Origin of the sequence: Pseudoxanthomonas koreensis (genome assembly GCF_041890415.1) — a bacterium.
Classification (GTDB): Bacteria; Pseudomonadota; Gammaproteobacteria; order Xanthomonadales; family Xanthomonadaceae; genus Pseudoxanthomonas; species Pseudoxanthomonas koreensis_A.
On record NZ_CP169056.1, the window covers coordinates 1,234,206 to 1,291,876 of the forward strand.

Here is a 57,671-nt window from a genome sequence, read left to right on the forward strand (position 1 = left end):
GCAGCATCGTCAACGCCAATTCGGGTGAGCTGGTCATCCTCACCGAGGTTCTGGAAGGTGCGTACGGGACGGTGACCAGCGCCGGTGGACTGGTCCTGGATGGCGAAACCGTCAACCTGTACAGCGGCAGCGTGGTGGCCGAGCAGATCAGCATCGACGCCGGCAGCCTGACCACCGCGTACGGCACGCTCAATGCCTTCGGCAGCGAGGCGTTGCGGCTCAACGTGCGTGGCGCCCTGGACAATACCCACGGCAGCATCGCCGGCAACGGGGCGCTGGACGTGGCGGCGCAGTCACTGTTCAACCACGGCGGCAACATCACCGCGGCGGGCGGTGGCGCCAGCCGGGTCACCATCGGCGGCATCTTCGACAACACCGGTGGCACCCTGGCCGTCGCCGGCCAGGGGTACGTATCGGCGGGTGGGCTGGACAACCGCGGCGGCACGCTCAGTGCCTCCGGCTCGCTGGACGTGGATGTCAGCGGGCGCCTGGACAATGGCGATGGCCTGATTGCATCGGGCGGCAGCATGTCGCTCAGTGCCAACGTCCTGGTCAACACGGACGGCACCATCCGTCATGCCGGAACCGGCAGGTTGTCGCTGCGGGCCAATGCACTGGAGTTGGCCTACGGCACGATCCTGAGCAATGGCTCGCTGTGGCTGGACGGGGCGGACATCGACCTGACCGGCGCCACGACCCAAGCATGGAACATCGCCATCCACGCCGCCACCCTGACCACCGCCGGCGGCGCGCTTTCCGCCACCGGCAAGGGTCCCCTGGTACTCAAGGCCAGCGACTGGATCGACAACACCGGCGGGCGGATCGAAAGCAACGGCACGTTGCAGCTGGACACCGCCGAGTTCCACAACGCCGGCGGCACGGTCAGGGCCATCGGCAGCGGCGCGTCCACCATCACCGTGTCGGGCACCCTGGACAGTACCGGTGGCGTGCTGGAGACCGGCGGCGACACCGTGCTGCAGGCCGCTGAGCTGCGCAATGCCGGGGGCGTGGTCCGCACCGGCGGCAGCGGTGCCCTTTACCTGGACGTGGCCGGCGGCATCGACAACTCGGCTGGCGGATACATCGGCGCGGGCGGTGACCTGGACCTGTCCGCGCAGGTGCTGGACAACACCCGTGGCGGCATCGGCCATGCAGGCGATGGCACCCTGACCATCAACGTGGACACCCTGGACGGCGCCGGCGGCACCATTGCCAGCAACGGCACCCTGCTGCTGTCCGCCGATGATGTGAACCTGCGCGACGGCAGCACCTCGGCCAGCCGGGTGGTGATCGATGCGGACACCCTGGTCACGGCCGGGGGCATGCTGAGCGCCAGCGGAAGCGATCCACTGGCGATCACCGCGCGCATCATGCTGGACAACGCCGGTGGCCACATCGCCGGCAACGGCGCGTTCCACATCCAGGCCCCCGTGCTCGACAACCGCGGCGGCACCATCACCGCTGCCGGCACGCAGTCCAGCCAGCTGGACGCGGCCACCGCACTGGACAACACCGGCGGCACCATCATCGCCGCCGGCGACACGGTGGTGCATGCGGGCGAGCTGTCCAATGCAGGCGGGCAACTGCAGGCCGCCGGCCAGGGGCGCCTGCAGGTCACTGCCGACGGCCTGCTCGACAATACCGCCGGCATCATCGCCGCCGGCGGCGACATGGACCTTGCGGCGCAGCGGCTGGACAACACCGGCGGCACCCTGCATCACGCCGGTGACGGCCAGCTGGACATCACCGTGCCGGTGTTCGACGGACAGGGCGGCACGATTGCCAGCAACGGCACGCTGACCCTGGTCGGCGACCAGGTCGATCTCGAAAACGGCACCACCATCGCCCATGCCATCTCGGTGGATGCCACCGGGTTGACCACCGCCGGCGGCCAGATGCAGGCCGCCGGACCCGGTGTGCTGTCGCTGGCGGTGGGTGGCGCGCTGGACAATGCCGGCGGCACCATTGCCGGCAACGGCAGCCTGGCGGTCACCGCCGGCACGCTGGACAACAGCAGCGGCTACCTGGGTGCGGCCGGCACCGGCACCAGCCTGGTGGACGTGGCCGGGCAGCTGGACAACGCCGCCGGCACGATCGAAACCGGCACCGACCTGGCGCTGTCCACCGCCCACCTGGACAACACCGCCGGCACGATCCGCAGTGCCGGTGGCGACCTGCACATCGATGCCGGCGTGCTGGACGGCGCTGGCGGCACCCTCTCCGGCCAGGGCACCCTGCACCTGCAGGGCACCCATACCAACCTGGGCGGCGGCACCACCGTGGCCGACCGCATCATCCTGGACACGGGCACCCTGATCACCGCCGGTGGCACGCTTGCCTCCACCGGGATCCAGGTCATGGACCTGACGGCGCATGCCGGGCTGGACAACAGTGGCGGCCGCATCGCCAGCGGCGGCGGCCTGGACATCACGGCAGGCGCGGTGGACAACGCCGGTGGGCAGATCGATGCGCGTGGCGCGCTCGCGCTGGGTGCCACCTCGCTGGACAATCGCAACGGCCAAGTGCTGGACGACCAGGGTGCCGGGCTGACGGTGTCCGTCAGCGGCGCGCTGGACAACAGTGGCGGCGGCGTGATCGGCGGCAGCGGCAACGCCCGCGTGCAGGCCGGCAGCCTGGACAACAGCGGCGGCACGCTGGCGGCACGTGATGCGCTGGAAGTGACCAGCCAGGGCGCGTTGCACAACCAGGATGGCCTGCTGCAGGGCCAGGCCGGAATCAGCGTGCAGGCCGGTGGCCTGTTCGACAACCGCGCCGGCCTGCTGGACACCGCTGGCGTGACAACCGTGGTCGCCGGAGCCATCGACAACGCAGGCGGGCAGATCCTGGCCGGCAGCCAGGACGCCGCCGACGGCGGCACGCCCACCCTGGTGGTCACCGCCAGCGGACACCTGGCCAACAGCGGGGGCACCATCGGCAGCCGCGCCGGCGACGTGCAGGTTGGCGCCGGGAGCCTGGACAATGGCAGCGACGGCGTGCTGGCGGCCCCGCGAGACCTGCTCCTGGACGTGGGCACGCTGGACAACGATGGCACCGTCTACGCCGCGCGCGACCTGCACTACACCAGTGCAGCGGGCATGCTCGACAATCGCGGCCGCTTCGGCGCCGGCGAGAACCTGTGGATCCAATTGGCCAGCATCCGCAACGCCATGGATGCGCGGATCCAGGCCCGGAACGTGCACCTGGTCGCCGGCGTGCTGGATCTGGCCGGCGGGCAGATCGACGCCGACTACCTGCAGTTGAACCTCGGCCTCCTGTCCGGCAGCGGGCGCCTGTTCGGCGCACAGATGGTGGACGTGGACATCGCCGGGGACTTCACCTACGGCGCCGGCCAGGTCCTGGAAACCGGCGGCGTGCTCGACCTCAACGTCGGCGGGATCCTCACCAACGCGGGCGCCATCCAGAGCACCACCGACCTGCTGCTCACTGCCGTCGGCCTGGTGAACCACGGCACCATCAATGCCAGCAACGCCGGCGGCACCGGCTTGCTGAGCATCCATGCCGGCAGCGTGGACAACCGCAGCGGCGCGCGCCTGGAAGGCGATGCGGTGCTGATCGATGCCGGAGCCGTGGCCAACACCGGCGACATCATCGGCAACGAGATCTCGATCGAGGCCGGCTCGCTCACCAATGGCCGCCACCTGGGCACGGCCGATGCCGCCGTGGCGTACGGCGAGGGCTTCATCGGCGCAGCCGACTTCCTGGGGCTGCGCGTGGGCAGCCTGTCCAACCTGGACGGCGAACTGTTCAGTGCCGGCGACATGGACATCGTGGGCCACGACGGCATTGCTCCGGCCGGCAGCGTGGTCAATCTCTCCGGCCGCATCCTGGCTGGCGGTCAGTTGTACGTGGGTGCCGGGACGGTGGACAACCGGCGCCGGGTCATCGAGTACATCAACCGCGAGCTGAGCCCTGCAGAGCAAGCTGATGGGCGCCTGCAGGTCGACCCTGCCGATCTTGTGTACTACGACGCGGCCTACCAGTCCGAGTACGCCAAGCACTGCAGCGAGGACTTCGACTGCAGGATGTCGTTGTCCAGCTACGTCGAAACCCTCACCCCGCTCAACGAGGTGGCCATCACCCGCACCTCGGCCGCCGCGCAGCTGCTGGCCGGCGCAAGCATGATCCTCGAGGTCAATACCCTGTACAACCGCGCCTCGGTCATTGCCGCTGGCGGCGGCATCCTGATCAATGGCAGCGGCGCCGGCGAGGACGCGCCGGGCGTGTTCAACGAGTCGTTTGCCGCGATGCAGGACTGGGAGGTCAATGCCACCTACGGCGTGGGCTTCCGTTACTGCGCCGGCACCCTCCACGACTGCGCGGCCAACAACAGCTACCAGACCGCCGGCTATGCGGGGTACTACGGACCGAGGCAGGTCCAGTTCCCCTATGCCCCGGAGGAAGGGCGCGCCACCATCACTGCCGGCGGCGGCGTAAACATCAGCACCGGCGGTGATGTCAGCAACACCGTGGTCGTTGCCCCCGGTGAGCAGGGCGCGATGGATACGGCCGGCGTGGACCAGGCACCGGGCCAGGTGATGCTGTCCGGTCCGGGCCAACTGCCTGGCCAAGACGGCGGCGCTCCGGTGTCCGGCGGCCCGGACGCGGTGGAGGCAGGTACGGTTGGTGGCGTGGCACGCCCGCGTGGCGCCAGCACCGCGCGCCTGCGCCGTGACGGGCTCGATCCCCTGCAGGCCGCATGGATCAACGCGGGCGGCGGCCCGCACGCGGTCCAGAATGGCGGCACGCCGGCGGTGGACGGCCCGGCCCGGGCGCAGACCATCGGCACCCCGGAACAGCCGCTGCCCGGGCTGGTGCCGCCGGACAACGCCATGTACGCGCGCGAACCCGGGGCCGGTGCGGCGTTTCTGGTCAGCACCTCGCCGAGGTTCGCCCGGGGCGAGGCGGGCGGCTCGGACTACCTGCTCGGACGCCTGGACGTGCCGGGTGACACGCACAAGCGCCTGGGAGACGGCTACTACGAACGGCGCCTGGTGCAGGACCAGGTCCAGGAACTGACTGGACGCCGCAACCTGGCCGGCACCGCCGACGACCGCGACGGGCTGGCGCAATACACCGCCCTGATGGACGGCGCGGCCGCGGTTGCCGACCGGCTTGGGCTGTCACTGGGTGCCCCGCTGACCAGCACCCAGGTCGCGGCGCTGGACCAGGACATCGTCTGGCTGGTGGAGCAGGACGTGGCCGGCGAGCGGGTGCTGGTGCCGGTGGTGTACCTGTCGCGCAGTACCGGCGAGCGCCTGGCATCCACGGGCGGGCTGATCGCCGGTGGCGAGTCGTTGGACGTCACCGCCGGCGGCGCGGTGCGCAACGACGGCACCTTGCAAGGCGGCCAGAGCACCTGGCTCAGCGCCGACACCCTGATCAACGACGGCGTGGTGCGCGGCGCACGGGTCACGGTCGATGCCATCGGCGACGTGTTCAACCGCCGGCAACTGACCGGGCAGACCGTGGTGGTCACGGCGGGTGGGGATTATGTGCAGGGCGCCAGCGGGCGCCTGCACGCCAGCGACGATGCGCGCATCCAGGCCGAGGGCGACCTTGTCCTGGAGCGGACAGGGGTGAGCGCCGGCCGCAACGTAACGCTGATCGCCGGCCAAGACCTGGGCGTGAGCGCCAGCCGGGTCCAGGCCGGAGGCGATCTGGCCCTGGTGGCCGGCGGCGACCTCGACCTGGCCCAGCGCAGCACGGTGACTGCGGACGGTTCGATGGCATTGCACGCGAACCGTGACCTGAGCGTGCGCCAGTCCACCGTGGCTGCGGGCCAGGACCTGACCGCCTACGCGGGGCGCGATCTGAGCGTGCAGTCGCAGGTGGGCCAAACGACCGGCCAGCTTCGGATCAGCGTTGAAGACAAGACTCGCGTGAGTACGGTGACCAGGACGCAGGCGTTGGACGTGCAGGCGCTGACGGCCGGCGGCAATCTGGCGCTGGGCGCGGGCCACGACGTCAACCTGGTGGCCGCGGAGTTGAACGCCGGTGGCGCACTGACGGTAAGCGCCGGCCACGACCTCAACACCACCACCCTGACCACCGCCGATAGCAGCCACACCCTGGAGACGCGCAAGCGGTTCCGACAGACCACGACGACCCTGGACGAGACGGTGCATGGCGCCACGTTCAACGCCGGTGGCGACATCGGCCTGGTGGCCGGGCGCGACGTGAACCTGGCGGCGGCCACGGCGATCAGCGACCAGGGCGGGATCGCGCTGGCGGCCGGGCGCGACGTGAACCTGACCGCGGCGCAGGAGCAGCACGGCTACACCCAGACCACGGTCAAGAAGAAGAAGAGCCTGCTGTCCAGCAAGACCACCACCACGCGGGAGTCCTACGACGACGGCTACGCCATCGGCACCACGCTCAGCGGCGAGACGGTGGCGATCAAGGCAGACAATGCCGTGACAATCCAGGGTTCGGATGTGGTCAGCTCGCATGGCACGACCATCTCAGGTGCCCAAGGCGTGGAGATCGTCAATGCCTACGACACCAGCACCACGGCATACGCCTCCAGCAAGAAGAAATCGGGTGTGTTCGGCAATGGCGGGCCCAGTTTCACGATCGGCAGCAAGAAGAGCGAGGTCAAATCCCAGTCGAACGGAAGCAGCGTCCGGGGTTCCGTCGTAGGCAGCCTTTACGGCGACACCACCATCGTGTCCAGCGAAGGTGCCGTCCATGTCCAAGGTTCGGCCATCAGCTCGCCGGAGGGCGATGTCACCTTGCTGGGTCGTGCGGTCAACATCGAAGAAGGCCACGACACATCGACTTACAAAGAATTGACCAGGACCAAGCAGAGTGGAGTGACGGTCGGTGCTTCAGCGCCTGTGGTCGACGCAGCTCTGTCCGCATACGATTCGGCCAAGACGGCGGGTAGGAGCAAAGACAATCGAGTCAATGCACTGGCTGCGGCCAACACCGCCTACGATACCTACCAAGCCGCTGGTGCAGTGGCTGGCGCAGCGAGTGGCGGTGGTCAGTCGGTCAACGTCTCGATTACCTACGGCAAGCAGCAGTCCAAGAGCGAACTGACAGCCACCAGCGATGGAGTGGTGGGCAGCACGGTCAACGCCGGAGGCCAACTGAACGTAGTGGCGACGGGAGGTGGAATGGACTCCGACGTGCGCATCTCGGGCTCGGATGTGTACGGCGGCACGGGAACGCTGCTGTATGCAGACGATGCCATTGACATTCAGGCTGCGCAAAGCACGTACAAACAAAAGACCGAAAATAATTCCAGCGGCTGGAACGCGGGCGTTGCGGTCAGCGGTGGCTCCAGCGGTTGGGCGGCAGGTATCACCGCAGGCGGGAATGTTGGCAAGGGCCATAGCGATGGTCAGACCATCGCCAACGTCAATGCGCACGTGGGCAGCGATGGAACTACGACACTTATCAGTGGCGGGACCACGACTATTCGCGGCGGTCAGGTCAGCGGCGATCGGGTCGAGGTGGATGCCGCCAATCTGGTGATCGAGAGCCTGCAGGACACGGAGACCTACGACAGCAAGCAAATGAACGCCAGCGCCCAGGTGACCGCCGGCTACGGCGTGTCGGTGAGCGCCAGTTACAACCAGTCCAATATCCAATCCGACTATGCCAGCGTCTCCGAACAGAGTGGCATCCTGGCCGGCGACGGTGGCTATGCCGTCAAGGTCAGGGGCAGCACCGAGCTGATCGGCGGCATCGTCACCAGTACGAGCGAAGCCGAGGCCACGGGCCGGAACAGCTTCAGCACCGGCACCCTGGCGATTGCCGACATCCAGAACCGCGCCGACTACGAGGGGTCTTCGTTTGGCCTGAGCGGCAGCATGGGCGTCAATGGCAAGGGTGAGCAGGGTCAACACCAGATGGCCCAGGGCGCGCCAGATGGCAAGGCGGGTGGAACTTCTGCCAGTAAATCGATCGGCTTTGGCATCGATGATGCTCACCAAAGCAGTACCACTCATAGTGGTATCAATACGGCGAACATCACGATCACGGATGCGGCGGGTCAGGCGACCACCGGCAGGACCATCGACCAGATCAAGGCCGATGTGGCCACGACCACAAGCACGGATACGGTCGCCAAGGACAGTGGCGCGCTGAGCAACAGGTTCGATGCTGATGCGGTGCAGAGGGAGCTGGACCTGCAGGTGCAGGTGACGCAGGCGTTTGATCGGAACCGACAGGAGGCCAAGGCCGAACTGTACGCGCATGCACAGGCCAAGCTGGACCAGGCTCGTGAAATCCGGATGGCCAATGGCGGTGTGGATACCGAAGAATCACGACGCTTGGACGAGGAGGCGGCCGGCATCAAGAAGAACGCCATGTGGCTGGATGTCGTTGCGATGGGAATCTATGCCGGCCCTGATGCGAGCAATCTTCTGACCGGCGAAGCCATGACCCAGATCGATCTGGTACGCCGTACAGCCACGGCCCAGAGCAAGATCGTGGTGCAGCGGTGCGAGGCCAACGGTCAGAACTGTACGAATTGGGAGGTGGACATTAGCGACGTTGCCGTGGGTGGCGACGGCAGTATCCATGTTTTCAACAATGGAATCTTCAACAAAGAGGAATACGCGCTGGCAACGGGTGCCAAACAGAATTCGAATGAAGCTAGTGCACAAGGCGTGTACTACATTCTTAATCCATATACTGGAAATCCAGTCGCGGAGATATTATATGCCGGCTATGACAAGTTGAATGATTTACTCGGTGGGGTCCTGCCATTGACTAGCGCCGAGAAGGCAAATCAAGTGATTATTGACATGGCTGGTCAGCAGGGCGGAGTAGTCAATAGTGTCAATCACAGTCGAGGCAGCATGACTTGGACGAATGCGATGCACGATCTTGATCGTCAAGACAGGATGGGTCTTCCCCTCAGTGTGATCCTATACAACGGTGCGGCAGCTAACGCGCAAGAGGCAGCCACTCTTGTCGATAAGATCGGCGACGACCGCGGTGAAATTTATCAATCGACCCACCCTACAGACATTGTTGGCAGGTGGATCGGTGGAAATCCAGCTACAAGTCAAAAGAATGACGGGAGCTTTCCTGATTCACATAGCTCCTACACTGCGGAACTTCCGCCGGAAGGGACCTATATTCAAGTGGGTGACGATCCAGGGAGTCGCGTGAATTTACGTGAGATCACGGACAAAAATTGGGGGCAAGGAAAATATAGTGTTCCAGCTTATGTGGCACCAAAGAAGAAGGAAGTGTCTAAGCTCAAGGAGAAGGGTGGTGAATAAGAAATTAATAGCAATTTCTATATCCTTATTATTTACTTTATCTTGTACCTCATACCAACAATATGATGCTAGCAGTCCGGCAGTTTTGGTGAAATCCAAAGTTAAGGTTTGGATCAAGCCGGGCGCCACGGAAGAAGACAAACGAATCGTAGGTCGACAGTGCGGAGAAGATATTAGAAATGATGAGGAGTTAAGAAAGAAAGGGGCTTTAAGCAACGAGTGGTCCGCCGCATTTCGTTCGTGTATGGAACGTAATGGATATCGTCATTACAAGGACAAGTAGTCGCCCCTGAAGAATCTGTGGACCGCTGCCCCGCCTACACTGTCCGCAAGCATTTTCCCAGCCATGAGCCAGGATTTTTCAGTCGAACGGGAGGGTTTTTCAGGTGCTAAGCCGCGTGGCTTATGGTGTCCCGTCCACCCTGTCCGCGAGTGACTTCCAAGCCATGAGCCGAGATTTTTCATCTGGATTTGGAGTCGTTTGGGGTGTTGGACTGCTTCGCCTTCCTGTCTTTTTCCTCTCGTCGGGTGATTGCGGGTGAACTTTTGTCCACTCATGGATGATTTCGCGCACGCCGCGCAGCCCGCCCGTGGACAGTCAGCGTTGCCCTTCGTGCGTCCCGTTGGAATCCCGGCCGCCGGCTACGGCGGGAACCACCAACCAGTGATCGCGCCATCCCAGATGCTTACGAACTTCGGGCCTCGCGTGGATTTGCGCTTGCCGCCCCAGACTTCCGCCGGCGTATGTCCGCCCAGGTGCTGATGCGGCCGCGCATGGTTGTACCAGCAGCGGAACTCGACCAGCTTGTGGCGCAAGTCGTCGCCATCGACGATGGCGATCCTGTCCAGATGCCGTTTGAGCGTGCCGAAGAACCGCTCGATACGCCCGTTCTGCCAGGGGCAATGGGGTTCGGTGGTTTGCAGCGTGATGCCCAGCAGCGCCATCGTTGCCTTCATCAAGTGCGAGTTGAAACAGGCCTCGTTGTCCACCCGGATGCGCGCAGGCAGACCGAACCTCCTGAACGCGCTGCACAGTTCCCGCAGGATCGTGGCGCTGCGCTTGTCGGCCAGGTCGGACAGCCGCAGGCAGGCCCGCGCGCCATGATCGACCACCCCCAGGATCATCCGCTGCCGGCCCGACAGGTCGGCCTTGCCGGTCAGGTCCATGGCCCAGATGCGGTTGCACGGTATCGGGCGGGGCTGACCTGCCCCCGCTGAGCCGTACCACGTGAAGCTGTAAAGTCCGTCAACCCGAGAGGACGGACATGCGCAAGAGTCGCTTCACAACCGAGCAGATCATCGGATTCATCAAGCAGGCCGAGGCCGGCATGGCGGTGTCGGAACTGGGTCGCCAGCACGGCTTCAGTCCCGCCAGCTTCTACGCCTGGCGGGCCAAGTACGGCGGCATGGAGGCCGAGGACGCCAAGCGCCTGAAGGAGCTCGAGGCCGAGAACAGCCGGCTCAAGCGGCTGCTGGCCGACGCCCATCTGGATATCGAGGCGCTGAAGATCGGCTTCGGGGTAAAACGCTAGCCCCGCAACGCAAGCGCGAGGCGGTCCTGCGGATGCTCGACCAGACCGTGTTGAGCGAGCGCCGGGCCTGCCGCCTTGCGGGGCTGTCCCGCGATTCCTTCCGCCACCCGCCCGAGCCAACGCCTGCCACGCAGGCGCTGTCGGCGCGGATCATCGAACTGGCCCGGGTCCGGCGCAGGTTCGGCTATCGCCGCCTGCACGACCTGCTTCGTCCGGAGTTCCCCGACGTGAACCACAAGAAGATCTACCGGCTCTACAGCGAGGCCAGCCTCGCCGTGCGCCGGCGCAAGAAGGTCAAGCGGCCACCGCTTGAACGGCAGCCGCTGGCGATCGCCACGGCACCCAACCAGGTCTGGAGCATGGACTTCGTCAGCGACGCCCTGGCCAACGCCCGGCGGCTCAAGTCTCTGACCGTGGCCGATGACTTCACCCACGAGTGTGTGGACATCACGGTGGACCACGGCATGGGCGGCGCCTACGTGATCCGCGTGCTCGACCAAGCCGCCTGCTTCCGCGGTTACCCACGGGCCGTGCGCACCGACAACGGACCCGAGTTCACCAGCCGGGCCTTCATCGCCTGGACGCAACGACACGGCATCGAGCATCTGCTGATCGAGCCGGGTAAACCCATGCAGAACGGCTACATCGAGAGCTTCAACGGCAAGTTCCGGGACGAGTGTCTCAACGAGCACTGGTTCACCTCGCTGGCCCAAGCCCGCCAGGTCATCGCCGACTGGCGACGCGACTACAACGAAGTCCGCCCACACAGCAGTTGCGGTCGTATCCCACCGGCCCAGTTCGCTGCCAACCACCGAGCACAACAAGCCAACAACGCAGTAACCTTCAACCCTGGGCTTTATCAGTAATCACTGGTACGGCCAGTGGGGGCAGGTCATCTGGAAACAGATGGAAGCATTCAGAATGTATTCCAAGTTCCGGCTGGCTCCAAGAACAACTGGAGTCGGGCTATCAATGGTTCACTAGAACCGAACGCGGCTTATAAGTTGGACAATGGGTATGTTTATGTGACCGATACGGCTGGTCGTGTCAAGGGTGTTGAGGGTGAACTAAGTTTAAGCAAGATGGATCGCAATGCTCATCAGCAGTGCGTCGTCGGGAAATGTGGTAATGCTGGTGATGAAGGTGGTCATCTGATCGCAGCAAGCTTGGGTGGCGCGGGTGATCGAATCAACCTGGTTCCACAGGCGTCGACGTTAAATCGTGGTGATTGGAAGGCAATGGAAAATCATTTGCGTCGTGCTATTGACAATGGGCAATCAGTTAGCGTGAAAATAGATCTAAGTTATCCTTCTAGTGGCGGGTCGAGGCCTAATCGATTCCAAGTTACGCCTATAATTGATGGCAAGCCCCGTCCCCCAATCATATTCAATCAATAATTTATGAATACAGAAGAAGCTTACAAATTAATTGCTGCTTCCATCTTAGACGTTGTGGATGGTAGTGATTGGGAGATAGCTAGCTCTACTACACAAATTCTGGCTAGGTCCACGCGTACTTATTATCGGCGTGTCGAGAAAAGTGGACATGTTGCTGAAAACGATAGATTCCCGTCTTTCGAGATTGCGGGAGAGGCATCGGAGGCGTTCATATTCTTAAGGGATGACTTGCTCCACACAACTGGAGAGCGTATTTGGGGGATGATGTTTACATTATTTCCTACAGGAAAATTCAAAATTGAGTATGATTATAATAAGCCGGAAGGTTATACAGAGACCGATGAGATGATTACTGGGAGCGAGATCAATGCCTCGCTCTCGAAATTAGGAAAAGGCTGAGAGGTTGTCCCGTTGTGTCCCGTCCACACTGTCCGCGAGTGATTTCCAAGCCATGAGCCGAGATTTTTCATCTGGATTTGGAGTCGTTTGGGGCGTTGGACTGCTTCGCCTTCCTGTCTTTTTCCTCTCGTCTGTAATGACCCAGTGATTGTTACTCTTGAAGGCCGACTGGTGATCAGGGCTCCCTAGTGTCCGTCACAAGGATACAATCGCAACCATTCCCGTCGAGGCGCCTGACATGGCCCTGCCTGCCACTGACCTGTTCGATGTACGTTCGCTGCTCAGCGACGAGGAGCGTGCGGTCCAGGAGGCCGTGGCGCGCTTCACCGACGAGCGGGTGCTGCCGATCATCGGCGACTGCTTCGACCAGGGGCGCTTTCCAGCCGAGCTCGTCCCGGAGATCGCCGCGCTGGGCCTGCTTGGCGCGTCGCTGCCCGAGGACTGCGGGGGCGCTGGTCTCAATGCGGTCAGCTACGGGCTGATCTGCCAAGAGCTGGAACGTGGCGACAGCGGCCTGCGCAGTTTCGTCAGCGTGCAGTCCTCGCTGTGCATGTATCCGATCTTCGCCTACGGCAGCCCGGAGCAGCGTAAGCGTTGGCTGCCGGATATGGCCGCGGGCAGGGTGATCGGCTGCTTCGGGTTGACCGAGGCGCACGGTGGATCGGACCCGGCCAACATGAAGACCCACGCGCGGCGCGATGGTGGCGACTGGGTGATCGACGGCGCCAAGATGTGGATCACCAATGGTGGCCTGGCCGACATCGCCATCGTCTGGGCGCAGACCGGCGAGGGCATCCGCGGCTTCATGCTGGAGAAGGGCATGCCCGGCTTCAGCGTGCAGGAAATCAAGCACAAGATGAGCCTGCGCGCCTCGGTGACATCGGCGCTGTTCTTCGATGGCGTGCGCGTGCCCGAGGCCAATCGCCTGCCCGGTGCCGCCGGGCTGAAGGGCCCGCTGGGCTGCCTGACCCAGGCCCGCTACGGCATCTCGTGGGGGCCGGTGGGCGCGGCCATCGCCTGCCTGGAGGAGGCACTGGGCTACAGCCGGGAGCGCATCCTGTTCGGGCGTCCGCTGGCGGCCACCCAGAGTGCGCAGATCAAGCTGGCCGACATGGCCCGGCGGATCACCCTTGCTCAATTGCTTGCGCTGCAGTTGGGTCGGCTCAAGGATGCCGGCACGCTGCAGCCGCAACAGGTCAGCCTGGCCAAGTGGAACAACTGCCGGATGGCCATCGACATTGCCCGCGAGTGCCGCGAGTTGCTGGGCGGCGCCGGCATCACCACCGAACACGCGGCCATCCGCCACGCACTGAACCTGGAGTCGGTGATCACCTACGAGGGCACCGAGACCGTGCACCAGTTGGTGATCGGCCGCGAGCTGACCGGGATCAGCGCGTTCTGAGCACAGTGGCGATGGGGTGCCAGCACAGCAGGCAGGGATCGCGCTTCGCATGAACCAACCGACAAGGCATGCGCCAATGGACCTGTCCGGACTGCAACTGGAAACACCGCGCCTGCTGCTGCGCCTGCCGCAGCACGAGGACCTCGACGCCGTGGCCGCCTTCCTGGCCGACGAGGTCGCCACCCGCTACATCGGCGGCTCCATGCCGCGTGCGCTGGCATGGCGCAGCCTGGCGACGATGCGCGGCTCCTGGGAGCTGCAGGGGTTTGCCATGTTCTCGGTGATCGAGAAGGACAGCGGGCGCTGGGTGGGCCGGGTCGGGCCGTGGAAGCCGGAGGGCTGGCCCGGTACCGAGGTGGGCTGGAGCATCGTGCGTGAACGCTGGGGCCGCGGCTACGCGCCCGAGGCGGCGGCTGCCTGCATCGACTGGGCATTTGCCACGCTTGGCTGGGAACAGGTGATCCACACCATCGACCCGGACAACGCCGGCTCGCGCACGGTGGCAGCCAAGCTGGGCTCGCGCTTCCTGCGCATGGGCGCACTGCCCGAACCGCACCATGAGCGCGCGGTGGAAATCTGGGGCCAGTCGCGTGCGCAATGGGCAGGGCGGGAGGCGGCGGCATGATCGCCGTGCATGGCATGTCGCAGTCCGGCACCTGCTACACGCTGTTCCTGCCGCTGGCGCAGATGGGCATGGCAGCGGCGGACGGCGGCACGTGAGCGCCGCGGCCGGCGGCGGCGAGATTGCCGCCTGGCGCCGGGGCATCGACCGCGCCGCGATCTGCGACCGCAACTTCACCGAGGCGGTACGCGACTGGCGCGGCCCCGCATCGGCTCCTCCGCGCGACGATGCCCCGGTGCTGGCAGGCAGTGCCCTGGACGTGTGCGGCTTTCGCGAGCTGTTCCAGTCGCAGTTGATCAGCCGCCACCTGGACCTGATGGCGCGCGTGCTGCGCCGCCAGGATGCGGTCTTCTACACCATCGGCAGCAGCGGCCACGAAGGCAACGCGATGGTCGCGCGGCTGGCCCGGCCTACCGATCCGGCGTTCCTGCATTACCGCAGCGGCGCGTTCATGGCCGAGCGTGCGCGCCAGTTGCCGGGCGCGTACGGGCAGCCAATCGATCCGGTGATGGACGCGGCCCTGAGCCTTGCTGCCAGCGCCAATGACCCGGCCTCCGGAGGCCGCCACAAGGTGTGGGGCAGCAAGCCGCTGTGGGTGCTGCCGCAGACCTCCACCATCGCCTCGCATCTGCCCAAGGCGCTGGGCACGGCGCTGGCCATCGAGCACGCGCGGCGCATCGGCCACGTGCTGCCGGTGCCGGCCGACAGCATCGCCATCTGTTCCTTCGGCGATGCCAGCGCCAACCACGCCACCGCCCAGGCCGCGTTCAACGCAGCGGCATGGAGTGCCTACCAGGGCCTGCCGGCGCCGGTGCTGTTCGTGTGCGAGGACAACGGCATCGGCATTTCGGTGCGTACCCCGGAGGGCTGGATTGCGCAACGCTTCGGCGCCATGCCGGGCCTGGATTATTTCCATGCCGACGGCCTGGACCTGGCCACCGGCTACGCCCAAGTGCGCGCTGCAGTGGAGCACTGCCGGCGCACCCGCCGGCCGACGTTCCTGCACCTGCGCACGGTGCGGCTGATGGGCCATGCCGGGACCGATTTCGAGGTCGAGTGGCGCGACATCGCCGAGCTGTGCGCGGTGGAAGCCCACGATCCGCTGCTGCGCAGCGCGATGATCGCGCTCGAGTCCGGGCTGATGGACGCCGATGGCGTGCTGGAGGCCTACGAGGCCATGCGCCGCCGTTGCTTCGCCGCGGCGGAGGAGGCCGCCGGCCAACCCAAGCTGGCCACCCTGGCCGAGGTGGTGGCACCGCTGGCGCCGTACACGCCGGCGGCGGTGGCCGCCGAAGCGGCGCGCCGCGTGTCGCACCCGCTGCCGGCCACGCCTGCAGGCGAAGGCGCGATGCCGGCACAGGCAGCACCGCGGCACCTGACCATCCAGATCAACCAGGCCCTGCACGAGTTGATGGCCAAGTACCCGCAGGCGCTGCTGTTCGGCGAGGACGTTGCCCGCAAGGGCGGCGTCTATACCGTGACCCGCGGGCTGCACAAGGCGTTCGGTGGCACGCGCGTGTTCAACACGCTGCTGGACGAGACCACCATCCTCGGCCTGGCCCAGGGCTACGCCAACATGGGCATGCTGCCGCTGCCGGAGATCCAGTACCTGGCGTACTTCCACAATGCCTGCGACCAGATCCGCGGCGAGGCGGCCAGCCTGCAGTTCTTCAGCAACGGCCAGTACCGCAACCCGATGCTGGTGCGCATCGCCGGGCTGGGCTACCAGCGCGGGTTCGGCGGCCATTTCCACAACGACAATTCCATCGCCGCGCTGCGCGACATCCCGGGCATCGTGGTCGGCTGTGCGTCGCGTGGGGACGATGCGGTGGAGATGCTGCGCACCCTGGCGGCGATGGCCATCGTGGACGGGCGGGTGGCCGTGTTCCTGGAACCCATCGCCCTGTACATGACCAAGGACCTGTACGCGCCCGGCGATGGTGGCTGGCTGTTCCCCTACCCGGAGCAGGGCCGCGCGATGGTCCCCGGCCAGGGCCGTGTGTACGCGGTGGACGATGGCAACGGCTGCGACGACCTTGTCATTTTCACCTATGGCAACGGCGTGCCGATGAGCCTGCGCGCCGCGCGCCGGATCGAAGCCGCACACGGCTGGAGCGTGCGCGTGGTCGACCTGCGCTGGCTGGTGCCGCTGGACACGGCGTTCATCGTCGAGCAGGCACGCCGCGGCCGGCGTATCCTGATCGTTGACGAAGGGCGGCGCAGTGCCGGGGTGGGTGAGGGCGTGGTGACGGCAATCATCGAGGGCGGCTTTGGCGGGCGCCCGTTCGGCCGCGTCGTGGGCGCAGACACCTTTACCCCGCTGGCGGGCGCCGCCCTGCTGGTGATCCCGTGCGAGGACGACATCGTCGCCGCCGCCGCGAAGCTGGACGCCTGACCGATGTGCGGGCTGACCGGACTGCTGCTTGCGCAGCCACGGATGCACGGCGATGCGCTGGCCGCACAGGTGCAGGACATGGCCGCCACGATGCCGCATCGTGGCCCCGACGATGCCGGATACTGGATTGACGGCCAGGCCGGGATCGCACTGGGCCATCGCCGCCTGAGCATCCTCGACCTGTCGCCGCTGGGGCAGCAGCCCATGGTGTCGGCCGATGGTCGCTACGTGCTGGCGCTCAACGGCGAGATCTACAACCACCCGGCATTGCGTGCCGCGCTGGCCGCGCTCGGCCACCGCTTCCGCGGCCGCTCCGATACCGAGGTGCTGCTGGCCGCGATTGCCGAATGGGGCGTGGAGGACGTGCTGCCGCGTTGCAACGGCATGTTCGCCATCGCCCTGTGGGACCGGCGCGAACGCAGCCTGTGGCTGGCCCGCGACCGGGTCGGCAAGAAGCCGCTGTACTACGGCTGGGCCGGCGATGCGCTGGTGTTCGGTTCCGAGCTCAAGGCGCTGTGGCGGTACCCGGGGTTCGACAACGGGGTCAACCGCGATGCGCTGACCCTGCTGCTGCGGCTGGGCTACATCCCGGCGCCGCACTGCATCCACGAGGGCGCGTTCAAGATGATGCCCGGCTGCCTGCTGCGGCTGGACGCGGCCGCGGTGGCCGCAGGCGCGCACGCGCACGATCCGCAGCGCGCACAGCACCGCTGGTGGGACGCGGGCGAACGCATGCGCGCCGCGCTGGACACGCCCTTCGCCGCCGGCGTGGCCGAGGCCGAATCCAGGCTTGATGAACTGCTGCGCGATGCGGTCGGGCTGCGCCGGGTGGCCGATGTGCCGGTGGGCGTGTTCCTGTCCGGCGGCACCGATTCGTCGACCGTGGCCGCGTTGATGCAGGCGCAGAGCGAGCGCCCGGTGCGCAGCTTCACCATCGGCTTCAGTGGGTCGCGCCACGACGAGGCCCCGGACGCGGCGCAGGTGGCGCGGCACCTCGGCACCGACCACACCGAACTCTACGTGAGCGGGTCCGATGCCTCGGCGCTGGTCCCGGGGCTGGCGGCGATGTTCGACGAGCCCTTCGCCGACGCTTCCCAGGTGCCCACCGCGCTGGTGTGCCAGCTGGCCCGGCGCGAGGTTGCGGTGGCGCTGTCCGGCGATGGCGGCGATGAACTGTTCTTCGGCTATGGCCGCTACCAGCGCGCGCTGCGCAACTGGGCCATCCTCGGCCGCATCCCGCGGCCGCTGCGCGGCCTGCTGGCACGCCTGCCCGGCGCGCGCGGCGAAGGGTCGCGCACGGGTGGCGCCGCCGCGCTGCTGGCGGAAATGGGCGCACGCGGGATCGGCGACGTGTACCGCAACCGGGTCTCGCGCTGGCGCGAGCCCGCCGCGGTGGTGATCGGCGCGCGCGAGCCGGACACGGTCTATCGTCAGGCCGATCCGCTGGGCATGCCCGGGCGCGAGGCCGAGGCGATGATGCTGGCCGACTTCCTGGCCTATCTGCCCGACGACCTGCTGTGCAAGGTGGACCGCACCAGCATGGCGGTAAGCCTGGAGGCGCGCGCACCGTTGCTGGACTGGCGCGTCGTGGAGTTTGCCTGGTCCCTGCCGCAGGACATGAAGCTGCGCGACGGCACCAGCAAGTACCTGCTCAAGCGCGTGCTGCGCCGCTACCTGCCCGATGCGATGGTCGACCGCGGCAAGCGCGGTTTCGGCGCCCCGGTCGGCGACTGGCTGGGCGGCGACCTGGCCGGGTGGGCGGCGGATTTGCTGGAGCCGCAGCGCCTGCGAAACGAGGGGGTCCTGGTCCCGGAACTGGTTGGGGATGTCTGGCAGCGTTTCCGCGGTGGCGAGCGCAAATGGCACACGCACCTGTGGACGGTGCTGATGTTCCAGGCCTGGCACGCGCACTGGCGCGCCAGTCGCGCCGGCATCGGCGGCCAGGGCGCGGGGTAGCGCGGCGGCCACCGGCCCTTGCTGGGGCCTTCACTCCATGCGCGCAGGTGCAGGCCTAGCATCGATGGCCTGTCCCCCAGCAGGAGAACGGCGATGGACAAGCCCAGGGTGGTGGTGTTCGTCGGCAGTCTGCGCAAGGCCTCGTACAACCGGCAACTGGCCCGTGCACTGGAGCGCCTGGGCGAGGACCGGCTGCAGTTCGAGTACGTGGACCTTCGCGTGCTGCCGCTGTACGACCAGGACTCCGATGACGACTATCCGGCGGCCGGCACCGCGCTGAAGGAGCAGGTACGCGGCGCCGACGCGGTGTTGTTCGTTACCCCGGAGTACAACCGTTCGGTCCCCGGCGTGCTCAAGAACGCGATCGACATCGCCTCGCGCCCGTATGGCGACAGCGCCTTCGCCGGGCTGCCGGCGGCGTTGGCCGGTGCCTCGGTCGGTGCGATCGGCACGGCCATGGCCCAACAGCACCTGCGCAATATCCTGTCCTATCTGGACGTGGCGGTGATGCCGCAGCCGGAGGTCTACATCCACTTCAGCGAGGAGCTGGTCGATGAAGAAGGCAAGATCACCCGGCAGGACACCCGCGAGTTCCTGGAGGATTTCGTCGACCGCTTCGTGGAATGGATCGAACGCTGGCGCGGATGAAGCGTGTGTCTGCCCGGGCCCGGTGGTGATCGCGCGCGTTGGCGCCCAGTGCGGACGTGAACGCCGAGGCCTGTGACCGCGCACCGCCGGCCATATGATGGCTGGCAGCTAGTCGATCCGGCTCAGGGTGTAATGGACCATCGGTGAGCCGTGCCGCAGCAGGGTGAGCTGGCGGCCGTCGCCACTGAGCTTGACGTCCATGACCTCGCTGGCCGGCTGGCCGGCCCAGTCGTAGCGCGTCAGCAGGCGCTGCCCATCCACTGCGTAGGTGCCACGCACGGCGTTGAGGATGCCGCCGATATAGAGATCCTGCTCGTAGCGGCCGTCCGCACCCAGGGTCAGGGTGCCGGTGGCATCGACATTGGTGCTGCCGGTGCTGTCCTGGAAGGCGATGGCCTCGAAACGCCAGCGGTTCACCAGGACAGCCGCGATCTGCGGTGATGGTGCGGGCGCGACAGGTGCAACGGGTGCGGATGGCACCGGTGCAGGCCGCGCTACCGGCGGATTGCCCGGTGCGGCCGGCGTGGTGGGCGTGGCCGGCAGGGTCGGTGCGGTGGGTGCCGGCGGGGGTGCGGTGGGTTGCGGTTGCGTCGCCGCACCCGCGCCCTGCCACTGCACGCCGAGTGGATTGGATGCGCTGCCGCCTGCGGCAGGCACTGGAGCCGATGCGGCCTGGCCCTGCCATTGCACGTCCAGGGGGGCGGAGCCGTTGGCCGGTACCGGCGGCGGCTGGCCCGCAGCCGGGGCAGGAGCCGTGCCGGGCAGGGCGCGCAGCCGCGCGGCATCGACCCATTCGTCCCAGTTGCTGCCGTAGCCGTCGTAGCCAACCCGGTAGCGGCCATCGGCCGCTTCATGGATGCGGCCCGGGAACCAGCGGCCGTTCCAGAGGATCTCGACGCCTGCACCGGCGGCCCAGGCCGGCGCGGAACCGGTCGATGACGCCTTCGCACCGCCGGACAGGCGGGTGCCGGTGGCGGCGTGGCCACCGACCCCGCCGAACAGCACGATCAGCTGGTCGGCGTCGCTGCGGTGGAATTCGTATTCGTCGCCGCTGGCGTGGCGCAGCCGGTAGTAGCGGCGACCGGGCTGGTGGTACCAAGGCCGCACTTCTTCCAGCCGCCCGGATGCGTTGCCCCAGCGGTAACGGCCATCGGCGGCGATGTCCAGCCGGTTCATTGCCGCACCGGGCTGGTAGTTGCGGTACACGGCGCGGCCGTCGCTGCTGTAGGTCACCGATCCTGGAATCCACACGTCCCAGGCGCCGGTCAGCGCCCGGTCCAGGCGGGCGGGATTGGCAACCGCCTCTGCGCGTTGCATGCGCGCCGGGTCGATGATCTCGTTGGCCGCCAGCGGAGCGATGGTCGCGATGGCCGCTGCAGCGGCGGCCAGGGCCAGGGTCAGGAAGCGGTCCATGTCGTCTCGGGTCCTGGAGCAGGGATCGCCGCCAGTCTAGGCAGCGGGCGCACACGGGCGTCCTGATCCTGATCAAGCCAGGCCGCGATGCCTGGGCCACGATCCGAAGCACACAGGCTGCGGCCCCGGGTTGCATGCACGTGCCCCCTGTGGCGGGCCGGCGAGGCCATTGCTGCCGCTATACTGCCCGGTCCGACGCCGTTTCGACGGTGCAGCCGCCATCGTGGGATCAACCACTTGGCGTGCTTTCCGGAGACATGACTTCAACCCGGTGGCGCCTCAGCCGCGCCACCCCCGGGGAACCGACTGCCGCATGCGCCTGTCCACGATCAAGCTGTCCGGATTCAAGTCTTTCGTCGATCCGACCACGTTGCACCTGCCGACCAACATGACCGGCGTGGTCGGCCCCAACGGCTGCGGCAAGTCCAACATCATCGATGCGGTGCGCTGGGTGATGGGCGAGAGCTCGGCCAGCCGCCTGCGCGGCGACTCGCTGACCGACGTGATCTTCTCCGGCTCGGCCGCGCGCAAGCCGGTGTCGCAGGCGACCGTCGAACTGATCTTCGACAACTCCGACCACGCCATCTCCGGTTCCGCTGCCCTGGGCAGCGTGGCCGCGTTCAACGAGATTTCGGTCAAGCGCACCGTCAGCCGCGACGGCCAGAGCAGCTACTACCTCAACGGCACCAAGTGCCGCCGCCGCGACATCACCGACCTGTTCCTGGGCACCGGCCTGGGCCCGCGCAGTTACTCGATCATCGAGCAGGGCATGATCAGCCAGATCATCGAGGCCCGGCCCGAGGACCTGCGCATCTACCTGGAAGAAGCCGCCGGCATCTCCAAGTACAAGGAGCGGCGCAAGGAGACCGAGACCCGCATCCGCCACACCCGCGAGAACCTGGACCGGCTCAACGACCTGCGCGAGGAAGTCGACAAGCAGCTCGACCACCTGCGCCGGCAGGCGCGCCAGGCCGAGCAGTACCAGGCGTTGCAGGCCGAGCGCAAGGTCAAGGATGCCGAGTGGAAGGCGCTCGAGTTCCGTGGCCTGGACGGGCAGTTGCAGGGCCTGCGCGAACGCCTGGCCCAGGAAGAAACCAGGCTGGAGCAGATCATCGCCGGCCAGCGCGAGGCAGAGCGCGAGATCGAGACCGGCCGGGTGCGTCGCGAGGAAGCGGCCGAAGCGCTGAACAAGGCCCAGGCGCAGGTGTACCAGGTGGGCGGCGTGCTGGCCCGGGTCGAGCAGCAGATCCAGCACCAGCGCGAGATGTCGAGCCGCCTGAACCAGGCCCGCGACGAAGCCGCCAGTGCGCTGGACGAACTGGACCGGCACATCGGCGAGGACGGGCAGAAACTGGAAGTGCTGCAGGTTGCGGTGGAAGAGGCCGAGCCGCGCCTGGAGCAGTTGCGCGAGGACGACCTGGCCCGCCAGGACGCCCTGCACGAGGCCGAAGCCGCGCTTGCCGACTGGCAGCAGCGCTGGGAGGCGCACGGCCGCCAGGCGGCCGAGGCCGCCCGCGCCGGCGAGGTCGAGCGCACCCGCGTGGACTACCTGGACCGGCAGTCGCTGGAAGCCGGGCGCCGGCGCGAGGCGCTGGCCGGCGAGCGTGCCGGGCTGGACCTGGACGCGCTGGCCGAAGCGTTTGAACAGGCGCAGCTCCAGCACGAAACGCAGAAGGCGGCGCTGGAAGGGCTCAACACGCAACTGGACGCGCGCAAGCAGGACGTGGCCACGCTGCAGGAACAGCAACGCGGCGCCCAGGGCGAACTGGCCGAAGTACGCAAGCAGGCCCAGGCCGCGCGTGGCCGCCTGTCTTCGCTGGAAACCCTGCAGCAGGCCGCGCTGGGCCAGGAGCAGGGTGCGGCGGTGGCCTGGCTCAAGGCCCGCGGGCTGGACTCGGCGGCGCGGGTGGGCGAGCGGCTGCAGGTCGAGGAAGGTTGGGAGAACGCGGTCGAAGGCGCGCTGGGCCAGTTGATCGAAGGCGTGCTGGTGGATGCACCGGGCGCTCTCATCGACAGCGGGCTGGTCGATGCCCTGGCGGACCTGGGCGAGGGCCGTATTGCCCTGGTCGCCGACGGCGATGGCGACGCCGGTGTCTTCGCGCCGACCTCGCTGGCGGCCAAGGTCCGTGGCCCGCTGGCGATCCGCAAGTTGCTGGCGCGCCTGCATGCGGCCGCTGACCTGGCCGAAGCACGTCGGCTGCTGCCGCAACTGGACTCCGGTGACTCGGTCATCACCCGGGCCGGCGAGCGCCTGGGCGATGGCTGGCTGCGGGTGTCGCGGCAGGGCGCGGCCAAGCAGGGCGCACTGTTGCGCGAGCGCGAGATCCAGTCGCTGCGCACGTTGATCGAGGAGCTGCAGCAGCGCGAGAGCGCGCTGGAAGAGCGCCTGGCGATCCAGCGCGACCAGCTACTGGCCGCCGAGCAGCAGCGCGAGGATGCGCAGCGGCAGCTGTACATGGCCCATCGCAGCCTTTCCGAGCTGGCCGGCCAGTTGCAGAGCCAGCAGGGCCGGATGGACACCGCGCGCCAGCGCATCGAGCGCATCGAGGGCGAGCTGGCGCAACTGGCGCAGACCCTGGACGACAGCAGCGAGCAGGCGCGCCAGGCGCGCGCACGGCTGGAGGATGCGGTGGCCGCCATGGGCGAGCACGAGATCGCGCGCCAGACGCTGGAGGCCGAGCGCCGCCAGCGTACCGAGGCCCGCGACCTGGCCCGCGATACCGCCCGCAGCAGCCGCGAGGCCAGCCATGCCGTGGCCCTGGCACTCGAATCGCAGCGCACCCAGATTGCCGCGCTTACCCAGGCGTTGCAGCGCATGCAGGCGCAACGGGCGCAACTGGACGCGCGCCTGGGCGACCTGGCCGCGCAGCTGAGCACCGGTGATTCGCCGGTGCAGGCGCTGGAAGCCGAGCACCAGGCTGCGCTGGCCGAGCGCGTGCTTGCCGACCGCACCCTGGGCGAAGCGCGCGCGCTGCTGGAAGGCATCGACCATGAGCTGCGCGGATTCGAGCAGGCGCGCCAGCAGCGCGACGAGCAGTCGCTGGCCCAGCGCGAACGAATCGCCCAGCGTCGCCTGGAGCAGCAGGCCCTGGCGTTGAAGGCCGAGCAGCTGGTGGAGGCCATCGTTGCCGACGGCCTGGCGATGGACGACGTGGTCAACACGCTGCCCGAGGTCGCCGACCCGCGCGAGTGGGAGCAGGCGGTCAACCAGATCGATGCACGCATGCGCCGGCTCGAGCCGGTCAACCTGGCCGCGATCCAGGAATGCGGTGAGGCCGAGCAGCGCAAGGAATACCTGGACGCGCAGAACGCGGACCTGGGCACCGCACTGGAAACCCTGGAAGAGGCCATCCGCAAGATCGACCGCGAAACCCGCGGCCGCTTCAAGGACACTTTCGACCGGGTCAATTCCGGCATCCAGCAGCTGTATCCGCGCCTGTTTGGCGGCGGCCACGCCTACCTGGAACTGACCGGCGAGGACCTGCTCGATACCGGCGTGGCGATCATGGCGCGGCCACCCGGCAAGCGCGTGTCCAGCATCTCGCTGCTGTCCGGCGGCGAAAAGGCGATGACCGCCGTGGCGCTGGTGTTTGCGATCTTCCAGCTCAACCCGGCGCCGTTCTGCCTGCTCGACGAAGTCGATGCGCCGCTGGACGAGGCCAACGTCGGCCGCCTGGCGAGCATGGTCAGGGAAATGAGCGAGAAGGTGCAGTTCCTGTTCGTCAGCCACAACAAGGCGACGATGGAGGCGGTGCACCAGCTTGCTGGCGTGACCATGCGCGAGCCGGGCGTGTCGCGCCTGGTCAGCGTGGACCTGGAGGAGGCCGCGCGCCTGGCCGGCGCGGCATAACCGGTTCGCTGTTCCCGGTTCCGGCCTCTATGTCATCCTTGCCTCTTGGCACCACTCCGTGGAGATGTGTTTCATGTCCGACCTCGCCTGGCTGCGCATCGGGATCCTGGCTGCCGGCCTGTTGCTGATCGCGGCGATCTTCTGGTTCGGCCGGCCGCGCAAGGAACAGCAGGGCCGTCGGCGCGAATCGCCGGCAATGACGCCCGAGTACGGCCCGATGCGCCGCGAGCCCTCGCTGGGCGGTGCTGCCCCGGTGGCCGACGGCGACTACAGCGGCGAGGGCGTCAGCCAGCCTGGCCTGGGCCTGGCCGAGGATCCGGCGCCCGCGGCCGGCAGCACCCTGGGCCGGCGTGAAAGCGAGGATTTCGACAAGATCATCGCGCTGTACGTGGCCGCGCGTGCCGGTGCCGCGCTGCGTGGCGAGGACATCGTGGTGGCCGCGGAAAAGACCGGCATGGTGTTCGGCCACATGAGCGTGTTCCACCGCCTGCTCGAAGCGCACCCCGAGCGTGGCCCGGTGTTCAGCATGGCCAGCATCATCAAGCCGGGCAGTTTCGACATGGCCAATATCCGCGAGCTGGAGACGCCGGCGATCGCCTTCTTCCTGACGCTGCCGGCGCCGACCCCGGCGCTGGACGCCTGGGAAAAGATGCTGCCCACCGTGCAGCGCATGGCCGAGCTGCTGGACGGCGTGGTCCTGGACGAGGGCCGCAACGCGCTGGGCCGGCAGCGCATCTCCCACATCCGCGACGAGCTGCGCGTCTACGACCGCCAGCACGAGGCGCCGCCGTTGACCAAGGCCCCGCGCTGGTAAGCGCGGCGGGCGCCGCATCACCCGGCAACACCGCACCCGCCGGTAGAATCGGCGCATGAATCCGGACATCGATCCCAGCGATCCCGCCGCCCGCGCCGCCGCGCTGCGCGCGCGCATCGAAGACGCCAACCACCGCTACCACCAGCTCGACGCGCCGGACATCACCGATGCGCAGTACGACGCGCTGGTGCGTGAGCTGGAGGCGCTGGAGGCGGCCCACCCGCACCTTGCCGTAGCCGATTCGCCCACCCGCAAGGTCGGCGCGGCGCCGGCCGGGCGCTTCGCGCCGGTGGTGCATGCGGTGCCGATGTTGTCGCTGGGCAACGCGTTCAGCGATCCGGAGGCCCCGCCCGGCGAGGACCCGGACAAGGACGTGCGCGATTTCGTGCGCCGCATCCGCGACCGTCTCGATCTGGACGAGCCGGTGTTCTGCGCCGAGCCCAAGCTCGACGGCCTGGCCATCAGCCTGCGTTACGAGGACGGCGTGTTCGTGCAGGGCGCGACCCGCGGCGACGGCGCCACCGGCGAGGACGTCACCGCCAACCTGCGCACGATCGCCGTGATCCCGCACACGCTGCACGGTGGTGGCTGGCCGAAGGTGCTCGAGGTGCGCGGCGAGGTCTACATGGCCCGCGCCGACTTCGAGCGCTGGAACGAACACGCGCGCCTGCACGGCGGCAAGGTACTGGCCAACCCGCGCAACGGCGCAGCCGGCTCCCTGCGCCAGATCGATCCGGCGCTGACCGCGCAGCGGCCATTGAGTTTCTTCGCCTACGGGGTCGGCCTGGTCGAAGGCGGCGCGCTGCCGCCCTCCCACTCGGCCACGCTTGCGCAACTGCGCCTCTGGGGGTTTCCGGTCAGCGACCTGGCCACCGTGGTGCACGGCGTGGACGGACTGCTGGCTTACTACCGGCGCATCGGCCAGGCCCGCGACGGGCTGCCGTTCGACATCGACGGCGTGGTCTACAAGCTCGACGACCATGCCGGCCAGCGCGAGATGGGTTTCGTCTCGCGCGCGCCGCGCTGGGCCATCGCGCACAAGTTCCCGGCGCAGGAACAGACCACCGTGGTCGAGTCGATCGAGGTCAATGTCGGCCGCACCGGCGCGGTCACGCCGTGGGCGCTGATGCAGCCGGTGCAGGTCGGCGGGGTTACCGTCACCCGCGCCACCCTGCACAACGCCGACCACGTCGCGCGCCTGGACGTGCGCGACGGCGACACCGTGATCGTGCGCCGCGCCGGCGACGTGATCCCGGAGGTGGTGCAGGTGGTGCTGGACCAGCGCCGTCCCGGTGCGCAGCCCTGGTCGATGCCACGGGCCTGCCCGGTGTGCGGCGCCGAACTGGTGCGCGAGGAGGGCGCGGCGGTGTGGCGCTGCTCGGGCGAGCTGAGCTGCCCGGCGCAGCGGGTGCAGTCGGTGTTCCACTTCGCCTCGCGCCGGGCGATGGATATCGACGGCCTGGGCGAGCGCTACATCGAATCGCTGTCTGCGTCCGGCTACCTGCGCGACGTGTCGGACCTGTACCGGCTCACCCTCGACGACCTGCTGGAGATGAAGCGCCGCGCCGACGAGGCCGGCGGAGCTGCGCCGGATGTCCTGGTCAAAGGCGGTGCGAAGGCCGGCAAGGTCGCCACCAAATGGGCCGAGAACCTGGTCACGGCCATCGACCGCAGCCGCGATACCACCCTGGCCCGGTTCCTGTTCGCGCTGGGCATCGAGCATGTCGGCGAGAGCACGGCCAAGGCGCTGGCGCATTGGTTCGGCGACCTGGAGCTGATCCGCCGCCTGCCGTGGCCGCTGTTCAAGCGGGTGCCCGACATCGGTGGCGAAGTGGCCCGGGCGATCGGCCATTTCCTCGACCAGCCCGGCAACCAGCAGGTGATCGACCGCCTGCTCGAGCATGGCGTGCGCATCGGCGATGCGCATGCACCCGATCCTGCGCTTGCCGATGGCCTGGACCTGGCCACCCTGCTGGCCGACCTGGAGATCCCCAAGGTCACCGCGATCCGCGCCGCCCAGCTCGGCAGCGCCTTCGCCGATGCGCAGGCGCTGCTGGATGCGCCTGCACACAACCTGGTCACCGCCGGCCTGCCTGCCGAGACCGCCAATGCCCTGGTCGCCTGGCTGGAAGACGCGGCCAACGCCGACCTGTTGCTGCGCAGCGCGCAGGCGCAGTCGCAGCTGCGCGCACGGCTGCCCGCGCGCGTCGAACGGCCGGCCGGGCCGCTGGAAGGCAGGACCGTGGTGCTCACCGGTACCTTGTCGTCGATGGGCCGCGACGAGGCCAGGGAGCGGCTGGAAGCGCTGGGCGCGAAGGCCGCCGGCAGCGTCTCGAAGAAGACCGGCTTCGTGGTCGCCGGTGCCGAAGCAGGTTCCAAGCTGGCCAAGGCCGAAGAACTGGGTATCGAGATATGGGACGAGGCCCGGCTGCTCGCGTTCCTGGAACAGCACCGGTGAGCGCGGCCGACTGGCGACCCAGCGCCGACCTCGATGCCCTGCGCCTGCGCGCGCGCCTGTACGCACTGGTGCGTGGATTCTTTGCCGAGCGCGGCGTGCTTGAAGTGGAGACGCCGGTGCTGTCCGAAGCCGGCAACACCGAGCCGAACATCGACGGGTTCAGCACATCCTTCAGCGGCCACCGCGATGCCGGCGCACCGCAGCGCTGGCTGCGCACTTCGCCCGAATACCCGCTCAAGCGCCTGCTCGCCGCCGGCATCGGCGACTGCTACGAGCTGGGCCGGGTGTTCCGCAACGGCGAAGCCGGCGGCCGCCACAATCCCGAGTTCAGCATGCTGGAGTGGTACCGCGTCGGCTGGGACCACCGGCGCCTGGCCGACGAGACCGTCGAACTGGTGCAGCAGGCCCTGGCGCTGGCCGGCCGCCACGCCGAGGTCGTCTCCACCACCTACCGTGAACTGTTCGTGCACGCGGTCGGGCTTGACCCGTTCGCCGCCGACGACGCGCAACTGCGCGCACCGCTGGCCGGCATCGACATCGACGGCCACGGCCTGGGCCGCGACGACTGGCTGGACCTGCTGATGACCCATCGCATCCAGCCGCAGTTTCCGGACGAGCGCATTACCGTGGTCCACGACTGGCCCGCCAGCCAATGCGCGCTGGCCCGGATCCGTCCCGGCGCCACACCGGTGGCCGAACGCTTCGAGCTGTACATCGGCGGGTTCGAACTGGCCAACGGCTACCACGAGCTGACCGACGCGGCCGAGCAGGCAGCACGTTTCGTGCGCGACCAGCAGGTACGCGCCATGCGTGCAGTGGTCCAGCCTCCCATCGATACGCGCCTGCTGGGCGCATTGCAGGCCGGGCTCCCGGACTGCGCCGGGGTGGCCCTGGGCGTGGAGCGATTGCTGATGGCGCTGGCCGGGACGCAGCGGATCGCCGATGTGCTCGCCTTCGACTTCGCCCGCGCCTGACCGGGGCGTGACGGCGTTCACCACACGCTGGCGCCGGCGCGGCCACAATCCCGGCAACGTGACTGGAAGGGGATGCCGTGGGTATCGCAGACAAACCGTTCTGGTTGTGGTTGTGCGCCGTGTTGCCGGCCCTGGCGGTGGCCTCGCCCGCGTCGGCGGGCGACGATCAAGCCATCCCGCATGCCGGGCAGGTGGTGCGCTGCGCGTCCGAGGACATGCGCCGCAGCTACTGCCCGATGCAGACCGATGGCGGGGTGGACCTGGTGCGCCAGTTGTCCGATACGCCGTGCATCCGCGAATCCGACTGGGGCGTGGAAGGCGACGGCATCTGGGTCACCCGCAACTGCCAGGGGGAGTTCCGCGCGCGCGGGCACTCCTCGGCGGTCCGGCGCCACGTGATCCGTTGCGAATCCCCCAGCGGGCGCACCCGCAACTGCGCGGTGGCGCTGCGCGGCGCGCCGGTCCGGCTGCTGCGGCAATTGTCGTCGATGCCGTGCAAGCGCGATGAAAGCTGGGGCGTGGGGCGCAACCAGGTGTGGGTGGGGCGCGGCTGCAAGGGCGAGTTCGAGATCGGTGCCCGTGATGGCAGCTTCCCGCCGGGCCCGCGCCTGCTGACCTGCGAATCGCGCGGCGGCCATCGGCAGGCCTGCGGCACCACCATCGACGATGGCGTGTTCCTGCTCAAGCAGATGTCCAGCGAGGTGTGCGAGGAAGGCCGCAACTGGGGCTGGAGCGCCGACGGGATCTGGGTCGATGACGGCTGCCGGGCCGAGTTCGCTGTGCAGTAGCCCGGTTAGAATGCACGCATGGAGCCTGCCTTCGATTTCGACCGCTACGACCACATCCGCCCGATCCTCTGGACCGGCGAGGAGCTGCAATTGCTGGACCAGCGCAAGCTGCCGTTCGAGGTCACCCACGTGGCCTGCGCCGACAGCGATGCGGTGGCCCAGGCCATCGGCGACCTGGTGGTGCGGGGCGCGCCTGCCATCGGCATTGCCGCCGCCTGGGGCGTGGTCCTGGCCGCTCGTGCAACCGAGGCGGCCGATGGCGCCGATGCATTGCGCAAGCTGGAACCCGCGCTGCAGCGGCTCAATGCCGCCCGCCCGACCGCAGTCAACCTGGCCTGGGCGCTGGCGCGGATGCGCAGGGCGCTGGACGCGGCCGGCAGCGACTGGCGCGACGTGCTGGAGCGCGAAGCCGCGCATATCGCCGAGGAGGACCTGGCCGCAAACCGGCGCATGGGAGCATTGGGCGCGGCCCTGGTCGCACCCGGCAGCGGCGTGCTGACCCATTGCAACACCGGGTCGCTGGCCACCGCCGGCTTCGGTACTGCGCTGGGCGTGATCCGTGCCGGCGTGGCCCAGGGCCGCATCGCCAAGGTGTTTGCCGGCGAAACCCGGCCGTGGCTGCAGGGCGCGCGGCTGACCGTGTGGGAGCTGCAGCAGGACGCCATCGACGCCACCCTGATTGCCGATTCGGCCGCCGCTCACCTGATGAAGACCGGCGCGGTGCAATGGGTGGTGGTGGGCGCCGACCGCATCTGCGCCAACGGCGACACCGCCAACAAGATCGGCACCTACCAGTTGGCCATCGCCGCGCGCCACCACGGGGTGAAGTTCATGGTGGTGGCCCCGTCCTCGACGGTGGACCTGCAGACCCCTGATGGCGACGCCATCGAGATCGAGCAGCGCGACCCGGGTGAACTGCACGGCATCGGCGGGGTGCGCACCGTGGTCGAGGGCATCGCCGGCTGGAACCCGGTGTTCGACGTCACCCCGGCCAGCCTGATCGATGCGATCGTCACCGAACAGGGCGTAGTCGAGCAGCCGGATGTGGCGAAGATGCGCGCGTTGTTCGGCGGCTGACGCCGGCAAGGCCGGCACCTGCTGTGTACGCGGGGCCTCAGCCCTTGCGTGCCAGACGCCAGATCGCCACCGTGCTGAACAGCGCGGTGAATCCGACCATGCCGCCAACCGCGGTCAGCACCGGCACGAACTGCAGCTTGTCCACCCCGCCGGCGTGCATCGCCAGCTGGCCCACGTGGAACTGCGGCCACAACTGGGTCTGCCAGTACAGCGACTGCGGCAGCGGAAAGAACATGCCCGACAGGTAGCAGCCGGGCAGGTAGACCAGGTTGGCGAAGCCTGGCGCCGAGCCGCCACGGAACAGGGTGCCGATCATCAGCCCCATCGCGCAGAACGGAATGGCCGCGGCCAGGAATGCCGCGCTCATCGCGGCGATGCGCAGCGGCTCCAGCGGCAGGCGGTCGGCGGCCAGGGCAGTGCCCAGCACCGGCAGGTAGGCGATCACGCCGAATGCCAGCCCACAGGCGATCTTGGCCACCAGCCACGAGCCATGCGGCGCCGGCTGCGCGCGCTTGAGCCGCAGCATGCCCATCTCCCGTTCCATGGCCAGCGAGGTGCCGATGCCGAACAGGGCCGGCATGCTGACCGCCATCACCGAAAATGCGGCGAACAGGTACACGGCGGTGGTCGGATCCCTGGCCGTGGCCTCGCCGGCCACCAGCAGCGCGATCAGCGCGTACAACGCCACCGGCATCACCAGGGTGGGGAAGGCCAGGCCCGGATTGCGCAGCAGGCGCAGCGCCTCGCAGCGGATCTCCTCCAGGTAGGCGGCGGCGATGCGGCGCGGCGAGGGAGTCGCCGCCACGGCATTGGCATGCAGGATCGGAGTGTTCATGCGGCCTCGCAGGTCAGGTGGGTGAAGGCGTCGCCGAGCCCGGCCTGGCGCACTTCCAGCCGGGTCAGGCCGGGGTCTTCGGCAAGCAAGCGGCGGACTACGGCCTCGGCGTCGCCGGCGGTGAGGTGCAGGCGGTCGTCCTCCGAGCGCGCGTCGAGCACTTCCGGCCATGCGCCGACCTCGTCGGCGGACAGCCGCGACTGGCAACTGATCCGGCGCCGCGACACCAGCGCGCGCATCTCCTCGACGCTGCCCGACGCGATCACCCGGCCGTTGGCGATCACCGCGACCCGGTCGGCCAGGGCCTCGGCTTCCTCCAGGTAGTGGGTGGTCAGCACCACCGAGCAGCCGCTGGCCAGCAGCGCGCGGATGCTGGCCCACAGTGCCTGGCGCGCCTGTACGTCCAGCCCGACGGTCGGCTCATCGAGGAACAGCAGCCGCGGCTGCCCGCAGATGGCCACCGCGAACTGCGCGATCCGCTTCTGCCCTCCGGAGAGCTTGCCGTAGGCGGTATCGGCAAAGCCGGATGCACCGGCCCGGCGCAGCGCTTCTTCGGTTGGCAGCGGCTGCGCGTAGTAGCTGGCGGCAAGCCGCACCAGCTCGCGCGGACTCAGCTCGCGTGGCAGCTCCACGTCCTGCAGCATCACGCCCAGGCCCTGGCGGCGCGCGATGTCGTGCGGATCGCCGCCCAGCAGTTCCACCTCGCCACCGTCGGCGTCCACCAGGCCCAGCCACAGCGCGATCGCGGTGGACTTGCCGGCGCCATTGGGACCAAGCACGGCCAGCAGCTCGCCGGCATGTGCCTGGATATCGATCCGGTCCAGCGCGGTCACCGCACCGAACCTGCGGCTGGCACCGCGCAACCGTGCCACGGGCTGCGTGCCGCCCGCTGCGGCGGGTACCGGCGGCTCGGCCAGCATGTGTCCGCCCTTTGTCCGCGGATGGCGGCGCCCGTTGAGCCATTGGCCCAGGATGGTCGGCCGCACCAGCCAGTGATAGCTGGCCATGAGCACAGCAAGGCTCACGCCCAGGACCAGTGGATACTTGACCCCCCACGGCAGTGGCCAATGGCCGACCCATACCTGCAGCGCCACCACCACCGGCAAGTGCGCCAGATACACCCAGTACGAAGCGTCGGCCAGGTAGCGGCGCACGCGACAGTGCCCGGACAGGAAGCGCAGCGCGGCGCCGGTGATGCCCAGCGACAGGCCCCAGGCCGCGATCCCGTGCATGAGGGCGAACCCCGCCTTGGTCAGGGTGGCGCCATCGGACAGCACGAACGGGTTGGCCGGAAATCCCGCCGGTGCCATTGGCGTGGCCGGCAGGCTTGCCAGCATCCACGCGCAGGCGATGGCGCCGGCGAGCAGGTGCGCCGGCCAGTACCGGGCCAGCGAGGCCAACCCGGCCTGCGAACGGTGCAGCATCCAGCCCACCGCGAACGCCACGCCGTAGCCGACCGTTGGCGCCAGCTGCGGGATCACGGTCTGGTCCGGGGCGGGGATGCCTGCCCAGTACGGCCACGCCGGCAGGGTCATCAAGGCCAGCGCCGCCGGCACGGCCAGCACCACCGCGGCCAGCGGCAAGCCGAACAGGCCCGACGCCAGTGCATCGGCCGCGCCGCGCAGCCGCCCGGCACGGTCCACGCGCAGCAGCACCGCGCGCGCAAGCAGGGCAATCGCATACAGCTGCAGCAACTGGTACAGGAACCACAGGTGCGCCAGCGGGAAGGCGCCGGCCACCTTGGGCATCTCCGGCATCGGCGGCAGCTGGCCGCCGAAGGTCTTGGTGATGCCGGCCATCCACAGTGCCGAGATCAGCGGGTACAGCACCGCCCAGCCGACCACCAGCGGCATGGCGATGCGCAGCAGCCGGTTGCGGCTGAAGCCTGCGCTGCCCAGGCGCTGGTGCAGCAGGCGCGCGAAGAACCCGGCGATGAAGAAGAACAGGGTCATCCGGAAGGTGTGCGAGACGAACGCCGCATCGGCAAGCAACGCGCTGGGGGCGTTGTCCACGATGGCCCACAGCCCGGGCGGCCAGCCCGGCATGAACGACAGCGCGGCGTGGAAGGCCACGCCCAGCAGCAGGGCAAAGCCGCGCACGGCATCCATGGCGTGCAGGCGTGGCGCGCCGGCGTCGAGCACGGCCGCGGCATCCGGGTGACGGGTATCCATGGGCTGGTTTTCCTCAGAGGAAGTCGCGGCGCCTGGCCGCGGTGAGCAACGGCAGGACCAGGGCGATGGCCAGGACTGCAAGCTCGACGAGCAGGACGCCCAGCACGGTTGCGTTCCACACCGGGGCCGGGCCGTCCATGTGGTCGCGTATGCCGGGCAGGGCACCGACGACGAACAGGAACACGCTCACCGCCATGTTGGTGAGGATGATGAAGGCCGTGACCAGCGCTTCGGAGCGTGCCATCAGCGCGCCGCACAGGACCACTGCGAAATTGGCCAGCAGGAAGCCGCACAGCGCCACCACGTAGGGCAGCAGGCCGTCGTTGATGCCGGGCGACAGCAGCACCAGCGCGACCGCCGAGGCGCTGGCCGCCAGCCATGGCCCGAGATAGCTCAGCAGCATCCCGGCGGTCTTGGCCTGCACGTACTGGCCGATGGAGATCGGCAGGCTCAGCACGAACTGCAACGAGCGCTCCTTGCGCTCGTTCATGACCCCGTAGATGGCCAGCATCACCCCGCAGGCGATCAGCGCGGTCATCCAGGCCAGCGCGCCGATGTTGAACGCGGCACGCCCGAATGCGCAGGTGGCTGCGGACAGCATGGTCGCCACCGAGGTCGTGGCGATCAGCCAGCGGTTGAGGTACAGCTCCTTGACGATGAGCCTGCGGACAATGGCGTTCATTGGTCGCGCGCCTCCCGGTGGCGGAACACGTTGGCGACGAAGATCTCTTCCAGGCTCATGCGCTGCACCTGGCTCACCAGGGGGCCAAGGCGCGCCAGCAATGCATCGTCGAAGCGATCGGTGGTCAGGGTGTGGAAGCGGCCCTCGCCCGTGCGGGCGATGACGCCCGGGAACTCGGGCAGCGTGGCGCCCTCCGGCAACTGCACCTGGATGCGGCGCCAGCGTTCCAGGAACTGCCCGGTCTCGTCGCTGTCCACGATCCGGCCGCGGTCCAGGAAGGTGATGCGGTCGCAGATCCGCTCCACGTCCACGGTGTTGTGCGAGGAGAACAGGATCGAACGCTGCTCGTCGCGCATCACGTCCATGAACTCGGTGAGCAGTTCGTTGCGCGCCACCGGGTCCAGGCCGTTGGTCGGCTCGTCCAGGATCAGCAGCCGCGGCCGCCGGGCCAGCGCCAGCAGCAGGGCGGCCTTGGTCTGCTCGCCGTGGGACAGGCTGCGTGCCACCTGCTCCGGGCGCAGGTTGAAGCGCCGCAGCAGGGTAGCCGCGTAGCCGGCATCCCAGCCCGGATGTGCCGCGGCCACCAGGTCCATGTGCCAGCCCACGGTGGCATTGGGAAGCAGGCGCATGTCGGCCGAGACGTAGCCGATGTCGCGCTTGGCCGCGGCTTGCGCCTGCGGCATCGGGTGGCCCAGCACGCGGACCTGGCCGGCGTCGGCGGTCATCAGGCCCATGGCCAGGCGCAAGGTGGTGCTCTTGCCGGCGCCATTGGGGCCGACGAAGCCCATGACCTGTCCGGCCTGCAACTCGAACGACAGGTCATGCAGGGTGAAGAACGGAAACGTCTTGTGGACGCCGCGCATCTGGATGTGGCTGGTCACGCTCATTTCGACGAGGACTCCCGGTACGCACTGCGCATGCGTTGCTCCAGTTCTTCGGGGGAAAGGCCCAGTTGGGCGGCCAGGTCCGCAGCCGCCTGCAGGTGCCCGTCCAGCTTGCGCTGCTGCAGTTCGGCAGCCAGGTTGCCGGCATCGGCAACGACCGAACCCTTGCCATGGCGGGTGACGATCACGCCTTCGGCCTCCAGTTCCAGGTAGGCACGCTTGATCGTGATCACGCTGACCTTCAGGCCTGCGGCCAGTGCCCGGATCGACGGCAGTTCCTGGCCGGCGGTCCAGTCGCCTGCGGCAATGCGCGCCCGGATCTGCTCCAGGATCTGGGCATACATGGGGCGGGTGTCCGCCTGCGAGATGTGGATTCCACTGTACATACTGTGCATACAGTGTATGCACAGTTATCCGGGCAAGGGAAGTCCCCGGGTTGCAGCCGCCGCTGCGGCCACCACCCGGGCGCCGCAACGGACCGCCGCAGGCCGCCCCGGGCGCACACAAGTGCCTGTTTCTGCATGGAATGGCGGGGTCCTGACAGGCCCGTTGTGCTACAATTCCGCGGTTCCGAAATGCCCGCCGCCGCCATGGCGCTGGCGCCGATCCGCCTTGAATGAAGCGTACTGAATGACCGAATCCGCGAAAGAAATCATCCCGGTCAACCTCGAAGACGAAATGCGCCGCAGCTACCTCGATTACGCCATGAGCGTGATCGTGGGCCGCGCGCTGCCCGACGTGCGCGACGGACTCAAGCCGGTGCACCGACGGGTGCTGTTCGCGATGCACGAACTGGGCGCGCACAGCAACAAGCCGTACTACAAGTCCGCGCGCATCGTCGGCGACGTCATCGGCAAGTACCACCCGCACGGCGACCAGTCGGTGTACGACACCCTGGTGCGCCTGGCCCAGCCGTTCTCGCTGCGCTACATGCTGGCGGACGGGCAGGGCAACTTCGGTTCGGTCGATGGCGATTCGGCCGCGGCGATGCGTTACACCGAAGCGCGGATGGCGCGCCTGACCCACGAGCTGATGGCGGATATCGACAAGGAAACCGTCGATTTCCAGCCCAACTACGACGAGAAGGAACACGAACCGACGGTCATGCCGACCCGGTTCCCGAACCTGCTGGTCAATGGCTCGGCCGGCATTGCCGTGGGCATGGCCACCAACATCCCGCCGCACAACCTCACCGAGGTGGTGAACGGGCTGCTGGCACTGATCGACGATCCGGAGATCGACGTCGAAGGCCTGATGGAGTACATCCCCGGCCCGGATTTCCCCACCGCCGGCATCATCAACGGCGTGGCCGGCATCCAGCTGGCCTACCGCACCGGCCGCGGCCGGGTGCGCATGCGCGCCAAGGCCGAGATCGAGGCGGCCGACAACGGCCGCGAAGCGATCATCGTCACCGAGATCCCCTACCAGGTGAACAAGGCACGGCTGATCGAGAAGATCGCCGAGCTGGTCAAGGACAAGAAGCTCGACGGCATTTCCGAGCTGCGCGACGAGTCCGACAAGGACGGCATGCGCATCTACATCGAGGTCAAGCGCGGCGATTCGGCCGAGGTCGTGCTCAACAACCTCTACCAGCAGACCCAGATGGAGTCGGTGTTCGGCATCAACATGGTGGCCCTGGTCGATGGCCGCCCGCAGCTGGTCAACCTGCGCCAGATCCTGGACGCCTTCCTGCGCCACCGCCGCGAGGTGGTGACCCGCCGCACCATCTTCGAGCTGCGCAAGGCCCGTGCAAGGGCCCACGTGCTCGAAGGCCTGACGGTGGCGCTGGCCAACATCGACGAGATGATCGAGCTGATCAAGAGCTCGGAGAGCCCGCAGGTGGCCAAGGAGCGCATGCTCGGCCGCAGCTGGGATCCGGGCCTGGTCGGCGCATTGCTGGCTGCCGCCGGGGCCGAAGCCTCGCGTCCGGACGACCTTCCGGCCGGCGTGGGCATGGTCGATGGCAACTACCGCCTCACCGAGGTCCAGGCCCAGCAGATCCTGGAGATGCGCCTGCACCGCCTCACCGGCCTGGAGCAGGACAAGCTCACCGACGAATACCGACAGTTGCTGGACACCATCCGCGGCCTGATCGAGATCCTCGAGGATCCGGACGTGCTGCGCCAGGTGATCCGCACCGAGCTGGAGACCCTGAAGGAAGAGTTCGGCGACGAGCGCCGCAGCGAGATCCGCGCCAGCGAGGAAGACCTGGACATCCTCGACCTGATCGCGCCGGAAGACGTGGTGGTGACCCTGTCCCACGCCGGTTACGCCAAGCGCCAGCCGGTGTCGGCCTACCGCGCGCAGAAGCGCGGCGGTCGCGGCCGCAGTGCGGCGGCGACGAAGGAAGAGGATTTCATCGACCAGCTGTGGCTGGTGAACACCCACGACACCCTGCTCACCTTTACCAGCAGCGGCAAGGTGTTCTGGTTGCCGGTGCACCAGTTGCCCGAGGCCGGCTCCAACGCCCGCGGGCGGCCGATCGTCAACTGGATCCCGCTGGAAGAGGATGAGCGCGTGCAGGCGGTGTTGCCGGTGCGCGAGTACGCCGAAGGCCTGTACGTGTTCTTCGCCACCCGTCACGGCACGGTCAAGAAGACCCCGCTCACCGAGTTCGCCTATCGCCTGGCGCGCGGCAAGATCGCCATCCACCTGGACGAGGGCGACGCCCTGGTCGACGTGGCCCTGACCGACGGCGGCCGCGACATCATGCTGTTCGCGTCCAACGGCAAGGCCGTGCGCTTTGACGAGGGCGCGGTCCGGGCGATGGGCCGCACCGCCACCGGTGTGCGCGGCATCCGCCTGGCCACCGGCGAGAGCGTGGTCAGCATGGTGGTGCCGGACGGCGAGGGCGACATCCTCACCGCCAGCCAGCGTGGCTACGGCAAGCGCACGCCGCTGCAGGAGTATCCGAAGAAGGGGCGCGGCACCCAGGGCGTGATCGCAATCCAGACCAGCGAGCGCAACGGCAACCTGGTCGGCGCGATCCAGCTGTCCGAGCAGCATGAAGTGTTGCTGATCTCCGACGGCGGCACGATGGTGCGCACCCGCGCGGCGGAGATCTCGCAGGTCGGCCGCAACACCCAGGGCGTGACCCTGATCCGGCTGGCCGCCGACGAGTCGCTGCAGGCGGTCGAGCGGGTGGATGCATCACTCGATGACGATGAAGGCGCAACCCCGGACGACGGGGAGGTCGGCGCACTGCCCGAAGCGGGGGATGTCGGGGAGGTCGTGCCGCCACCGGCTGGCTGACCGCCAGCCGCGACCGCAACACGCACAGGACGCCGGCCCACCGCCGGCGTCCTGCTTTTCAGGGCCGGGCGATGCTGCCGTCGTCCCGGATGTCGGTGTCGCCGTCGATGTCGATGTCGATGCGGCAGGCGGCGCAGCGCCTGCCGCCGGTCACACGGTGAAGCACTGCCGCCAGCGCACCGTTTCGCCACTGCCCGGACGCGGATTGAGCTGCACGCGCACGGTACGCAGCACCGCCGGATAGTTTTCCAGCTCGCCGCAGACCAGCGGCCAGATGAGCTTGTCGCTGCCGGCACCGGAGCGGTCGATGACCAGGGTGGTGCGGGTCAGCCAGTAGGCGCGGTGGATGCCGGCACGGGTGGACAGGGTGCGGGCGATTTCGGCCTGGTGGCGGGCGATCGTGGCTTCGTCCAGGGCGCCACCGCCGTCACCTGGTGCCGGTGCCGTCGCGGCAGCGGGGTTGGCGGCCGGTGCCGCGTCGGCGCGCGGCGTGGCGGCGGGCGCGGTGGCCGCAGCCGGTGCCACCGCTGCAGCGCTGCTGGCAGCAGGGGCGGCGGAGGAGCGGGCCGGCATCAGGTTGGACAGCACGACGCCGACCAGCAGGCCCAGGACCAGCGCACCCATGACGGCGATCACGCTGTGCCTGCGCGCCTGCGCATCGGCCTGGTCGACGATCCTGCGGGTGGTCGCCACTGCCAGGAATGGCTTGAGCAGTTGCCACAGGCGGCGGCCGTCGATGATTTCCACGCCCGCCCGTTGCGCTGCGGACAGTGCCTCGCGGTCGGCGCGCCCCTGGGTCAGCAGGATCCCGGACGTGGCACCGGCCATGTCCATCTCCGATGCAAGCTCGCGGATGTTGCTCGCCTGGATGCGGTAGGCCATGCCGTGCTTGCACGACAGCAGCCAGCGCTTGCTGCCGTCGGTCATCAGCAGGCGGGCTTCGTTGCCGGCGTTGGCCTGTTCGGGGGCGGCGGACCCGGCATCGCGCAACCCGCGCGTCTGCATGGCCCGCACCACCAGGGTGGAAAACTCGCGCCAGCGCAGCGCGGCCAGGGCGCGCAGGCCTGCGTCGTTCTCGACCTCGACGCGGCGGACGAGCCACAGGTAAAGCAAGGCAACGGTAGCGGCCACGACCGCCACGGCGATCCCCACGATCCACGAAGACATGCCTATCCCCTGCGGTACCCCAAAAGACTGCGCGATGGTACAGCGTGGAAATGCTGTCGTGGGCAACGGTCAGGCGCACCCAGCCGTGCGTCGACCCGGTGCGAAATGCACACGGCAACGTATGGTGGGCGGGCTGCCACCGCCACCAGCACAGGTCGATTGCCGGGCGATGTGTCGCCCGGTGGTTCAGCGCTCAGGCGTCCGTGGACGGGCGCCGTTCCGGCGGCGGTGGCGTGTCCTGGTGGCTGCGCCGCAATTCGAGTGCGAGCGCATCGATGCGGGCCCCCAGCAGGTCCAGGTCCTGGCGGGTGGGGACGTCCATCATCCGCAGGGTCTGCTGGACGCGGCGCTCGAACAGGCGACCCAGGCTGTCCCAGGTTTCCTCGGCACGGGCATAGGTGCGATCCATCGTCGCGTCCATGGATTGGCGCAGGCCTTCCAGCCGTGCGGCCATGCCCTTGCCTTCGGCACCTGTATCGGCCACGCCGCGGCCTTCCTCTGCCAGTTGTTCGAACAAGCGGCTGCCCTCGGCCTGGGCGCGCGACAACGCGCCGATGCCGGCCAGCCATACCTGCTGCGCCGATTCACCCAGGCTGCCGGCGGTGCGGCCGGCGGTGCGGCCGGCGGTGCGGCCGGCGCGGGGCGGCAGGTCCTTGTCGTGTTCGGGAATGTCGGTGGAGTGCGGGTGCTGCATGTCCGTCCCTCGCTTGGTGAAGGCGCGGCCAGTATGCAAACGGCACTGGAAAGGCGGCGTGAGGCCCGCCGGCTCAGCCCAGTTTTTCGTGCAGGACGCGACGGATCTCGTCCTCCACCAGGTCCTTCATCGCCGAGAACAGCAGGCCCAGCTCCGCCGCTACGCGCACGCGGCCGGGCTGCAGTTCGATCCGGCCCTGGATGCCGGGGCCGGACAGCTGCAGCGCGTCGGCACCATCGGCCACCGACGCGATCCCGTAGCGCTGCTGCAGGGTGGCGGCGATGCCGTCGACCAGCCGGCGCGCCTCATCGTCGGCACGTGCATGCGGGTGCAGGATCTCGATGCGGGACACGCGGGACTCCGGGTTGCGGAAGATGGCGAGGCGGTCCGGCAGCCGGATGCACCACGACCGCATGGCGTCGCTGGCGCCCGTGGCGACCGCGCTGATAGTCTGCCACGCATGCCGCAACTGCGCCTCCATTTCAGCCATCGCCAGCACCCGGACCACCCGCTGCCGGCGGGCGTGCACCGCCTGGTTCGCCAGGCTTCGGGCACGCTGGGCGTCGGTGATGCGGTGGCCGGCGCGTTGCTGGCCCAGTTCTGCGTGGATCGTCGCGGCCTGTGGCTGCAGGTGGCCAACGGCGTGCGCGGGATCCATGTCAACGGCCGGCCGGTGCGGCGCATGGCCCTGCTGCGTGCCGGCGACGCGGTCTATGCCGATGGCGTGGAGATGGTGGTGCAGGTGCCGCCGCCGCCGTTCCGCGCGCCGGAGGCGCCGTCCGACCACGCCGATGACATGCGGGTGCTGCTGCGCGGCGTCGGCGGTCCGCACCATGGCCGCAGCTTCACCCTCGGCCCGGCGCGCCTGGTGGGGTCCGCGCGCGAGGCCGATATCCACATCGATGACCCCGCGTTCCCGGCGCGCCATGCCCGCTTCCAGCGCCACGGCGACCGGGTGGTGCTGCACGGGCTCGGCCCGGGCCAGGGCAGTGTGGTCAACGGCGTGACGGTGCGCGATGCGATCCTCGCAGCCGGCGACCAGGTAGTGTTCGGTGGCCAGCACCGGTTCGTCGTGGAGTTTCCCTCGGCACCCGATTCGCCACGCTTCATCCTGGCCGAGCCGCCACTGGCGGAGCCCGGCACGGCACCGGCGCAAACCCTGGTGTCCGGATCACCCGCCCCCGGCGCGCGCCTGCCGTGGCTGCTGCTGGCGGCGCTGTTGCTTGCGGCCGGGCTCAGCGCCCTGCTGTGGTTCGGCGCCCGCTGAGTCGGCGTCCGGCGGGTCCGGCACCCCCGGTGCGGCGGCCATTGCAATGGCCGTTGCGAGGCGTCGGCACGGTGTCGGTTGCGCCCGCAACCGCTGCACTGCGGCATACTACGGACCCTTTTCCGATGGGTGGTTCATGGCCCGCGTCTACAACTTCAGTGCCGGCCCTGCGACGTTGCCGGAAGCGGTCCTGCGCCAGGCGCAGGACGAGATGCTGGACTGGCGCGGAGTGGGCGCCTCGATCGTCGAACTGAGCCACCGCGGCGCCGAATTCATGGAGGTCGCGGCGCAGGCCGAGGCCGACCTGCGCGCGCTGATGGCGGTGCCCGACGATTACGCGGTGCTGTTCCTCGGCGGTGGCGCGACCACCCAGCAGGCCCTGCTGGCGCTGAACTTCGCCGCCCCCGGCCAGGTCGCCGATTACGTGGTCAGTGGCCACTGGGGCAAGACCGCGATCCGCCAGGCCAGGCATTACGTGGATGTGCACGTGGCGGCCGATGGCGAGCCGGGCGGCTTCCGCGACATCCCGGCGCGCGATGCCTGGGTGTTGAGCGAGGACGCAGCCTACGTCCACATCACCGCCAACGAGACCATCCACGGCCTCGAGTACCGCGACACGCCCGACGTGGGCGATGTTCCCCTGTTCGCCGACTTCAGCTCGTCGATCGCCTCCGAGCCGGTGGACGTGTCCCGGTACGGGCTAATCTATGCCGGCGCGCAGAAGAACCTCGGGCCAGTCGGCATTTCGGTGGTGATCGTGCGCCGCGACCTGCTGGAGCGCGCCGGGCAGCCGCGCGCGGACATCTTCACCTACGCCTCGCACGCGGCGCGCGACTCGATGCTCAACACGCCGCCGACCTGGAACTGGTACCTGCTTGGCCTCAACGTGAAGTGGATGCTGGAGCAGGGCGGGGTGGAAGAGTTCGCCCGTCGCAATGCCGCCAAGTCGGCGCTGATGTACACCGCGATCGACGGCTCCGGTGGCTTCTACCGGAATGAAGTGGCCCCGGCGGTGCGTTCACGCATGAATATCCCGTTCTTCGTGCCCGACGAAACCCTGACCGCGCGCTTCGTGGCCGAGTCGCGGGCCGCCGGCATGCTTGCGCTGAAGGGCCACAAGTCGGTGGGCGGGCTGCGCGCCTCGCTCTACAACGCCATGCCGCTGGAAGGCGTGCAGGCGCTGGTCGATTTCATGCGCGATTTCCAGCAGCGCAACGGCTGACAGGCCGCCGGCGCATCCGCGCCCGCCCCAGACACGGACACCCGCACCGATGGCATCAAAAAAGCCCGCCACGCCCGCCACGCGCAAGCCGGCCGCCCGCAAGAAGGCGACGCCGGCCGCACCCCCGGCCCTGGCCGACGCGCGCGCCAAGATCGACAGCATCGACCGCACCATCCAGGAGCTGATCGCCGAGCGCGCGGCGTTCGCCCTGCAGGTCGGCAAGGCCAAGGGCAAGCTTGCCGCCGCGGTGGACTACTACCGGCCCGAGCGCGAGGCGCAGGTGCTGCGGATGGTGGTTGACCGCAACGAGGGGCCGCTTTCGGACGAGGTCCTGGTGCACGTGTTCCGCGAGATCATGTCTGCCTGCCTGGCGCAGCAGGAGCCGTTGAAGATCGGTTACCTGGGCCCGGAAGGCACCTTCAGCCAGCAGGCGGTGCTCAAGCATTTCGGCCGCTCGGCGCACGGGCTGCCGCTGGGCAGCATCGAGGAGGTGTTCCAGGAGGTGGGCGCCGGCAATTCCGATTTCGGCGTGGTGCCGGTGGAAAACTCCGGCCAGGGCACGATCCAGGTGACTCTGGACATGTTCCTGACCTCGCCGCTGAAGATCTGCGGCGAAGTGGAACTGAAGGTGCACCAGTACCTGCTTTCGCGCAGCGGCCGCATCGAGGACATCGAGCGCATCTACGCCCATCCGCAGGCGTTCGCCCAGACCGCCGGCTGGCTGCGCACCAACCTGCCCAAGGCCGAGAAGGTGCCGGTATCGAGCAATGCCGAGGGCGCGCGCCGCGCGCGCGGGGCCGATGATGCGGCGGCCATCGCCGGCGAGAGCGCTGCCCATGTGTATGGCCTGAAGAAGGTCATCATGCAGCCGATCCAGGACGACCGCGACAACACCACGCGCTTCCTGGTGATCGGCCGCCGGATCTTCCCGCCGTCCGGGCACGACCGCACCTCGATCCTGGTGTTCATCCACGACAAGCCGGGCGCGCTGTTCGACGTGCTCAGCCCGTTCGCGCGGCATGGCATCAGCATGAACCGGATCGAGTCGCGGCCTTCGCACCAGGCCAAGTGGGAGTACGCATTCTTCATCGACCTGGCCGGGCACGTGGACGACGAAGCAATGAAGCAGGCCCTGGCCGAGCTGGAGAAGCACGTGGCCCAGGTGAAGGTGCTGGGGTCGTACCCGGTGGCGGTGCCGTAGTAACCCGTATCGCCCGCGCATGCGGGGAGTTTCGAGCGGCCTGGCCGCAATGAATGGATGGAGCAAGGGATGTCGCAGTCGTCGCAGCACTGGATCGCAACCGCCGGGCAACCGTTGCGCGGGAGCGTGGAGATTCCGGGGGACAAGTCGGTTTCGCACCGCTCGGTGATGCTGGCCGCGCTGGCCGATGGCGTGTCCACGGTGGACGGCTTCCTGGAAGGTGAGGACACCCGCGCCACCGCGTCGATCTTCTCCCAACTCGGGGTGCGCATCGAGACGCCGTCGCCCTCGCGCCGGATCGTGCACGGGGTGGGTGTGGACGGGTTGCAGGCACCGTCCGCCGCGCTGGATTGCGGCAATGCCGGCACCGGCATGCGCCTGCTGGCCGGGCTGCTGGCCGCGCAGCCGTTCGACAGCGTGCTGGTTGGCGATGCGTCGCTGTCGGGACGACCGATGCGCCGGGTCACCGGCCCGCTGGAACAGATGGGTGCGCGCATCGGCACCGACGCCGACGGCACGCCGCCGCTGCGCATCCATGGCGGGCAGGCGCTTGCCGGCATCGATTTCGCCTCGCCGGTGGCCAGTGCGCAGGTCAAGTCGGCCGTGCTGCTGGCCGGGCTGTACGCGCAGGGCCACACCTCGGTGACCGAGCCGCACCCCACGCGTGACTACACCGAGCGCATGCTCTCGGCGTTCGGCGTGGACATCGAGTTCTCGCCCGGGTACGCCCGCCTGCGCGGTGGCCAGCGCCTGCGCGCCACCGACATCGCGGTGCCGGCCGATTTCTCCTCCGCGGCCTTCTTCCTGGTCGCCGCCAGCATCGTGCCCGGCTCGGAGCTGCGCCTGCGCGCGGTGGGGCTGAACCCGCGTCGCACCGGCCTGCTGCACGCGTTGCGGCTGATGGGCGCGGACATCTGCGAAGAAAACCCCTCGACCCATGGCGGCGAGCCGGTGGCCGACCTGGTGGTGCGGCATGCGCCGCTGCGCGGGATCCAGGTGCCGGAGGCACTGGTGCCGGACATGATCGACGAATTCCCGGCGCTGTTCGTGGCCGCGGCCTGCGCCGAGGGGCCGACCGTGGTGACCGGTGCTGCCGAACTGCGGGTCAAGGAATCGGACCGGCTGGCAGCAATGGCGACCGGGCTGCGGACCCTGGGCCTGCAGGTGGACGAGACGCCGGACGGCGCCACCATCCATCCTGGGCAGATGCACGGCGGGTCGATCCAGACCCACCACGACCATCGCATTTCCATGGCGTTCGTGGTGGCCGGGCAGCGTGCCAGCGGGCAAGTGCAGGTCAACGATGTGGCCAACGTGGCCACGTCCTTCCCCGGCTTCGACCGGCTGGCGCGCGAGTCCGGATTCGGACTGGAAGACCTGGCCGGCTGACGGTCACCGGCGCGTCCGTGCGCCGGTGTACTGCACCCGCGGCACTCAGCCGCGGCGGAACTCGACCGGCACCCTCACCGTGGCCTGGGCAGGGCGCCCATCGCGGATCGCAGGCTCGAAGCGCCACTGGCGTGCCGCCTGCACCGCCGCGCGATCCAGCGCATGGTCGCGCGCACCCTCGCGCTCGACCACCGCGATCTCGGCGGGGACACCGTTGGCGTCGACCACGATACTCAGCACCACGCTGGCCTCGATCCCGTCGCGCAGCGCGGTGGCCGGGTAGCGCGGCTGGGCGTTGTCGGCCAGCGGTCGCGGTGCGCGATCGGGGTTGGCAGGCCGGGTGCTGTCGCCAGTGCCGGTGGCCGGCCGGTCGGTTGCGGTGACGGACGCCGCGTCGGGCGCCGTTTCGCTGGTCGAGGCCGGCGCGAAGCCCTGGTCGGCGCGATCGGCGGAGGTCTGCGAATACCACCATGCACCCAGTGCGACCAGGGTGATGGCCAGTACGACCAGCAGCGATACCGGAGCGCGCTGGCTGGTGGTGGGAGGACGTGTAGGCTCGGCATCCGCATGTGCGGTCTGCGGATGCGGATGCGGCGAGGGAGTCTGGGTGGTCATGACGTCTCCTGTTGTTGTGACGCGACCGCAGTCTTCAACAGGTCGATGTGTGCGCGAGGTGGTCGGCTGGTGAATGCCACGCGAAACCACCGGCTCGCGTTCATGCATGCGCAGGCCGCGTGCAGGCGATGGCGCGCGCAAACGCGAATGCGGCAAAGCGACGCGGCAAAGCGGCAGTGCGGGCCCTGGCCGGCGTGCGCGGCGGATGCGCGCGTCAGCGGGTGCGGAAGTCGACCGGCACCGAGAGGCTGCCTTGCACCGGCTGGCCGGCCGCATCGCGCGCCGGTTCGAATCGCCAGCGCGCCACCGCCTCCACCGCGGCCCGGTCCAGTTCGCGCGAGCCGCTCGGCGACTGGATCCGCAGCGATGCCGGGCGGCCATCGGTTTCGACGTCCACCTGCACCACCACGGTGCCGCTTTCGCCGCGCCGCAGCGCACCGGCGGGATAGCGGGGCGGGGGTTGGCCGCCCAGCAACTGTGGCGGCTGCACCGCCACCGGCGTACCCACCGGCGCGCCGTCCGCCGGTTCGATGCTGGGCGGCAGCGGCTGCAACGGGACCTCCGGCGGTGCCGGTTCCTCGACCAGGCGGGCGCCACCGTCGGCAGCGGGTGGCGGGGTGCTGGCGCCCGCCGGCAACGGACCGGGCAACGGATCCGCGGCCTGTCGCACCACGGCGGCCGGTTGCACCGGCTGCTCGGCGGGCGCATCGACCTGGCGTGCGCGCAGCCACACCAGCGCGAACAGCAGCAGCCCCAGCAGGAAGGCGCCGGCCACGATGGTCCAGCGGCCGAACACGATGCGCTGGAGCCAGTGGAATCGGGATCGGGCAGCTGCGGCCATCGGGAAATGTCGCCTGGGTCCTCGGGAGCAGGCCGATTCTGGCATAGCCCGGATGAAGCGAAGCGCGCACGGCGTCGATATCGGATAATGCACGGCCGTCTTTCCCGTAATCACTCCCATGCTTGATCCCGCACTGCTCCGCAACCAGACCGCCGCCCTGGGCGAACGCCTCGCCGCCCGTGGCTACGTGCTCGACGTCGCTGCAGTGGAGGCATTGGAGTCCGAGCGCAAGGCGATCCAGGCGCGGACCCAGGAGCTTCAGAACCTGCGCAACACCCGCAGCAAGGAAATCGGTGTGCTGATGGGTGGCATCGCGCGGCTGACCGCGGCGGGGGAGCTCGATCAGGCCGAGCACAACCGGGCCAGGGCCGAACAGGCCAAGGCCGAGGTTGCCGGCTTCGGTGACGAGCTCAAGGCCTCCGAGGTGCGCCTGGAGGAAATCCGCGGCCGCATCGAGGCCATTGCCCTGGGCATTCCCAACCTGCCGGCCGACGACGTGCCGGCCGGTGCCGACGAACACGGCAATGTCGAGCAGCACCGCTGGGGCACGCCGCGCGTGTTCGATTTCGAGGTCAGGGACCACGTCGAGCTGGGCGCGCGCCACGGCTGGCTGGACGGCGATACCGCCGCGCGCCTGTCGGGTGCGCGCTTCACCGTGCTGCGCGGCCAGCTGGCGCGGCTGCACCGGGCGCTGGCCCAGTTCATGCTGGACCTGCATGCCGGCGAGCACGGCTACGAGGAAACCAACGTCCCGGTCATCGTCAACGCCGAGAGCCTGGTGGGCACCGGGCAGTTGCCCAAGTTCGAGGAGGACATGTTCGTCACCAGCCTGGGCGAGCATCGCCGCTACCTGATTTCAACCGCCGAGATCTCGCTGACCAACATCGTGCGCGAGCAGATCATCGAGGCGGCGCGGCTGCCGCTGCGCATGGCCGCCCATTCGCTGTGCTTCCGCTCCGAAGCCGGCAGCGGCGGCCGTGATACCCGCGGCATGATCCGCCAGCACCAGTTCGAGAAGGTGGAGCTGGTGTCCATCGTCCGGCCCGAAGACAGCGATGCCGAGCATGCGCGCATGACCCGCGCCGCCGAGACCGTGCTGGAAAAGCTGGGCCTGCCGTACCGCAAGGTGCTGCTGTGCACTGGCGACATGGGCTTCGCGGCCCGCCGCACCTACGATCTGGAAGTGTGGCTGCCCTCGCAGCAGACCTACCGCGAAATCTCCTCGTGCTCGACCTGCGGTGATTTCCAGGCCCGGCGCATGCAGGCGCGTTGGCGCAATCCCGACACCGGCAAGCCGGAGCTGGTGCATACGCTCAACGGCTCGGGCGTGGCGGTTGGCCGCGCCCTGATCGCGGTGATGGAGAACTACCAGCAGGCCGACGGCGCGATCAGCGTGCCCGAGGTATTGCGTGGATACATGGGCGGCGTCGAACGCATCGCCTGACGGGGCTCAGTCCAGGAACTGCAGCCGCGCCAGTTCCGCGTACAGGCCGTCCTGTTCCAGCAACTGCGCGTGGGTACCCTCGGCCACCACCCGGCCGCGGTCCATCACCACGATGCGGTCGGCCTTGAGGATCGTGGCCAGGCGGTGGGCGACCACCAGCGTGGTGCGCCCGCGCATCAGGTTTTCCAGCGCATGCTGCACCGCGCGCTCGCTCTGCGCGTCCAGCGCACTGGTGGCCTCGTCCAGCAGCAGCACCGGCGCGTCCCTGAGCAGTGCCCGGGCGATGGCCACGCGTTGCTGCTGGCCGCCGGACAGGCGCGCCCCGCGCTCCCCCAGCTCGCTGGCATAGGCGTCCGGCAATTCGCGGATGAACCCGTCGGCCTCGGCGGCGCGCGCGGCTGCATGCACTTGCGCGTCGCTGGCGTCCAGGCGGCCGTAGCGGATGTTGTCCATGGCGCTGGCGGCAAACAGCACCGGCTGCTGCGGGACCAGTGCCAGGCGCTCGCGCAGGGCCAGCGGGTCGGCATGTTGCAGGTCCAGTCCATCGATCCGCACGGTCCCGGCCTGCGGATCATGGAAGCGCAGCAACAGCGACAGCACCGTGCTCTTGCCCGCGCCGGACGGCCCGACCAGGGCCACTGTCTCGCCGGGCCGCACATGCAGGTCGAACCCATCCAGCGCGGGTGCGTCCGGGCGCCCGTCGTAATGGAACACCACCTGCTCGAAGCGGATCTCCCCACGCAGGGGCACCGGCAGCGGCGCAGGCTGTGCCGGTGCCGCCACCCGCGGGCGCTCCTGCAGCAGCTCGGAAATCCGGCCCATCCCGCCGGCCGCGCGCTGCAGTTCGTTCCATACCTCGGCCAGGGCGCCGACCGAGCCGCCGCCGATCAGCGCGTAGAGCACGAACTGGCCCAACGTGCCCGGACTCATCGTGCCGGCCACCACCTGGTGTGCGCCCAGCCACAGCACCAGCACGATGGCGCCGAAGATCAGCACGATGGCCGCCGCCGTCACTGCAGCCTGGGCGCCGATGCGGCGGCGCGCAGTGGCCACCGCCACGGCGAGGGCGGCGCCGAAGCGGCTGCGCTCGTAGGCCTCGCGGGCATAGGCCTGCACGGTACGCACCGCACCGAGGGTTTCGGCCGCCAGCGCATTGGCGTCGGCGACCCGGTCTTGGCTGGCGCGCGAGGCCTTCTGCAGCCGCCGCGCCCCGAGCACGATCGGCAGCACCGACAGCGGGATGCCCAGCAGTGCCCAGGCAGCCAGGCGCGGACTGGTGACGAACAGCATCGCCAGGCTGCCGACCACGGTGACCGAGCTGCGCAGGGCGACCGACATGGTGGTGCCGATCACGCCGCGCAGCAGCTCGCCATCGGCCGACAGGCGCGACACCAGCTCGCCGCTGCGGCTGCGGTCGTGGAACGCGGGGTCCAGCGCCAGCAGGTGCGCGTAGAGCCGGTCACGCAGGTCGGCGACCACCTTCTCGGCCAGCAGCGACACGAAGAAGAAGCGCGCCGCCGTGGCGAACGCCAGCACCACCGCCACCACGAACAACAAGGCAAATGCCTGGTTGATCTGGCTGCCGCCGCCGAAGCCGCGGTCGATCATGTGGCGTACCGCCACCGGCAGGCTCAGGGTTGCACTGGAGGAGGCAGCCAGTGCCACCAGCCATGCACCGAACAGCGCGCCATGGCGGCGCACGAACGGCCACAGGGTGCCCAGGCTGCCGAGTTTGCGCAGGCGGCCATCGCGCGCGGTCGCGTCGGCCATCAATGCAGCCCTCCGGCAACCGCTTCGCCAAAGCGCACGCGATCGCGGGTGCCATCGCGCAGCCGCAGCTGCAGTGCCGGCAGCTCGGCGGCGGGCAGGCGCAGCGACAGCCGCGCACCTTCGGCATGGAAGGACTCGGCAGTCTTCTCGGCGGCGTGTGCCGGCAGCGCGGCATGCACCGCGCCCAGGTCCTCGAACGCGCAGTCCAATGACAACTCGACCATGGCCACCAGCGGCTGGCGGCTGGCCAGGCGCAGGCATTCGGCCGCCGCACCGCCGTAGGCGCGGGCCAGCCCGCCGGCACCGAGCTTGATCCCGCCGAACCAGCGGGTCACCACCACCGCGATCCGGTCATAGCCCTGGGCATCGATGGCGGCAAGGATCGGGCGCCCGGCGGTACCGGCCGGTTCGCCGTCGTCGCTGGAGCGGTAGTCCTGGCCGATGCGCCAGGCCCAGCAGTTGTGGGTGGCAGCCGGGTCACTGGCGCGGGCGACGAAGGACAGCGCGGTGGCCGGCGCATCCACGGGCGCAGCCTGGGCCAGGAAGCGGCTGTGCCGGACCTCGGTCTGCAGCGAGGCCGGGGCGGCGAGGGTGTCGGTCATTGTTGCGATTCTACATCCGACCGGGACTGCGCCCGGATGCGGATGCGGATGCCGCGGCCGGCACGATGTGGCGCAGTCACCTCGCCGCTCGCATCGGCCGGTGCCGTCTTCAGGAACCTTCGCCGGACGGTGCCGGCAGCAGCGCACGCAGGTCCTGCGGCAGCGGGTATCCGGGATGGCTGCGCACGAAACGGGCGAGGCTGGCGCGTGCACCATCCAGGTCGCCGCGCTCGCGCTGTTGGCGGATGCGCTGCAGCCACTGCTCGGCATCGTGATCGGCAGGGGCCTGGGCGCCTGCGTCTTGGAGGCGGCTGCGGCTTGCCTGGTCGGTGTCGGCAACCTGTGCAGGGGGCGAAGTGGCCCACTCCGCTTCGGAGGCCTGCACCGAGGGCGGCGGCGGTGGCATCGCGGCCGCGCCGGGCGCGTCGGCATGGACCTGTGGGTCGGCGGCCGCGGACGGCGGCGCCATTGCCCTGGCCGCGGGTTCCATTGGGGCGGCAGGTGCAGGAGGCGGCGGCGGTGGCGGTGGCGGCGCCAGTGCCGGGAGTGCCGGCAACGGCGGGGGTGCTTTGAAATGGTCCATCCGGGATTCGGATGCAGGCGTGGTGGCCCGGGGCTTGGTTGCCTGGGCAGGCAGCGCAGTGCCGGTGGTGGCGGCACGGTCGTCGCGCGCGTCGGCTGCGACACGGCGCGCGGCGCGCGCGCCCATGTCCGGCGGCATCGCTGCCGAAGCCGGCTGGGTGGCCGTGGTGGGGCCGGCCTGCGGGCTGGCATCTTCGCTGCGCAGCTGCGGTTCCGCTGCTGCTGCCGGCGGGTCGGCCTCGAACACCGGCGACGGTGCCATCACCGCGTCGGTGGTTGCCAGTGGCTGCGGCGGCTCGCGCAGTTGCCAGGCCACGCCGACGGCCAGGGCCACCGAGGCGGCCAGCCCCAGCGATGCCGGCCAGTGGCGGCGGCGTCGATGGCGGGTCGTCGTAGCCGGCGACAGCGCGGCCTGCGGCGGCGTGGCGGCCGGCGCCCGGGGGCCGGCATCGGCACCGGCATCGGCATCGGCATCGGAGGCAGCCGCCAGGCGGGCGGCGGCGAGGATGCGGGCGTCGGTGGCCGGCGAAGGGCCGGCGTGCCCCGGGTGTGCCAGGTGCTGTGCCAGCTCGCGCTCTTCCGGGGTCAGCGGCTCGTGGCGGCTCATGGCGACAGCCTCGTGCGCAACTTGTCCAGGGCATAGCGCAGCCGCGATTTCACCGTTTCCCGGCTCACCCCCGTCAACTCGCCGATCTCTTCCATGCTCAATTCGCCTTGCAGGCGCAGCAGCACCACCTCGCGCTGCTCGGGCGGCAACTCGGCCAGGGCCTGGTGCAGGCGTGTGCTGGCTTCATGGGCGGCGGCGTGGCGCTCGGGCGTGTCCGGGTCGGCCACTTCGGCGGTCCGGCGGTCTGCGTCGGCCGGCGCCGGCGGGCGGTGCTTGAGTGCGCGCCAGTGGTCGTGCATGCGGTTGTGCGCAATCCGGTACAGCCAGGTCCCGAACGGTGCGTCCGGGCGCCAGCCGGCGCGGGCGGCGATCACCCGCTGCCATACATCCTGGAACATCTCCTCGGCCAGGGCGCGGTCGCGCAGATGGCCGAGGAGGAAGCGGAACAGGCGATCGCGATGGCGTGCGTACAGTGCCTCGAAGGCGGACGTGTCGCCCGCGACCCACGCCAGCATCAGGGCTTCATCTCCATCGCTGGCGGCCACGGCCTGGTCCATGGAGGCCAGACTACGTGGATGCGGCGCCCGCGCAAAGCGGGCACGGGCGGGCAGCGGAAGGGCGAGGTCCATGGTGGAGGAACGCACGACAACCGGAAAAGGGGTCGACGACATCGCGTGGATGCGGTAGGAGAGCATTATGCGGAGGCGCGTTGCGCCGCTGCGACCATGATCCCCGAGGAGTCATGAACCCACCCGACACCGACGACGGCACCCGGATCGAGGGCCCAGGCGGTTCACCACTGGCAGCCGTGGCGGCGGTACTGCGCGCAGGCCAGGTGGAGGCGTCGGTACTGGCGGTGGGCTGGGACGACCCCGCGCTAGGCATCCAGGCATGGACCGAACCGGGTGACGCAGACGCCGCAGCGACCCGGCTGCAGGCGATGCTGCAGGGCGGCCCGGTGCCGGCGCACGGGCCGGACACGCTGGCCCAGGCCTGGCAGGACCAGAGCGGCGCGCGGCTGGCACTGCTGGTACGGGTGGCCACGCCGTCGATCGAGGCTGGCGCGGCCTGGGCTGGCGCGGCACGCGAACAACTGGCCGCTGCCCTGCACACGGCGCGGTTGCGGGCGCGCATCGCGCTGCTGGAAGCGGCGCAACGTTCGCGCCAGGCCGTGTACGCGATCGCGGACCTGGCGGCCGGCGATGTCGATGACCCGGCGGTGCTGCGCCGCGTCCACGCGCTCCTCGGTTCGCTGGTGTATGCGCCGCAGTGCGCCATCGTCCAGTACGACGACGCGCGCGGCGCGCTGCGTGTCCTCTACCAGGCGGGCATGGACGCGGCCACCGGCGGATGGCGGCGCGGGGAACCGGCCGACGCGATGATCAACGCCTTGCTGCGCCACGGGCGTGCGGTGTACGGCCCGCCGGCGCAGGTACGCCAGGTGCTCGGGCTGGCCCCGGATGCGGACCCGGCCCCCGGCCTGGACTGGCTGGGCGTACCGGTGCGCTGCGGCGACCGGATCTGCGGCGCGATCATCGTGCGCAGCCCGGACCGCGCCGACTGCTACGGCCAGGAGGATGCCGAACTGCTGGACCACGCCATGCGCCACGTGCTGGTGCCGCTGGATGTGCGCCAGGCCCGGGTGGAACTGGAACAGCGCGTGCTCGAGCGCACCCTGGAACAGGAGCGCGCCAACCGCGAGCTGCAGGAGGAGGTATTCGAGCGCGAGCGCGCCGAGAAGCTGCAGCATGCGCTGTTCCGCATTGCCGAGATGGCGATGAGCTCGGACAGCCTGGAGCAGTACTACGCCAAGGTCCACGCCGCGGTGGACGACCTGATCTACGCGCGCAACTTCTACATCGCGCTGCTGGACGATGCGCAGGAGATGATCGAGTTCGTCTACTCGGTGGACGAAACCGGCGACCACCGGCCCACCCGCCAACTCAGCAATGGCTTGACCGAGTACGTGATCCGCAGCCGCGAGGCGCTGCTGCTGGACCGCGAGGGCATCGACCGGCTGATCGCGCAAGGCAAGGTGCGCGAGTTCGGACAGCCGGCGCAGAGCTGGCTCGGGGTGCCGCTGCAGCGCGATGGCGAGGTGGTCGGGGTGATCACGGCGCAGAGTTACAGCCCCGGGATCCGCTTCAGTGCGGGCGACCAGCGCCTGCTGGCGTTCGTGGCCCACAACATCGGCAATGGCCTGGCACGGCAACGGGCGCAGGAACGGCTCAAGGGCGCGCATGCGGAGCTGGAGCGGCGGGTGGCCGAACGCACCGCCGAACTGGAGGAGGCCAACAACCAGCTGGTCGCGCAGATGGGAGAGCGCCTGCGCGCCGAGCAGCAACTCACCTACCAGGCGCTGCATGATGCGCTCACCGGGCTGCCCAACCGCGCCCACCTGCTCGATTGCCTTGCCGCCGCCATCGAGCGCGTGCGCAATGGCAATGGCGATGGCCGCTCGTTCGCGGTGCTGTTCATGGACCTGGACCGGTTCAAGCTGGTCAACGACAGCATCGGCCATGCGGCCGGCGACGAGCTGCTGGTGGAGGTCGGCAAGCGCATCGTCTCGGTGGTGCGCGGCGAGGACGTGGTCTCGCGCCTGGGGGGCGACGAGTTCGCCATCCTGGCCAGTTGCGAAGCCGACGGCGGCGGCGTGCGCGAGCTGGCCACCCGCCTGCTGCACACGCTGGGCAGCCCGCTGTGGGTGGCCGGGCGTGAGCTGTTTCCCTCGGCCAGCATGGGCATCGCGCTGTGGCACCCGCGCTATCGCGGCGGCGAGGAACTGCTGCGCGATGCGGATGCGGCGATGTACCGGGCCAAGAGCCAGGGCCGCGGCCGTTACGCCATGTTCGACGAGGCCATGCGCGAGCAAGCGGTGCGCAGCCTGGACCTGGAGGCCGACCTGCGCCGCGCGATCAACCGCCGCGAATTCCTGCCCTACTACCAGCCCATCGTGCGCCTGGATGACGGCGCGGTGGTTGGCCACGAGGCACTGCTGCGCTGGCGCCACGAGCGCCGCGGGGTGCTGGCGCCGGCCTCGTTCATCGGCCTGGGTGAGGAGACCGGCCTGATCGAGCAGGTGGACTGGCTGTTGTACGAGCAGGCGATCACCGACCTGGCCCAGGATGACGACGGCTACATCTCGGTCAATGTCTCGCCGCTGCACTTCCGCTCGGCCGATTTCGCCGAGCGCCTGCTGGGCTTGATCGACGCGGCCGGCGCCGAGCCCGGGCGGCTGCGGGTGGAGATCACCGAGGTTGCGCTGATGGACGATGCGCCGCGCACCCAGCGCATCCTCGACACCCTGCGTCGCGACGGAGTGCAGGTGCAGCTGGACGACTTCGGCACCGGCTTCTCGGCGCTGTCGTACCTGCACCGCTTCCCGATTTCAGGGCTCAAGATCGACCGCAGTTTCGTGGCCGGGCTGAGCGAGGAAGAAGGGCGCCAGGAGAGCCTGGCGCTGCTGCGCGCGATCCTGGCCCTGGCCGGCACCCTGGGCATCGAGACGGTGGGCGAGGGCGTGGAACTGGAGGTCCAGCGCCAGTTGCTGCAGGCGCTGGGCTGCCGCTACGGGCAGGGATTCCTGCTCGGGCGCCCGAAGCCCCGGCCGCGCCCGCGGAACTGATCCGGTGCGCGGTGCGGCATGGGGCTGCGGTCAGTGGCGCAGCACCAGCAGCCTGACCTCGCTCATGTCCTCCATCGCGAAGCGCACGCCTTCCCGGCCCAGGCCCGAGCCCTTCACCCCGCCGTACGGCATGTTGTCCATGCGGAAGCTGGGCACGTCGCCGACCACCACGCCACCGACTTCCAACTGGTCCCAGGCGCGCATTGCGTGCGCAAGGCTGTCGGTGAACACCCCCGCCTGCAGCCCGTACTCCGAATCGTTGACCACCGCCAGCGCGGCCTCGAAGTCCTCGAAGCGCTCCAGCAGCGCGACCGGGCCGAAGGCTTCCTGGCGCTGCAGTTCGCAATGGTGCGGCACGTTTTCCAGCAAGGTGGCATCGAGCATGCTGCCGCGGCGTTGCCCGCCGGCGAGCAGGGTGGCCCCGGCCGCGCGCGCCGCCGCGATCCAGTCCTCCAGCCGCCGTGCCGACTGCTCGTCGATCAGCGGCCCGATGAAGGTGGCCTCGTCGCCGGGATCGCCGGATACCAGGCCACGCACCTTCGTTGCCAGCTTCTCGCGCAGCGCGTCGTACACCGCAGCGTGGACCAGGATGCGCTGCACTCCGATGCAACTCTGCCCGGACTGGTAGTAGGCGCCAAAGGCCAGGCGCTCGACCACCTGGTCGAGCTTGCCGCCCTGGTCGGCATCGACGATGCACGCCGCATTGCCGCCCAGTTCCAGGGTGACCTTCTTGCGCCCGGCGCGGGCCTTGAACTCCCACCCGATCGGGCCGCCGGTGAAGGACAGCAGGCGGATCCGCGGGTCTTCGATCAACGGCGCGGCCTGCTCGTTGCCGCAGGCGAACACCGAGAACGCACCCTCGGGCAGGTCGGTGCCGGCCAGCACCTCGGCGATGATCAATGCCCCCACGGGGGTCCTGGCGGCCGGCTTGAGCACGAACGGGCAGCCGGCCGCGATTGCCGGCGCGACCTTGTGCGCGACCAGGTTGAGCGGGAAGTTGAACGGGGTGATGAAGCTGCATGGCCCCACCGGCACCCGCTTCCAGATGCCGCGATAGCCGCGGCCGCGCTCGGAGATCTCCAGCTCGACGGTGCCTCCTTCGATCCGCACGGCCTCCTCGGCGGCGATGCGGAAGGTGTCGATCAGGCGGGTGACCTCGCCGCGCGCGTCGTTGATGGGTTTGCCCGCTTCGATGCACAGCGCGCGGGCCAGCTCCTCGGCGCGCTCGCCGAACCGCGCCACGCAGTGCTCCAGGATGGCCTGGCGCCGGTAGGGGGGCAGGGCGGCCATGGCTGGGGCCGCACGCACCGCGGCGGCGATGGCGCGCTCCACCGTGGCCGGGTCGGCCATGGCCACCCGGGTGGCCACCTGGCCGGAGTACTTGTCCAGCACCTCCAGGTCGGCATTCGGGCTGGCCGCGAGGTTGGCGACGTAGAGGGGATAGCTGGGCTCGAGCATGGGGGCGTCCTTGTACGCGACGGCGTGGCGAGTATGCCGCGGGCGTGTGGAAGGGGGCGTGGGCAACGTTCGGCCCGGGGCGTCTAGAATGCGCGGATGCAACATGATGCCGTCACACGCCCCACGCCTCCTGCCTCGGCCGCGCCATGGCCGCGCCGGCCGACCCGCCAGGTCCTGATCGGCGGCGTGGCTGTCGGCGGCAGTGCACCGGTAGTGGTGCAGTCGATGACCAATACCGATACCGCCGACGTGGCGTCTTCGGTGAAGCAGGTGGCGGAGCTGTGGCGTGCCGGCTCGGAACTGGTACGCCTGACGGTCAATACCCCCGAAGCGGCCGCCGCGATCCCGCGTATCCGCGAGAAGCTGCTGCGCATGGGC

At 69.1% G+C, this 57,671-nt stretch carries 41 protein-coding genes and 1 pseudogene (2 of these 42 cut by a window edge); 24 read left to right on the forward strand and 18 right to left on the reverse strand.

Annotated elements, in window-relative coordinates:
* Both ACEJ41_RS05690 and ACEJ41_RS05695 read left to right on the forward strand, forming a co-directional pair.
* Positions 1–9,260, forward strand: the 3' portion of a protein-coding gene (locus tag ACEJ41_RS05690) for a hemagglutinin repeat-containing protein (RefSeq protein ID WP_374013815.1). It extends 2,647 nt beyond the left edge of the window; only the last 9,260 of its 11,907 coding nucleotides appear in the window; the start codon falls outside the window, past its left edge; its stop codon occupies positions 9,258–9,260.
* Positions 9,253–9,543 carry a hypothetical protein gene (locus ACEJ41_RS05695; protein ID WP_374013816.1) on the forward strand — a complete coding sequence of 97 codons (291 nt, stop codon included), beginning with the start codon at positions 9,253–9,255 and terminating at the stop codon, positions 9,541–9,543. The genes ACEJ41_RS05690 and ACEJ41_RS05695 overlap by 8 nt, the downstream gene beginning before the upstream one ends.
* Positions 9,544–9,902: 359 nt before the next feature.
* Here the strand turns inward: ACEJ41_RS05695 and ACEJ41_RS05700 are convergent, their stop codons facing one another.
* Entirely contained in the window at positions 9,903–10,427 is a 525-nt protein-coding gene (locus ACEJ41_RS05700; protein ID WP_374013817.1) for an integrase core domain-containing protein, read from the reverse strand.
* 98 nt (positions 10,428–10,525) lie between these two features.
* On the opposite strand from ACEJ41_RS05700, the gene ACEJ41_RS05705 reads away from it, so the two are divergent.
* The 8 genes from ACEJ41_RS05705 (at position 10,526) to ACEJ41_RS05740 (ending at position 19,611) form a co-directional block, all read left to right on the forward strand.
* Positions 10,526–11,658 (forward strand): IS3 family transposase gene (locus ACEJ41_RS05705; protein ID WP_374013818.1). Its coding sequence is split into 2 segments (ribosomal slippage): positions 10,526–10,781 and positions 10,781–11,658, totalling 1,134 coding nucleotides; the frame shifts between segments, so codons are not numbered across the junction.
* A 15-nt stretch (positions 11,659–11,673) separates the two neighbouring features.
* Positions 11,674–12,189: a DNA/RNA non-specific endonuclease gene (locus tag ACEJ41_RS05710; protein ID WP_374013819.1), complete on the forward strand. Its 516-nt coding sequence runs from the start codon at positions 11,674–11,676 to the stop codon at positions 12,187–12,189.
* A 3-nt stretch (positions 12,190–12,192) separates the two neighbouring features.
* Positions 12,193–12,588, forward strand: a complete 396-nt coding sequence (locus ACEJ41_RS05715) for a hypothetical protein (RefSeq protein ID WP_374013820.1) — start codon at positions 12,193–12,195, stop codon at positions 12,586–12,588.
* A gap of 238 nt (positions 12,589–12,826) precedes the next feature.
* Complete coding sequence (locus tag ACEJ41_RS05720; protein WP_374013821.1) at positions 12,827–13,990, forward strand: acyl-CoA dehydrogenase family protein; 1,164 nt, start codon at positions 12,827–12,829, stop codon at positions 13,988–13,990.
* A 76-nt stretch (positions 13,991–14,066) separates the two neighbouring features.
* On the forward strand, positions 14,067–14,615 hold the full coding sequence (locus tag ACEJ41_RS05725) for a GNAT family N-acetyltransferase (protein WP_374013822.1): 549 nt from the start codon (positions 14,067–14,069) through the stop codon (positions 14,613–14,615).
* Positions 14,616–14,706: 91 nt separating this feature from the next.
* Complete coding sequence (locus tag ACEJ41_RS05730) at positions 14,707–17,007, forward strand: thiamine pyrophosphate-dependent enzyme (protein WP_374013823.1); 2,301 nt, start codon at positions 14,707–14,709, stop codon at positions 17,005–17,007.
* A gap of 3 nt (positions 17,008–17,010) precedes the next feature.
* Complete coding sequence (asnB, locus tag ACEJ41_RS05735; protein ID WP_374013824.1) at positions 17,011–18,963, forward strand: asparagine synthase (glutamine-hydrolyzing); 1,953 nt, start codon at positions 17,011–17,013, stop codon at positions 18,961–18,963.
* A gap of 93 nt (positions 18,964–19,056) precedes the next feature.
* Positions 19,057–19,611: an NADPH-dependent FMN reductase gene (locus tag ACEJ41_RS05740; RefSeq protein ID WP_374013825.1), complete on the forward strand. Its 555-nt coding sequence runs from the start codon at positions 19,057–19,059 to the stop codon at positions 19,609–19,611.
* Between the two features lie 108 nt (positions 19,612–19,719).
* Here the strand turns inward: ACEJ41_RS05740 and ACEJ41_RS05745 are convergent, their stop codons facing one another.
* Entirely contained in the window at positions 19,720–21,024 is a 1,305-nt protein-coding gene (locus ACEJ41_RS05745) for a hypothetical protein (RefSeq protein WP_374013826.1), read from the reverse strand.
* Positions 21,025–21,337: 313 nt separating this feature from the next.
* On the opposite strand from ACEJ41_RS05745, the gene smc reads away from it, so the two are divergent.
* The 6 genes from smc (at position 21,338) to mtnA (ending at position 30,985) form a co-directional block, all read left to right on the forward strand.
* Entirely contained in the window at positions 21,338–24,874 is a 3,537-nt protein-coding gene (smc, locus tag ACEJ41_RS05750; protein ID WP_374013828.1) for a chromosome segregation protein SMC, read from the forward strand.
* A gap of 73 nt (positions 24,875–24,947) precedes the next feature.
* Complete coding sequence (zipA, locus tag ACEJ41_RS05755; RefSeq protein ID WP_374013829.1) at positions 24,948–25,688, forward strand: cell division protein ZipA; 741 nt, start codon at positions 24,948–24,950, stop codon at positions 25,686–25,688.
* Between the two features lie 55 nt (positions 25,689–25,743).
* Positions 25,744–28,146, forward strand: coding sequence for an NAD-dependent DNA ligase LigA (ligA, locus tag ACEJ41_RS05760; protein ID WP_374013830.1), 2,403 nt, complete (start codon positions 25,744–25,746; stop codon positions 28,144–28,146).
* A complete protein-coding gene (epmA, locus tag ACEJ41_RS05765; RefSeq protein ID WP_374013831.1) occupies positions 28,101–29,120 on the forward strand; it encodes an EF-P lysine aminoacylase EpmA in 1,020 nt (339 codons plus the stop codon). Before ligA ends, epmA begins: the two co-directional genes overlap by 46 nt.
* 104 nt (positions 29,121–29,224) lie before the next feature.
* Positions 29,225–29,908, forward strand: coding sequence for a DUF3011 domain-containing protein (locus ACEJ41_RS05770; RefSeq protein ID WP_374014078.1), 684 nt, complete (start codon positions 29,225–29,227; stop codon positions 29,906–29,908).
* A gap of 18 nt (positions 29,909–29,926) precedes the next feature.
* Positions 29,927–30,985: an S-methyl-5-thioribose-1-phosphate isomerase gene (gene mtnA / locus ACEJ41_RS05775; protein ID WP_374013832.1), complete on the forward strand. Its 1,059-nt coding sequence runs from the start codon at positions 29,927–29,929 to the stop codon at positions 30,983–30,985.
* Positions 30,986–31,022: 37 nt separating this feature from the next.
* Here mtnA and ACEJ41_RS05780 read toward each other — a convergent pair whose 3' ends face one another.
* The 6 genes and pseudogenes from ACEJ41_RS05780 to ACEJ41_RS05805 form a co-directional block, all read right to left on the reverse strand.
* Positions 31,023–31,820, reverse strand: coding sequence for an ABC transporter permease (locus ACEJ41_RS05780; RefSeq protein ID WP_374013833.1), 798 nt, complete (start codon positions 31,818–31,820; stop codon positions 31,023–31,025).
* The gene (locus ACEJ41_RS05785; RefSeq protein WP_374014079.1) at positions 31,817–32,740 is read right to left on the reverse strand and encodes an ABC transporter ATP-binding protein; all 924 of its coding nucleotides are present in this window, start codon (positions 32,738–32,740) and stop codon (positions 31,817–31,819) included. The genes ACEJ41_RS05780 and ACEJ41_RS05785 overlap by 4 nt, the downstream gene beginning before the upstream one ends.
* Positions 32,741–32,833: 93 nt before the next feature.
* Positions 32,834–33,991 (reverse strand): annotated as a pseudogene (locus ACEJ41_RS05790) (acyltransferase family protein); the annotation flags it as partial.
* A gap of 13 nt (positions 33,992–34,004) precedes the next feature.
* Complete coding sequence (locus tag ACEJ41_RS05795) at positions 34,005–34,673, reverse strand: ABC-2 transporter permease (protein WP_374013834.1); 669 nt, start codon at positions 34,671–34,673, stop codon at positions 34,005–34,007.
* Positions 34,670–35,560, reverse strand: a complete 891-nt coding sequence (locus ACEJ41_RS05800) for an ATP-binding cassette domain-containing protein (RefSeq protein ID WP_374013835.1) — start codon at positions 35,558–35,560, stop codon at positions 34,670–34,672. The genes ACEJ41_RS05795 and ACEJ41_RS05800 overlap by 4 nt, the downstream gene beginning before the upstream one ends.
* Positions 35,557–35,901 carry a GntR family transcriptional regulator gene (locus ACEJ41_RS05805; RefSeq protein ID WP_374013836.1) on the reverse strand — a complete coding sequence of 115 codons (345 nt, stop codon included), beginning with the start codon at positions 35,899–35,901 and terminating at the stop codon, positions 35,557–35,559. The genes ACEJ41_RS05800 and ACEJ41_RS05805 overlap by 4 nt, the downstream gene beginning before the upstream one ends.
* Positions 35,902–36,187: 286 nt before the next feature.
* Here ACEJ41_RS05805 and gyrA point away from each other — a divergent pair, with 286 nt between their 5' ends.
* On the forward strand, positions 36,188–38,809 hold the full coding sequence (gyrA, locus tag ACEJ41_RS05810; RefSeq protein ID WP_374013837.1) for a DNA gyrase subunit A: 2,622 nt from the start codon (positions 36,188–36,190) through the stop codon (positions 38,807–38,809).
* A 150-nt stretch (positions 38,810–38,959) separates the two neighbouring features.
* On the opposite strand, the gene ACEJ41_RS05815 is transcribed toward gyrA, so the two are convergent.
* The 3 genes from ACEJ41_RS05815 to ACEJ41_RS05825 form a co-directional block, all read right to left on the reverse strand.
* A complete protein-coding gene (locus ACEJ41_RS05815; protein ID WP_374013838.1) occupies positions 38,960–39,976 on the reverse strand; it encodes a restriction endonuclease in 1,017 nt (338 codons plus the stop codon).
* A 193-nt stretch (positions 39,977–40,169) separates the two neighbouring features.
* Positions 40,170–40,670, reverse strand: coding sequence for a phasin family protein (locus ACEJ41_RS05820; protein WP_374013839.1), 501 nt, complete (start codon positions 40,668–40,670; stop codon positions 40,170–40,172).
* Between the two features lie 73 nt (positions 40,671–40,743).
* Entirely contained in the window at positions 40,744–41,022 is a 279-nt protein-coding gene (locus ACEJ41_RS05825; RefSeq protein ID WP_374013840.1) for a polyhydroxyalkanoic acid system family protein, read from the reverse strand.
* A 108-nt stretch (positions 41,023–41,130) separates the two neighbouring features.
* Between ACEJ41_RS05825 and ACEJ41_RS05830 the strand changes: the two genes are divergently transcribed.
* From ACEJ41_RS05830 to aroA, 4 genes are all read left to right on the forward strand, one after another.
* Entirely contained in the window at positions 41,131–41,937 is an 807-nt protein-coding gene (locus tag ACEJ41_RS05830; protein ID WP_374013841.1) for an FHA domain-containing protein, read from the forward strand.
* A gap of 136 nt (positions 41,938–42,073) precedes the next feature.
* The gene (gene serC / locus ACEJ41_RS05835; protein ID WP_374013842.1) at positions 42,074–43,159 is read left to right on the forward strand and encodes a 3-phosphoserine/phosphohydroxythreonine transaminase; all 1,086 of its coding nucleotides are present in this window, start codon (positions 42,074–42,076) and stop codon (positions 43,157–43,159) included.
* Between the two features lie 49 nt (positions 43,160–43,208).
* Complete coding sequence (gene pheA, locus ACEJ41_RS05840) at positions 43,209–44,360, forward strand: prephenate dehydratase (RefSeq protein WP_374013843.1); 1,152 nt, start codon at positions 43,209–43,211, stop codon at positions 44,358–44,360.
* Between the two features lie 69 nt (positions 44,361–44,429).
* Entirely contained in the window at positions 44,430–45,749 is a 1,320-nt protein-coding gene (aroA, locus tag ACEJ41_RS05845) for a 3-phosphoshikimate 1-carboxyvinyltransferase (protein WP_374013844.1), read from the forward strand.
* A gap of 45 nt (positions 45,750–45,794) precedes the next feature.
* Here the strand turns inward: aroA and ACEJ41_RS05850 are convergent, their stop codons facing one another.
* Together ACEJ41_RS05850 and ACEJ41_RS05855 are read right to left on the reverse strand one after the other, a co-directional pair.
* Positions 45,795–46,364, reverse strand: a complete 570-nt coding sequence (locus ACEJ41_RS05850) for an energy transducer TonB (RefSeq protein WP_374013845.1) — start codon at positions 46,362–46,364, stop codon at positions 45,795–45,797.
* A gap of 214 nt (positions 46,365–46,578) precedes the next feature.
* Positions 46,579–47,205: an energy transducer TonB gene (locus tag ACEJ41_RS05855; protein ID WP_374013846.1), complete on the reverse strand. Its 627-nt coding sequence runs from the start codon at positions 47,203–47,205 to the stop codon at positions 46,579–46,581.
* A gap of 118 nt (positions 47,206–47,323) precedes the next feature.
* Here ACEJ41_RS05855 and serS point away from each other — a divergent pair, with 118 nt between their 5' ends.
* Entirely contained in the window at positions 47,324–48,649 is a 1,326-nt protein-coding gene (gene serS, locus ACEJ41_RS05860) for a serine--tRNA ligase (RefSeq protein WP_374013847.1), read from the forward strand.
* A gap of 6 nt (positions 48,650–48,655) precedes the next feature.
* Here serS and ACEJ41_RS05865 read toward each other — a convergent pair whose 3' ends face one another.
* The 4 genes from ACEJ41_RS05865 to ACEJ41_RS05880 all read right to left on the reverse strand — a co-directional run bounded on the left by ACEJ41_RS05865 (position 48,656) and on the right by ACEJ41_RS05880 (position 52,767).
* Positions 48,656–50,419, reverse strand: coding sequence for an ABC transporter transmembrane domain-containing protein (locus ACEJ41_RS05865; protein ID WP_374013848.1), 1,764 nt, complete (start codon positions 50,417–50,419; stop codon positions 48,656–48,658).
* Complete coding sequence (locus ACEJ41_RS05870) at positions 50,419–51,021, reverse strand: YigZ family protein (protein WP_374013849.1); 603 nt, start codon at positions 51,019–51,021, stop codon at positions 50,419–50,421. Before ACEJ41_RS05870 ends, ACEJ41_RS05865 begins: the two co-directional genes overlap by 1 nt.
* Before the next feature lie 109 nt (positions 51,022–51,130).
* The gene (locus ACEJ41_RS05875) at positions 51,131–52,210 is read right to left on the reverse strand and encodes a hypothetical protein (RefSeq protein ID WP_374013850.1); all 1,080 of its coding nucleotides are present in this window, start codon (positions 52,208–52,210) and stop codon (positions 51,131–51,133) included.
* Positions 52,207–52,767, reverse strand: coding sequence for an RNA polymerase sigma factor (locus ACEJ41_RS05880; RefSeq protein WP_374013851.1), 561 nt, complete (start codon positions 52,765–52,767; stop codon positions 52,207–52,209). The genes ACEJ41_RS05875 and ACEJ41_RS05880 overlap by 4 nt, the downstream gene beginning before the upstream one ends.
* A gap of 185 nt (positions 52,768–52,952) precedes the next feature.
* On the opposite strand from ACEJ41_RS05880, the gene ACEJ41_RS05885 reads away from it, so the two are divergent.
* Entirely contained in the window at positions 52,953–55,835 is a 2,883-nt protein-coding gene (locus ACEJ41_RS05885; protein WP_374013852.1) for a putative bifunctional diguanylate cyclase/phosphodiesterase, read from the forward strand.
* A gap of 30 nt (positions 55,836–55,865) precedes the next feature.
* Here the strand turns inward: ACEJ41_RS05885 and ACEJ41_RS05890 are convergent, their stop codons facing one another.
* On the reverse strand, positions 55,866–57,293 hold the full coding sequence (locus ACEJ41_RS05890) for an aldehyde dehydrogenase family protein (protein WP_374013853.1): 1,428 nt from the start codon (positions 57,291–57,293) through the stop codon (positions 55,866–55,868).
* A gap of 96 nt (positions 57,294–57,389) precedes the next feature.
* Between ACEJ41_RS05890 and ispG the strand changes: the two genes are divergently transcribed.
* Positions 57,390–57,671, forward strand: the start of a protein-coding gene (ispG, locus tag ACEJ41_RS05895; RefSeq protein WP_374013854.1) for a flavodoxin-dependent (E)-4-hydroxy-3-methylbut-2-enyl-diphosphate synthase. It continues 987 nt past the right edge of the window; the window shows 282 of its 1,269 coding nt (coding positions 1–282); its start codon is at positions 57,390–57,392; the stop codon falls past the right edge of the window.

Bases quoted from the DNA above. Each gene is read 5' to 3' on its own strand.
- ACEJ41_RS05700 (WP_374013817.1), bottom strand. From the start codon at position 10,427: ATGGACCTGACCGGCAAGGCCGACCTGTCGGGCCGGCAGCGGATGATC.
- ACEJ41_RS05715 (WP_374013820.1), top strand. From the start codon at position 12,193: ATGAATACAGAAGAAGCTTACAAATTAATTGCTGCTTCCATCTTAGAC.
- ACEJ41_RS05720 (WP_374013821.1), top strand. From the start codon at position 12,827: ATGGCCCTGCCTGCCACTGACCTGTTCGATGTACGTTCGCTGCTCAGC.
- ACEJ41_RS05725 (WP_374013822.1), top strand. From the start codon at position 14,067: ATGGACCTGTCCGGACTGCAACTGGAAACACCGCGCCTGCTGCTGCGC.
- asnB (WP_374013824.1), top strand. From the start codon at position 17,011: ATGTGCGGGCTGACCGGACTGCTGCTTGCGCAGCCACGGATGCACGGC.
- ACEJ41_RS05740 (WP_374013825.1), top strand. From the start codon at position 19,057: ATGGACAAGCCCAGGGTGGTGGTGTTCGTCGGCAGTCTGCGCAAGGCC.
- ACEJ41_RS05745 (WP_374013826.1), bottom strand. From the start codon at position 21,024: ATGGACCGCTTCCTGACCCTGGCCCTGGCCGCCGCTGCAGCGGCCATC.
- smc (WP_374013828.1), top strand. From the start codon at position 21,338: ATGCGCCTGTCCACGATCAAGCTGTCCGGATTCAAGTCTTTCGTCGAT.
- zipA (WP_374013829.1), top strand. From the start codon at position 24,948: ATGTCCGACCTCGCCTGGCTGCGCATCGGGATCCTGGCTGCCGGCCTG.
- ligA (WP_374013830.1), top strand. From the start codon at position 25,744: ATGAATCCGGACATCGATCCCAGCGATCCCGCCGCCCGCGCCGCCGCG.
- epmA (WP_374013831.1), top strand. From the start codon at position 28,101: ATGGGACGAGGCCCGGCTGCTCGCGTTCCTGGAACAGCACCGGTGAGC.
- mtnA (WP_374013832.1), top strand. From the start codon at position 29,927: ATGGAGCCTGCCTTCGATTTCGACCGCTACGACCACATCCGCCCGATC.
- ACEJ41_RS05780 (WP_374013833.1), bottom strand. From the start codon at position 31,820: ATGAACACTCCGATCCTGCATGCCAATGCCGTGGCGGCGACTCCCTCG.
- ACEJ41_RS05785 (WP_374014079.1), bottom strand. From the start codon at position 32,740: ATGCTGGCCGAGCCGCCGGTACCCGCCGCAGCGGGCGGCACGCAGCCC.
- ACEJ41_RS05795 (WP_374013834.1), bottom strand. From the start codon at position 34,673: ATGAACGCCATTGTCCGCAGGCTCATCGTCAAGGAGCTGTACCTCAAC.
- ACEJ41_RS05800 (WP_374013835.1), bottom strand. From the start codon at position 35,560: ATGAGCGTGACCAGCCACATCCAGATGCGCGGCGTCCACAAGACGTTT.
- ACEJ41_RS05805 (WP_374013836.1), bottom strand. From the start codon at position 35,901: ATGTATGCCCAGATCCTGGAGCAGATCCGGGCGCGCATTGCCGCAGGC.
- gyrA (WP_374013837.1), top strand. From the start codon at position 36,188: ATGACCGAATCCGCGAAAGAAATCATCCCGGTCAACCTCGAAGACGAA.
- ACEJ41_RS05815 (WP_374013838.1), bottom strand. From the start codon at position 39,976: ATGTCTTCGTGGATCGTGGGGATCGCCGTGGCGGTCGTGGCCGCTACC.
- ACEJ41_RS05820 (WP_374013839.1), bottom strand. From the start codon at position 40,670: ATGCAGCACCCGCACTCCACCGACATTCCCGAACACGACAAGGACCTG.
- ACEJ41_RS05830 (WP_374013841.1), top strand. From the start codon at position 41,131: ATGCCGCAACTGCGCCTCCATTTCAGCCATCGCCAGCACCCGGACCAC.
- serC (WP_374013842.1), top strand. From the start codon at position 42,074: ATGGCCCGCGTCTACAACTTCAGTGCCGGCCCTGCGACGTTGCCGGAA.
- pheA (WP_374013843.1), top strand. From the start codon at position 43,209: ATGGCATCAAAAAAGCCCGCCACGCCCGCCACGCGCAAGCCGGCCGCC.
- aroA (WP_374013844.1), top strand. From the start codon at position 44,430: ATGTCGCAGTCGTCGCAGCACTGGATCGCAACCGCCGGGCAACCGTTG.
- ACEJ41_RS05850 (WP_374013845.1), bottom strand. From the start codon at position 46,364: ATGACCACCCAGACTCCCTCGCCGCATCCGCATCCGCAGACCGCACAT.
- ACEJ41_RS05855 (WP_374013846.1), bottom strand. From the start codon at position 47,205: ATGGCCGCAGCTGCCCGATCCCGATTCCACTGGCTCCAGCGCATCGTG.
- serS (WP_374013847.1), top strand. From the start codon at position 47,324: ATGCTTGATCCCGCACTGCTCCGCAACCAGACCGCCGCCCTGGGCGAA.
- ACEJ41_RS05865 (WP_374013848.1), bottom strand. From the start codon at position 50,419: ATGGCCGACGCGACCGCGCGCGATGGCCGCCTGCGCAAACTCGGCAGC.
- ACEJ41_RS05870 (WP_374013849.1), bottom strand. From the start codon at position 51,021: ATGACCGACACCCTCGCCGCCCCGGCCTCGCTGCAGACCGAGGTCCGG.
- ACEJ41_RS05875 (WP_374013850.1), bottom strand. From the start codon at position 52,210: ATGAGCCGCCACGAGCCGCTGACCCCGGAAGAGCGCGAGCTGGCACAG.
- ACEJ41_RS05880 (WP_374013851.1), bottom strand. From the start codon at position 52,767: ATGGACCAGGCCGTGGCCGCCAGCGATGGAGATGAAGCCCTGATGCTG.
- ACEJ41_RS05885 (WP_374013852.1), top strand. From the start codon at position 52,953: ATGAACCCACCCGACACCGACGACGGCACCCGGATCGAGGGCCCAGGC.
- ACEJ41_RS05890 (WP_374013853.1), bottom strand. From the start codon at position 57,293: ATGCTCGAGCCCAGCTATCCCCTCTACGTCGCCAACCTCGCGGCCAGC.